The organism is Pantoea sp. JZ2, assembly GCF_035191405.1.
In the GTDB taxonomy this organism is placed as follows: Bacteria; Pseudomonadota; Gammaproteobacteria; order Enterobacterales; family Enterobacteriaceae; genus Pantoea; species Pantoea stewartii.
Genome location: NZ_CP045247.1, coordinates 1,544,637 through 1,600,197, shown reverse-complemented (window position 1 = coordinate 1,600,197; position 55,561 = coordinate 1,544,637). Strand labels below are relative to the sequence as shown.

Below are 55,561 nucleotides of genomic sequence, written 5' to 3'. Positions count from 1 at the left end.
GCTCTGCCAGCGTATTCAGATAATGATGTTCTGCCCGACAGGTCGGGCACCATGTTGCCCAGACGTTGAGTAAAAGCGGTTTGCCGGTGATAAGCGTTTGCTGGTTGTAGGTTTTACCGGGCGTTTCCAGGGCTTCGAGCCGGAACACCGGCAACGGTTTACCAATTAACGCCGACTCCAGCCGCGTAGGATCGTCGCCCGCCGCATTGCGTGACAGTTGCCAAAGCAGCGCGGCGGCCAGCAGTAAAAACAGGATCAGGGGAATAAACAGAATCTTTTTCATGCCCGCACCTCGCGCTCGCCTTTTTTACGCGCACGATAACGCGGATCCAGTAAACAGAGCAGACCGCCCGCAGCCATAAACAGTCCACCGAACCAAATCCAGCGCACAAAGGGTTTATAGTAAATGCGCACCGCCCAACTGCCGTCATCGAGTTCCTCACCCAGCGCCGCATAGAGATCGCGGGTAAAGCCACCATCAATTGCCGCCTCGGTCATCATGGTGCGCGCCGCTGAATAAAAGCGTTTTTCCGCATACAACTTCGCTTCAGGCTGCCCGTCCCGCGTCACATCAATCACCGCCACGCCGCCGCTGTAGTTGGGCCCTTGCAGATCCTGAACATCGCGGAAGACAAAGTGGTAGTGATGGATATCAACACTGTCGCCCGCTTTCATGCGCACATCCCGTTCAACGCTGTATTGCGTGCTAAACGCTATCCCAATCACGGTGACGCCGACACCTAAATGGCCGAGCACCATGCCCCAGTGGCTGCGTGACAAGTGGCGCAGTCCGGTGAAAAAAGAATGACGATGCGTCGCACGTTCATGCAGTTCCATCAGGGTTAACACGATGATCCATACCGCCATCAGCAGGCCCACTACCGTCATTGCCTCTACCCGATCCTGTAGCCACCAGGGCAACAGCACGGAGGCCAGCAGCGTGACGACCAGTGCTAACAGCAAACGCCGTACCAGCTTCTGGGGTTCATCACGGCGCCAGCGCACTAACGGCCCAGTCCCCAACATTAAGGCCAGCGGTGCCATCAGCCAGCTGAACAGCATATTAAAAAAGGGCTGGCCCACGGAGATGCTGCCCAGACCGAGTTGTTTATGGACCAGCGGTAACAGCGTACCGAGCAGCACCACCAGCATGGCCGCAATCAACAGGACGTTATTGCCCAGCAGAAAGGATTCGCGCGACCACAAGGCGTTTTGTACCCGGCTGCGGACCTGCCCTCCTTTGAGGGCATAGAGCAGCAGCGAGCTGCCAATAACAATCACCAAAAAGGCCAGAATAAACATGCCTCGCGCCGGATCGGAGGCAAACGCGTGCACCGAGACCAGCACGCCGGATCGCACCAGGAAGGTCCCGAGCAGACTCAGGGAGAACGCGGTAATCGCCAGCAATACGGTCCAGGCTTTAAAGGTGCCGCGCTTTTCGGTCACCGCCAGTGAGTGCATTAACGCCGTGCCAGCCAGCCAGGGCATAAAGGACGCATTTTCAACCGGATCCCAGAACCACCAGCCGCCCCAGCCCAGCTCGTAATAGGCCCATGCAGAGCCCAGCACAATACCTATGGTCAGGAACAGCCAGGCTGCGGCGGTCCAGGGACGCGACCAGCGCGCCCAGGCGGTATCCAGTCTTCCGGCCATCAGGGAGGCAATGGCAAAAGCAAAGGCCACCGAGAAACCGACATAGCCCATGTATAACAAAGGCGGATGGAAGATCAGGCCAATATCCTGCAGCATGGGATTGAGGTCGCGGCCATCAACGGGAAAGTCCGGCAGGGTACGGCTGAACGGATTAGAGGTGAGGATGATAAATAACAGGAAGCCCAGCGTAATCATGCCCATCACCGCCAGCACGCGCGCCAGTGCGTCCTGCGGCATGCCGCGGCTGAAGATCGCCACGGCCAGCGTCCAGCCACTCAGCAGCAGCACCCACAGCAGCAGGGAGCCTTCGTGCGCCCCCCAGGTGGCCGCAATGCGGTAATAGACCGGCAGCAGGGAATTCGAGTTGTTAACGACATAGCTAACGGTAAAGTCGTTAACGATAAACGCCCAGACCAGCAACCCGAAAGCTCCCGCCACACAGCCGAACAGGCCAACGGCCAGGGGACGCGCCATGCCCATCAGGCGCGCATCCTGACGCCAGGCGCCCCACAGCGGATATACGCTGAGCAGCAGCGCCAACGCGACGCCGAGACAGAGTAAAAAACTGCCCAGTTCTGGCATCATGGTGTCTGTCCTGCCGGGTGAGTCGCGGCCTGTTGCACGGGTGGTGCGGGCTTCATCGCGGCGGTGATTTCAGGTGGCGTGTAGTTTTCATCATGTTTCGCCAGCACTTCTTTGGCGTTGATCAGGTTGCCGGGTTCAAGGACGCCTTGTGCAACGACGCCCTGCCCCTCGCGAAACAGATCGGGCAAAATGCCCACAAAGTTTACACTGACCACACCACGGCCATCGTAAAGCTGAAAAGAGACGGCCAGCGTTCGGGGATCTCGCGTGACGCTGCCGGGCATCACCACGCCGCCCACGCGCAGACGCTGTCCGGGTTCCGGCCTGATGTGTGAATCACCTTTCCCCTCCAGGATTTCACCTGGCGTATAAAACAGATCGATATTGGACCGCAGCGCATACATTACCAGCGCGGTAGCCAGTCCAAGTCCGGTAAGTATCGCCACGACGACATACAGGCGATTACGACGGCGGGTATTCACTTCGCTTCTCCTGCCGTTTTAGTCCCGGCACGTTTAACACTGGCCGCGCGCAGACGGCGCTCCCGGGCATCACGCTGGCGAATGTCCGCCAGCAAACGTCTGTGTGACCACCAGCTGTGTACAATCAGGCCACAAAGAGGCACCAGCGCCCCTGCCACCGCCAGCCAGACGTAAAAGGCGTAACCGCCCATGGCAATGAAGTCATGCCATGAGGCAAAAGCGGGCGTCATTCTTTGCTCCTTGTCTTTGCCAGGGCAATCGCCCAGGGACGTTTACGTTCCGTCAGCAGAATCAGGTTGCGTAAGCGCATCAGCGTTAACGTGATAAACAACAGCAGGTCACCCAGGATGGCCCAGCGCAGCGGCGTGCGCATCGGCGGCGCGATAGCCTGTTGCAGTAAGCCGGACGATCCCTGATGCAAGGTATTCCACCACTGCACAGAGAAATGAATGATGGGCAGATTGATCACGCCGACCAGAATGAGCACCCCTGCGGCGCGCCCGGCCATGCGACGGTCGTCGAACGCCTGATACAGCGCAATGACGCCCAGATATAAAAACAGCAGCACCAGTTCTGATGTGAGCCTGGCGTCCCATATCCACCAGGTTCCCCACATCGGCTTGCCCCAGGCAGAACCGGTAATCAGCGCAATAAAGGTAAACACCGCACCGATCGGTGCCATCGCCGCTGAGACTAAATCGGCCATTTTCATCTGCCAGACCAGACCAGTAAACGCCGCAACGGCCATCGCGCTGTATATCCCCATCGACCACATGGCCGCCGGAACATGAATATACATAATGCGAAAACTTTCACCCTGCTGGTAGTCTGCCGGTGCATAGCCAAATCCCCATATCCAGGCCAGCAGCAGTACCGCCGCACTGGCCAGGGCGAACCCCGGCACCAGCCGACCGCACAACTGATACAGCCGTTCGGGCTTCGCCAGCTGATGTAATCCTTTCCACATGTTTACTTGCTCACTTTTAAATAAACGCGAATAACACGTCTGATGCGTGCTGATTTAGTGCAGCGTAATCCGCAACGCCGCGGCGGTGGCAAACGGGGCCAGCGTCGCACTCGCGACCAGCATCGCCCCCAGCAACGCCAGGTAACCGCCAATGGCTAACCCCTGACCTGCGGCGTCGATGGCCGCGCTGGCAAAAATCAGTACCGGAATAGCCAGTGGCAGAACCAACAGGCTGAGCAGCACGCCGCCGCGACGCAACCCAACGGTCAGCCCCACGCCAATCGCGCCGAGAAAACTCAGCGTCGGTGTTCCTAACAGCAGCGTCAGTGCCACCGCCCGCCAGCCCGGCATATCCAGGGACAGCAACAGGGCCGCCAGGGGCGAAAGCAGAATTAACGGCAAGCCCGTGACCAGCCAGTGGGCGATGATTTTCCCCAGCACCGTGACCGGCAGTGGTACAGGCGACAATAAAAGTTGCTCTAGCGTGCCGTCGTTAAGGTCATCACGAAACAGCCTTTCCAGCGCGAGCAGCGAAGAGAGCAATGCCGCAACCCAGACAATACCGGGTGCGATCCGTGCCAGCTGATGAGGATCGGGACCGATACCCAACGGGAAGAGCGTGATGACAATCAGGAAAAACCACAGTGGATTCATCACTTCGGCGCCGCGACGACAGGCGATACGTAATTCGCGCTGAATAAGACGACACAACATTACTGCCACTCCATGGCATGCAGGCGGATAGTATTGATCTGCCCCGTCAGCCCCGGCAGCGGCTGATGACTGGTCACGATGACAGAACCCCCCTGCTGCGTGTGCGCCACAAAGCGGCTCATTAACGTCTCCACCCCCGTGTGATCGAGGGCGGTTAAAGGTTCGTCCAGGATCCATAAGGTTGCCCGGGTCAGCCACAGCCGGGCCAGGGCGATGCGCCGCTGTTGTCCGGCAGAGAGCTGCGCGGCCGCGACCTCTTCATAACCTGCCAGGCCGACGCTGGCCAGTGCAGTAAAAAGGTGTTCATCGCGGCAGTCTGGATGATAAAAGCGCAGATTTTCCAGCGCCGATAACGCCGATGAGATCCCCGGCAGATGCCCCAGGTAAAGCATGGCCTGATGCCAGGTGTCGCGTTGACGGTGAACCGGCTGCGACTGCCAGCGCACCTCACCATGTTCAGGCGTGCTCAGTCCGGCCAGGATCCGCAGCAGCGACGTTTTCCCGGCCCCGTTTGGCCCTTCAATTTGTACGATGTCACCTGCCGACACGCGAAACGTAAGCGCCTCAAAGAGCGCGCGCTCATCACGCACACAAAGCAGATTAATGATTTCCAACATGGAGGGGTAAATCGCGCCAGCCAAATAAGGCGCAAATGATAGCACAATGTTACAGCGTGCCGAAGGCTGTGCGCGCTCCCCTTTTGCGCAGGGCTTAGATATTCGTGCTTTTCAGCGCGTCTGGTGGATAAAAAGCGCACCACGGCAGAAGGTTGTCACGTTTGTTCGCTGTCGCAGAAACAGTTTCGTTAGCCAAAAAACGACTACGCTTATAACGCATTTGTACTGTTACCAGGAGAAAACATGAAGCCTTCATCAAGCATAAGTCAGGGACCTAACGATGTAGACAGCGAAGAAAAAGAACAGGGAAAGGAGGATATTGAAGTAGATGAAGACGCCCTGCCCTCGCGTGCCGCCGCTATCCACGAAGAGATTCGACAGGACGGGGAAAAAGAGCTGGAGCGGGATGGCATGGCGCTGCTGTGGTCAGCGATTGCGGCCGGGCTGTCAATGGGGGCTTCACTGATGGCCAAGGGCATTTTTCAGGTTCATCTGGACGGCGTCCCCGGCGCCTATTTACTGGAAAACCTTGGCTACACCTTTGGCTTTGTGATTGTGATTATGGCACGGCAGCAGCTTTTCACTGAAAACACCGTGACGGCCGTTCTGCCCGTTATGCACAAACCCACCACAAGCAATCTTGGTTTATTGCTTCGCCTGTGGGGCATTGTGCTACTGGGCAACCTTATTGGTACCGCGTTCGCCGCCTTAGCGTTTAACGAAATGCCCATTTTTGATGAAGCCACTCGCCAGGCCTTTACGGATATCAGCATGAAGGTGATGGAACATACGCCGGGCGAGATGTTTGCTAACGCGGTGATCTCCGGCTGGATCATTGCCACAATGGTCTGGATGTTCCCTTATGCGGGAGCGGCCAAACTGTTTGTCATTGTAATGATGACCTGGCTGGTCGCACTGGGCGATCTGGCACATATCGTGGTGGGTTCCGTTGAGGTGCTTTACCTGGTGTTTAACGGCAGCGTGCCCTGGACCGCGTTTCTCTGGCCTTTTGCTGTTCCAACCCTGTTGGGTAACCTGACGGGCGGTACGCTGATTTTCGCCCTGATAAGTCACGCCCAGATTCGCAATGATATGGGCGAAGCTGCTCAGGCAAAGGCGAAGGCAGAACGGCGCAAAGCGGAGAAAAAACGTCAGCAGCAGCAAGAAGAACGCTAAATTGCTGACAGAATGAGCAAACGCGCGGCAGTGTAGTGAATCCTGCCGCTTAACTGCGGTATACTGCGCTGGCGTCTCCTTAGTTAAATGGATATAACGAGCCCCTCCTAAGGGCTAGTTGCAGGTTCGATTCCTGCAGGGGACACCACGTACAGCCTTCTGACATTCACCAAATTCACTCATCCTTCTTATCTTTAATACCGCCTCTGCTCAGCCTGGGTGACGACGGCCAGTTTCTGCGCATTTCAACATGAACGATTACACATACACATTTCCTGTTTAAGCATTCACGCTCTATTAAGGCTCAGAACGGCCGGCACTTTTAGGCAAGCGGTCAACATCTCATCGTGTTTTTTGCGACCAGCTTGCCCCTGTCGACAGACTGAAGAAAAGTGTAACGCCTGGCCGATAACACGCAATCTTCCTAAATAATCAAGTCGGGGACATTCTCAGAATCAGAAAGAAAATGAAGCGCCTTTATGTGGATCGCTACCGTCACCAGCAAGCGTGTTTTTAACGGTAAGACTGACTTTCGGGGAATATTCGGAAAGCACAGCGTCGAAATTATTTTTGTTCAGATTAACTTTTTTTCGCTCAGATAACGGTGCTGTCTCCTGCCCATGGCTGAAATCGCCCGCAACCAGCAATTTCAGAGGGAGCTCGGTTTTCTTGCTCGCGCCGCCGGTATGCAGATCAAGTTTCAGATTAATACGTGCTTTGGGTATTTCGGACTGAAAGGAAGAATTAGACATAGCTGTCCCTGTTCTATGAAGTTATAGAAGCGGTCACTGCCAGCGAGAAATTAAAAGAAAAGCAAACCCTTTATTAGCACTATCCCGGTTCCCGTCATCTGACAGGAATCAAAACCCCGGGATGTAAAGCGGGCGCATTCCATTCACCAGCACGTCGACACGGTATTTTTCAGGTACTTTTCAGAAATAAAAAAACGTCCAGCAAGCACCTGGAGACGGAGTTTATGAACGTTTCATGCATGACAGGAAATAAAAATATGTAACTAAAGGTTACAGAGATATGCTTTAACAATATTTTATCATCTTTATGATTTATATGATTTTTATTTAAAAACCCCTTCAGAGATTATGGAATAAGGATGTTCAGTAAGTGATCAATGTATTTCAGAGCATGACATGCGCAAAATCCCACCAGTCACATGAGAACGTTAATTTTTCATTGTTAAAAAAATAACTTTCAGGAAGCGAGTGTGAAAAGGGGGAATAGGACGAGACCGTCATGTCAGCATAATTTCTTTTATTGACGTAAATCAATTCTGGTTATTTTCGCTTAAAAAAAACTGAAATCAATGTATGTCACCTGTCTGTATAAACGTATTTCAGACATCGGAGAGAGGAAGGATTATCGTTATCTGCGTGCTTGTCATCTGTCACCACATCTGACCGCGAGTTATGCGATGCCATCACTTACGTCAGCCAGAATAAATCTGGCCGGTGCACTCGCCTGAAGCGATCGCAGACGATAAAGTCAGCTAGTGTCACGATGTTGTTTGTGTTGGGAACGAGAAGTTTACAATTAAACGGAAGGGAACGGTGCAGGGCATATTTACGCGATCAAAACGCGTCGATATAACATCATTGTCAGGCGCCCTCCAGGGCCGGGGCCTGCCAGATAATGTCGAAGGGCAGTACCGCAGCTGCCCTTCTCTGTTTACCCGTCATACCCGTAAACACGGGTAGCGACGCAGAACCTTATCGTTCAGTCGTTCTGTAAACCTATCGCCGTGTGTGGCTAAAGAGATCCGGGCGATTGAGGTTAATATAATCGACGCCCGCCGCCGCAATTTCCTGATGAATCGCTATATCGTCATCACCGTAATAAACCATAATCTCAAGCCCGGTCTTACGGCTTGCTTCAAGAATACCGGGATGACGCATCTGCTCTACGTTTACCTCAATGATCGATGCATGATGCACGGTGGCAACGAGAGAGGGAGACATCGCGATATTGAGGGTCATCATTTTGCGAAAGTCCGGCGCAACGGCCTGAAGGCCAGCGCGCATCGTTTCGGAAAACGAAAAGAAAAACGTATCACGGACCATACCGAGATCGCGTACCAGTGCAGCCACTTTTACCGGATCGCAGTATTTCAGCTCAATATAAACGCCCGCTCGGCCGCGCAGATGTTCGAGATAGGCATCAAGTCGCGGCACCCTGGCGTCTTTAAAACGCTCATCGAACCAGCTTCCCGCATCCAGTGCATCAATATCGCGCGACAGAGCATGCCCAACAGGGCCCGTCCCGTTCGTGGTGCGATCCAGCGTCTCGTCATGGATAACGTAGAGCACACCATCGGCGCTCTCCCGTACATCCAGCTCAATGTAATCAGCCCCCTGTTCAAGCGCCAGATCGGCGGCAAAGAAGGTGTTCTCTGGCGCAAAATGGTTGGCGCCACGGTGTGATACGATTCGGGTCATGGAAATCTTGTCCTGTAAGCTAGCCAGCGTGAACCTGTCTGCTGGGGTGGCCGGTTACGGCGAGGTTGGCATGAAGATCGACGATGCGTTTACCGACAGCATTGAAGATCAGAGTCAGTTCGGGTTGGCTCGCTATTCCTACCCGGGAACCAGGCGCATGACGCACCGCTTCACCATATTCCAGCGCGCGAAGCGTGCCGGCCGGCGTGTCAATCGTATAGAAAACTTCACGTCCCATCGGCTCAACGGTCATGATCTCCCCACACAAGGGAGCCTCGTCAGCGGCAATAAGGTTGATATCTTCCGGACGCAGACCAAAACAAACGGGGCCGTCGTATTCGTGGTTCAGTTCGAGTGTCGTTTGCCCCAGGTGCAGAAACCCGCCGACTGCCTGTCCTTCCACAAGATTCATCGGCGGAGAGCCGATAAACCCTGCAACAAAGCGATCGGCCGGACGTCTGTACAGGTCATCAGGTGTCCCAATCTGCACTATCTCGCCATGATTCATACAGATGATCCGATCGGCCATGGTAATGGCTTCCAGCTGGTCATGGGTGACGATCAAGGTGGTGAAGCCGAGACGTTTCTGGAGATTCTTGAGTTCCGTCCGCATGGTGATACGGAGCGTCGCGTCGAGGTTAGAAAGCGGTTCGTCGAGTAACAGAATATTCGGTTCCTTGACCAGTGCCCGCGCCAGCGCCACGCGCTGTTGCTGCCCCCCTGAAAGCTGCGACGGGCGTCGATCAAGCAGTGCGCTTATTTGCACCAGATTAGCCGCCTCCTCCACGCGCCTGGCAATGTGCTCCTTACCTGTTTTTTTAAAACGTAACGGAAAAGCGATGTTTTCGCGTACCGTCAGGTTCGGGTAAAGCGCATAAGACTGGAAGACGATACCGACGTTGCGATCGCGGGCATCGATGCGATTAACGTTGTGCCCGTCAAACGCGATCTCACCGCTGGTCGGCGCATAGAGCCCTGCCAGCAGAAACAGCGTTGTCGATTTACCGCATCCTGAGGGGCCGAGAATGGCGACGAATTCGCCGTTCTCAATGGTAAGATTCATCGGTTTCAGGACCTGAGTCTCGCCCCAGTTTTTGCTGACATTGTTAAGAGTGATCAAGGCCATGACAATTATCCCTTGATACCGCCAAAACTCATTTGAGTGATGTATTTCTGCGTAAAGGTGTAGAGAACGAGCACAGGGAGTAAATAAATGATGCCCACAGCGGCGATCATGCCGTAATCCGCACCCGTATTATCCTGTGCGACAAAGAACAGGTAGAGGCTCATCGTCATCTGGCTTTTGTCGATAAGTAACGTCTGAACAAAAACGTACTCCTCCCAACCACGTAAAAAGGTGAAGGTGGCAATCGCAATCAGTCCGCTACGCACCTGGGGCAATACCACCATACGAAAAGCCTGAAAACGGGTCGCACCGTCGGTCACCGCGCTCATTTCAATATCCCAGGGCACTGCGTCGAAAAAGCCCTTCAGGACGAAGATCGCATAAGGCAGCTCCAGCGCACTCATCACCATCACCACACCGAAAAGATGGTTGAGCAGGCCCATATAGTGAAGCTGGATAAAGATGGCGATGGTGAGCGCCAGCGCGGGGAAAGCATGTAACAGCAGCAAGCCGCGCAGAAAATTTTGCCGCCCGGCAAAGACAAAGCGCGATAACGCGTAGGCGGCTGGGGTAGCGACGATCGTGACAATCAGCGTTTGTGAAACGCCAAAGATCAGCGAGCTTCCAAGTGCCGTCCAGGCCGATGGCATCAGGTCCACGCGCGTGGTGCCCGTATTCGCGATGTCGCGCATCCAGAGAAAACGGTAGTTGTGCAACGTCATGTGTGGCATCAGAAAAATCATCACAAGCAGCAGCACAACGATCCCCAGCGCAGCCCAGGACAATACCGGTCTGCGTAAACGCTCTGCCAGGAAAGCAAGCGCGATCGCTCCGATATACGCGACGCCCGCAATTGCGCTGGTGCGCCACAGAACAAGCCGGCTGACGGACGCATCAGACGTGGTCAGCGATTTGGCCAGAAGCCAGAGGTAAGGCAGCAGAATCGGCACTGACATCACCGTCAGGAAGAGAATGAGCGCAGAAAGGAAGCCGACACGGTTGATTGTGCCTCTGCGTTCAAGACGCGCCCATTTCGATTTGGCCACGGCCGGGTTTGGGACGAGTGACATCACAATACCTCGATTTTCGGCGCGGCAAACGTCGCGCGCATATTACTGACCCGCCATTGCATTAAGGTCACGCCTACGCCGATCACCATCAGGCCAAGCGCCAGCGCCGCGCCATAGGCGTAAGCCCCATTTTCAAAGGCGCGACGGTAGATATAGAGCGCATAAGGCGTCGAATCGTAGACGGGACCGCCACCGGTGATGAGCAGAATGTACTCGTAGGTCGTCAGCAAGGAGAGCCCCTGATAGATGGTGATAAACCGAATGGGCTGAGACAGTGCGGGGGCCACTACATAGCGCAGCACGCCCCATTCGCTCGCCCCATCCACTCGCGCCGCATTGGCAAGATGTGCAGGGATGGAACGAATGGATGAAGTCAGAATGACCATGGCAAACGATGCCCCGACCAGGCCATTTGCCACAATGATGAGAAACAAGGGGAAATCATTACGCAGATTCATGAGCGGCAGACCGAAGGATCCGGTTACCTGATTGAGCAAACCAGACGGCGTGGGATCGGCAACCCATATCCACAGAATACTGTAGAGGACGGCCGGTGACATGCGTGGCAAAAGCCAGAGACCGCGAAAAAGATTACCCAGCCTGTCGGGAATGGCCGTCGTTGTTATCGCCAACAGGACACCCAGCCCGACGTTAAAAATAAACAGCGTCGCCGTGACATAAATCAGCGTCGTCAGCAGCACCGCAGGCATGCGCGCATCGCGTAAGACAATCCGCTCGACGTTTTGCAGCGTGAAGTGACCGACCCGCAGATCAGCGCCCATATCGGTAAAGGCGATGACGGTATTGACGATAATGGGCGCCAGGAAAAAGACGGCCAACAGCGCGATAGCAGGCGCGAGATAGAACACAGGTCGGGCCGGCCGGTGCGCCCGAGGCTGAAACTGAGACATGACCACATCTCCCTGGAGAGTAAGCGACGCTTTACAGGCTAAGCACTATTTTTTGGCGACAGACGACCGGATTTCTATATCGTCGCCAAACTGCAGTTCGAGCTCTTCGGCGATAAAATCAACGGCCTGTTTTGCCGTCATTTTTCCTGTTTCAACCGCCTGGAGACCGCTGAACAGCACCTTGTTATAGCTGCCAAACTGGATATGATTGGGCACGAACTTCGCATGTACCATCATGGGCGAAGCGGCTGACAGCACCCAGTTATCGCGGTATTTCGGCATCGCCGTTTGCGCGTTGCTGATGGCCGTGTGATAGGACGTCACAGCATGTTCGTTGTTGAAATAAGGCAACGTCGCCAGTGCCACCAGTTCGGCAGCAATGTCAGCATTTTTGCTTTTGGCGTTCACCGTATAGAGAAGCGGATGCGACAGGTTTGAGGGCTGACCGCCCTTTTTGGCCGCAGGCGCCGGGATCCAGCCTATCTTATGAAAATACCCTTCTTTGTCTGTCGGCCAGACCGCGCCATTTTTGTCGCCCAGTTGCCAGGCAACCGCCCAGACGCCCTGGTGAAAGATAAAGGCTTTCTCCTGCTTGAACGCGTTCTGAATGGCATCCCAGCTCATCGCCGTGTTATCGACCGGCGTCACTCCCTGCTTCGCATTGCGCTCATACCAGCCAAGCGCATCCGCCATTTCTGCTTTAGGGAAGATGAGCTTGCCGGTCTTGTCATCCATAAATTTCACGCCGTAAGACTGAAAAACCATCAGATAATCAATACCGACATTCGGCCGGTGCAACATGCCGTACTGAGCCGCTTTACCGTCCACGACCTCTTTGGCAAGGGCCGTCAGATCGTCCAGTGTAAAATCACCGGACTCCACCCTGGCCGGTATGGCGTTGATAAAGGCTTCATCCTTGCCAATTTTTCTCAACATATCTTTGTTGTAAAAAAACATTCTTATTTCAGCATCCTGCGGTATGCCATAGATCTTTCCATCGTTTGCCTTTGCCGACGCCCACAGGACGGGCAGGATGTCGCCATAGACCCACGGTGCCGCCGCGATCTTATCGTTCATTTGCAAGGCATAGCCGTCCTTCGCAAACTGACCAATCCATTCATGGGGCAGCACATAGATATCCGGCCCTTGTCCGACAGACATCGCCTTCAGCATATCCATGGCGAAGTCGTCCCAGCCTTTGACAGCACTGCTATTGGCCTGAATCACAATATGTTTGTCGACGCCCGCAGCATTAAATTGCTTGTTCATGATGTCGGCTGCATCTTCAATGTTGGTAATGCGGTTCGGTGCGCTACGCTCGGCGAGCGTGGCGAGTTTAATCGTTATCTCTTCTGCGTGAGTCATGCCAACACACAACGCGGACATCACGAGGGTGGCGAGGACTGTGAGTTTTTTTGACATGGTGTTTATTCCCGTTGTGCCTATTATTTAAGTAAGTTAATTTATTTAAATGACAGGTTCATGACCATGTGAAAACGACAGGGAGAAGGTGCGTTGACTTCATCAAAACATTGGGAAGGAATCGGTTCGACCCAGTCGGCCGTACTACGTTATCTGCGTCGCAACGACGCCGCATCACGTGCTGAGATCGCCGATTGTTGCGGGGTGACAGCGGCGGCCGTCAGCATGATGACCCGCGATCTCATCAAGCGAGGTATCATCATCGAAGGAGCCCGGCGTTCATCTGGCCGGGGCGCGCCCCACATTGATCTGATGCTTAATTCCTCCATCGGCTATGCCGTTGGGATTCATGCCAGCCGCTTCTCTGTTACGCTGATGCTGCTTGATTTCAAAGGGAAACGGGTCGACGAAATTGAACTGACCGGCCACTATGATACCTTTGCCCGCGCCCGCTCAGAGATACAGAAGGGCCACAAAACGTTGCTTGAGAGAAACCACATACCGGATCATTTACTGATTGGCGCAGGCATTGCCATGCCGACGCGCTTCCAGCGCGGTCAGGCTCCGCTTCATCTGGCTCCCGAAGTGCTTTCCTGGGATGAACCCGGGCTGTTCGAAGCCATTCAGCAGGCGCTGGGCTGTCCGGTGTTAATCGAAAATGATGCCAATGCTGCCGCCATGGGCGAAATGACGCTGGGTAATGCGGCTAATCATGACGATTTTATCTATCTCTATCTGTCAGAGGGCGTCGGCAGTGGCCTTATCCTGGGCAAACAACGTTATCGCGGTCATCTGGGCAATGCGGGCGAAATTGGGCTGCTGCTGCCACTCGATAGGCCCCGCCCCTCTTTTACTGACCTTGCGGCGTGGTGTAAGCATCGCCTTGGCCAGATACCTGAAGGCCGCGCTGAGGCTGTCTGGCACCATTTTCTTAGCGAAAACACAGCGGTTCTCGACGAATGGATCGCACGTACTGGCCCGGAGATCGCCCGGCTGGGCTTTATGCTGAATGCGGTCCTCGCGCCAGCGGCGATCTATCTGGGTGGGACACTTCCGCAGATGGTGCGTGAACGGCTTGCGGCCTGGCTCGACTTTTCCACTGTGGATACGTTAAACGGCACACCTGTCGTGCAGCCTGAAATCTGTCTGCCGGACGTCGCGGCCACGGATACGGTCGCATTCGGAGCCGCCGCCATGGTCCTGCATAATGTTGCTCAGCAGGATAACGGGCATCGCGACGGGGTCAACTGACCGCTCAGCGGCGGTGACGGAATGAAGGAAACCGACGCGGCAAACATCGGCGACGGTTCTCTGAGTTGGCCGCGGATAAACAGGTCTCTGTGAAATGAGAGCCAGTCCGCAGCGAGCGTCGGTTTATTTGCGACCGCAGCGTGGGACAGGTTTGGTTTAATTTGCCCGCACTATAATCCCCACTTGGGGCCAGCCGGTGAAAGCGTGATCGGGATGGGCTTGCCGCTTACCGCCACGCGTGGTGCAGAAGGCGTGTTCCACTGAAAAAGACAGATATGCCAGCCGCCGGGAATAAGACGCGAACGGTCAATAATCCCATCCGCGCCTGTTGCTCTGGCTTTATCTGCGTTGTGCCATGAATCCGGGATTCGCCCCTGCTGCAGCGCCGTTCGCCAACTGCCGTCAGCGGCTTCTGGCAGGATTCCCAGTTGCTCACATTTAGCCTTATCGCGCTGATCTACCAGCCAGGCCCCTGACAGGCGTAGTGGAATCAGGACGCGTGAAAGGCCATCCTCACGCATATAGCCCGATACCGCCATGATGGACCATTCCGGCAGCGGACTCATATACAAGGCCGGTTGCCCGTGGCGATGATAACGCCCCGCGCTTTGCGGGCCGGGTGCGGCAAGCACCGCCTGCGCCTTCGCGGTTAACACAGCGCGATAAAAAAGGCCGCCCACGGGCAATAGTGCGTGATGCATGTTTGTCTTTTCTCCCGCAACAACCCCATCCCTGCGATTGCTGAACGCGCCAGTTAATCGCTTAGTGCGTAGCCACGAACCAGCCCGACCTGTCGGCGCATGTCTGCCTTGCCTGCGCACAAGCCGGTGATACACAGGCGCGGGGCCAGCCGATCATCAGATTCGTTCCATCTGCCCGGACGATACGATGTGATGCCGTTTAGGATGCGACTTTGGATGCGCCGGATTACATTGCTCATGTGTGCCGGGCAGATAAAATCTGCCGTCCTGAGAGGGCGCAGTACCGCCGGGACAACCATTCATGCCGCGCTGACCATTGTGGCCAGGCAACCCAGCACCGCCAGGTTGATTGTCCATACTTCCGCCGTTACCGCCCGCACCGCCGTTACCGCCTGTGCCTCCCATACCACCCGCTCCGCCATTTCCACCTTCCCCACCGTTGCCCCCTGGCGCGGCATAGCAGACTGATGCGGTTAACAACAAAATAAGCAAAGCAGCGCCTCTGCGCATGGTGTGACCTCCGTGATTCGCGATTATTTTTCGACAGTAATGACATCCGGCGTTTGCGCCACAATCTTCAACGGCGTGCCTTTTATAGCCTGTCCGAGCGCTTCACGAAGCGTCATGGTGCCCTCTACAGGATTCACCTGAACAGCCCCAGTGCGCGACAAATCCGTCTGGATAAAACACCCGGTACCGTGCGCCAACTGTTGCGCCGTTTCGTCAAAGCGCGACAAATGAAGATTGTAGGTCGCTTCCGCATCACATTTACCCGCAGGGATGTGACCAGAAGATGACTGGCTGCACGACGTACACGTCAGCGCCAGCAGCAAGCAGGCTGAGTTGAAGGATGTGAAATGCATAACGCCTCCGGGCACAGGAAAACTTGTGTTTTTGTCCCATAGTCAACTGTTTCTGTCAGCGTGCAGAGTATGTCTGAGTGTGATCGCAGGCGAGGAGGTGGGAAATGTTCGGTTCGCTATCGTGCCGCTTCGCACTGGCGGTAATGACCTCTCTTAGCAGAGAAAGCGAGAGCAGCGATGCACAGAGAAAGTCACGTTTTACGGTGTCGTGCTCACCGGGCGCGACGGAACGCGTCTTCGCCGTCCCTGGCGCTACCATGATTTTACGGTGATGTGTCCTGTGTAAACAAAACGGAACCGTAGCGGGCATGGCGCCCTTTCCTGTCTGGGCGTCATGCCCGTTTTTGCTGCGCATTGACAAGATGCTGGGGTTGATTGATCGCTTTGCGCGCAATCCAGTAGAGCAGAACCCGCTCGTCGTCACTGTCGCGGTCCGCCATTGACAATAATTTCAGTGCCAGGGTAGATTTCGTGACAGGCTGCTGTTCTGCGCTCAGTTCGATCACTGCCTGACCGATAATGCAGCAAACTTCATCCTCACTGGTGATGGATTCATATGTCCGGTCTTTCATATTTCCTCCTGTTGAATGGACTTTAAGCCTGGCAAAAAAATGCTAAGCCTGCCGGGAAAAGAGGTTGGCCGTAATATTCCCTTACTGCTGTTTACCTGCCTTCATTAACTTGACTCACCTCGTTACACTTACCCCACGCGGCCATTCATTCCGCCCTGACAGCATTTCATTCCGCGTTGCATTCCGTTCATGCGCTTTCCGCCCTCGCGCGTAGGGGTTTTGGTTATTCTGACGCCAGTATTCAGTTTCCCCCTGGGAGTAACATAATGAACGCGACTCAACAGACTGCCCACCAGCGTACACGCTGGCTCACACTTATCGGTACGGTGATAACCCAGTTAGCGCTGGGGTCCGTTTATACCTGGAGCTTATTCAATGGTCAGCTCGCGCAAAAACTGGATGCGCCCGTAAGCCAGATCGCATTTTCATTTGGTTTACTGAGCCTGGGGCTGGCCATCTCTTCTTCACTGGCTGGCAAGCTGCAGGAGCGTTTTGGCGTCCGTAAGGTCACTATCGGCGCAGGTATATTGATGGCGCTGGGATTAGGGCTGACCGCCCATGCAGATAATCTGATCATGCTGTACCTGAGCGCGGGCGTGTTGTTAGGTCTGGCCGATGGCGCAGGGTATCTGATGACGCTATCCAACTGTGTGAAATGGTTTCCTGAACGTAAAGGCATGATATCGGCCTGCGCCATTGGCGCTTACGGTCTGGGTAGTCTGGGATTTAAATTCATTTGCGGGGCACTGTTGGCACGATTTGGGCTTGAACAGACCTTTGTGCTCTGGGGCCTGCTGGCAATGGCGATGATTATTGCTGGCGGACTGATGATGCGCGATGCGCCGCTGCAATCTGCGTCAGCTACTCAGGCAGAAGCGACGCGTCAGTATACGTTGGCCGAATCGGTGCGTCTGCCACAGTACTGGATGCTGGCGTTGATGTTTCTGACTGCCTGTATGAGCGGGCTGTATGTGATTGGCGTTGCAAAAGACATCGGGGAAGGTTTGGTTCACCTCAGCACCCAGACCGCCGCTAACGCCGTCACGGTCATCGCGGTAGCAAACCTGAGTGGTCGGTTAGTACTGGGCGTGCTGTCCGATAAAATGGTGCGTATTCGCGTGATCTCACTGGCCCAACTGGTTTCACTGATCGGTATGAGCCTGATGCTGTTTACACAGATGAATCAAACCACGTTTTTCCTGTCCCTGGCCTGCATTGCGTTTAGCTTCGGCGGCACCATTACCGTCTTCCCTTCGCTGGTCAGTGACTTTTTCGGCTTGAATAATCTGACCAAAAATTATGGCCTGATTTATCTCGGCTTTGGCATTGGCAGCGTAATGGGTTCGCTGGTGGCTTCACTGTTTGGCGGCTTTACGGTCACTTTCAGCCTCATTATGACCCTGCTGGTTATATCACTGGTGCTGTCACTGACAATCCGCCTGCCGCAGAGCCAGCCAGCCCATGAACCGCTGTTGCAGCGTCAGTAACGTTACAGGGCCAGATAAGCCTGGCCCTCACCATCAGCCGCGAAAACGCGGCTCTTCCATACCGGCCACGTCGACATCCACCGCAAAAATATCGCCCGACTGCGGATAGCGGGCGAGATCCTCTTCGCTGAGGTTTTCGCGTGAGCTGGTGATGAACAGCGTCTTGAGATCGCTGCCGCCAAACGTCACCATGGTGGGCCATTTCACCGGCAGTGTAATCTCATCGACGATTTCACCGTCGTGCGGATCAATACGCACGACGCGTCCGCCGTCAAACAGGGCTGACCAGTAATAGCCCTCACTGTCGACAGCCGCCCCATCGGGCAAGCCACCACGGGCATCAAACCGCCGGAAGATTTCACGCTGCCCCGGCTCGCCCTGAGCATCAAGCGGATAGCGATAGAGCACTTCATTCGGCGTATCGCTGTGATACATCCATTGACGGTCAGGAGAAAAGGCAACGCCATTGGAAATTTTGATGTCGCGTGCCTTCACCTCAAGCGTCAAATCAGGCGTTACGCGACAAAGCAAGCCGCCGTTTTTATCCTGTGGCTCCCATAAACTGCCGCACCAGAAATTACCCCAGGGATCCACACGGCCATCATTGAAGCGGCTTTTCCCGGCGATACCGGGATTATCCGCCACTTTTTTTTGCGGTTTCCCCTGCTCGTCCAGCAGCCAGACGCCGCTACGCAGTGCGGCAATGATACCGCCCTGTTCCCGCAGGCCGATGCATCCGACTTCTTCTGCCTGAGGAAATGTAGAGAGCTCACCACTCGCCGGATCGAAACGATGGATGGCCGGTGCCAGAATATCCACACACCACAGCACCTGTTCCTGCACAGACCAGAGCGGACATTCTGCCAGCTCTGCCTGAAGCGGCAGAACGTTTTTTACCCTATGCGTCATGTTTGTCTCCCTTTAATTGTCCTGATATTACTGTAGCGCTAATTTCCATCTTCACACATGCACGTCAGCCTTGTTTTTAAGACAGGTCTCACGCATATTAATACCTATTCGGTCTATTCCGATTGGAATATGCGCTCACCCTCTTTTTCGCGTTCTTTTTTGAAATATCGCGACATATTTATCGAAATAACTCTACACAGGCTGCATTTTTGCTGCACTTTTTCGGCGTATTATCCTGAGTATTGAAAAAGAGGAGGTGCCGTATGCCAGACATCGTTACCGCCGCGCTGTTCCCTCAGTCGGTAGCCTTTATTTCTCCTGGACAGGAGGCGTTATCCGCAGACGTTCCAGCGCAGCAGAAAGGAGGCATAAAACAAAATGATATTCACTGAAGGGCAAAGATTTCACACAGCATAATATAAAAAGAAGGTGGGATATAATCCCACCTCATTTATTCATTAACTTTTCACTGCGTAATTACACTGATACCAGGTTTTCTTTAAACCTGGTATTGTGCTGTCCTGAACAGGGAGTGACTCTACTTTATCAAAACCTTTATTGCTGCAGTAATTCGCGATATCAATTTCCATTGCATCACGATTCACTTTCAGCGGGTCGAAACGATATTGTACGGTATTTGAACTGGGATCTTCATCAACACGTTCAAACGCCCCGGGTTTACTGGCGGTACAACCGCTCAGAAAAATAAGTGCAAATGCACCCATGATTGCCATTTTCATTTTATTTCCTCACATTTTGACGCAGTGTAAGGCGCTGCAAAATGCGCATCTATAGGATTAGTACGCGAACAACTGCGTATTTACGAAGTTTTACCAATTGATTCAATACGGTTAAACAACTGGCAGGTTATGCCAATAAACTGCGACACTGATTCCAGTGAAAAGCCTCACGAACAACACCAGGAATTACTCTAAAAAAAGCCTCTCTCAGCATTTAGCCCGCCACTGGCGGGCTTTTTTCTTTTTAACCTTCGCCTGAAAGCGCAATCATTCTACGAAGCAGATTGGCGGCTTGCTTGTCCGGGAGTGCGAGGATGGCACTATAAAGATCGACAGACATGGCACACATGGAAGACCGATCAACGGCGGCATCGGCAGGCATATTCAGCTGTTGCAGCTTATTGCCCCACTTCAGGTAGAGATGGTCGACGATGGTTTTGAGATCGTGCTGCGCCTGCTTGCGGTCCAGCGGTTGTTCGTCCCCCAGACTGTTAAGCAGCAAATACTCGGTGGCATCGGCATCTTTTTGGTTCAGGCTGGCGGGCAGAGTTTCAACCAGATTGATACCGCCCTTCACCTGCGGATAAAGGAACTGAAAACAGAGGCCCGGGTCAATTTTATTGAGCGTCTGCATTTCTTCCACCGAGACGCCAATATATTTCAATACGGCCGCGTCAGTACCCCGCATAAGGCGCTGATTGATCACATCCGTCAATAACCCGCGCAGTTCGCCCGTTGCCTGCAACATGGGTTCGCCTTCACGCAGTTTGCGCGCCAGATCGCGCGTCAGTATTTGCCACAGCGCGGGTTCCTGAGTGCGCAGCACCCGATATACCGTAGCCTGTGCCATATAATCTGCCGCGCGCTCGTAGCGTTTCTCCTGCTGCTGCTGAGGCTGGATCCAGCTGAACCATAAAACATTCGACAACAACAGCGGCAGGATAAAAAGAACCACACCCTGCCACGCTTTAAGCCGGGTGGTTCTGACTAACATAACGATGATAATCGCCAGCAGCACAAAGGCGGCCAGCGTAAGAAAAAGCAGGAGAGTCATACTACGTTGTTAATCCTTACGCACATCGATCAGTACCGGGCAATGCGCGCGTTCAACCACAGCGGCACTCACAGATCCTTTTAATAACCGGTTAAAGGGCGATAAATGACGTCGCCCCATAATAATCATGCTGGCATTGAGCTGCTGGGACTGGGCCACGATTGTCTCCGCCGCTTCGCCGGCCAGAATCATACCACGCGCCTTAATGCCGGCCTGGAGCAAGGGTGCCAGGGCATGACGCACCACCATTTCAGCGGTATTTTGCTCATCCTGCGCGGCCACAAAATCTGCCGGATCTTCACCGGCATCAATATCAATGGGCTGGCTACAGGATGAATAGGCGGGATCGATACAACACAGCACAATCACTTGTGCATCATGCGCCTGTGCTTCTTCGATCGTTAACGACACCACTTTCTTCGCGACCGGTGAATTATCGATAGCCATTAATACTGTTTTCATTGAGCACTCATCCTTCAACAGCGGCAATTTTGCCAATTTCACGAATCAGAGCCTGTTTGCACAGCAACATTTCTTCACGATAGCGTGATTCATGCTTCTTAAACCGCGCCGTGGGCACCAGTAAGGAGACCGCAAAGCGGCCAAACAGCGTATCGAGCGCAAAGGCCATGGTTGAAACGCCTTCAAGGGTTTCACCACGGTCGTAGGAAATGCTGGTTTCACGCACTTCCCGAAGCATCTCTAACAGTGCTGCCTGCGTCTTAACCGTCTTGTCCGTGAGTTCGCGCCAGGCATCTCCCACCAGCGTCCGGACGTCTTCATCGCTTTCCAGCGCCAGCAAGGCGCGGCCACCCGAGGTGCTGTAGAGCGGTAGCTCCAGTCCGATACGGGGAACCACCCGCAGCTCGCGCGACGCCACAACATAATGAATGACGGCAAGCTGCGCACCACTGGCGCGGGACAGGGAGACCGTTTCATTGGTATCCGCCGACAGTTTTTCCAGCAGCGGCTTGACCAAATCGACCACATCCGTGTTCACGCTGGCGAGCAGCTTCAGTAAAGCTGGCCCGAGACGCAATCCGCCCGCCCCACTGCTTCGAACCAGTTCGGCGCTGTCCAGCGCGGCCACAATGCGCTGTACGGTAGAACGCGGCAGATCAACCGCATGCGCGATTTCGCCCAGACTCATGCCACCGGGATGCTCGCCCAGAGCATTAAGAATTTTAGCCGCGCGCGCAATAACCTGAATACCGCCCGTTTTTTCATCTTCGCGGCTGGATGATTGTTGAGTCATAGCGTCGTCCTTTTTGAGCTGGCTTACTGTAACCCGAAAAGCGCACGTTTTACAGCGTGTACCACATTGCAATACAGCATATTGCCATGTAATATCGCCCCGCCTGTATCGCATCGCAATACATCGAACCAAAAAAACAATGAGACACCTGCTATGACGACCCAGCCTGGCACTGCGCCGCCGCTGCATCCCTTTACCTTACGTCTCGCCCTGGGCCTGCTTGGCGTCTGGATCGCGGCGCTGACCTCCGGGCTCAACGATCGCGTCAGTGATATTGCGCTGGCCGATATTCGTGCTGCCCTCGGTATGGGCTACGACGACGGAAGCTGGATTGTTTCGGCTTATCAGGCTGCCGAAGTGGCCGCCATGATGATTGCGCCGTGGTTCGCGGTGACGTTTTCCCTGCGCCGCTTTACGTTATTTGTTTCGGTCGGCTTTATGCTGTCCGGAATACTGTTACCGCTGATGACCGATCCTGTGCTCTTTATGGTATTACGCGTGATCCAGGGGCTCTTTGGCGGCGCGCTGCCGCCGATGCTGATGACCGTCGCCCTGCGTTTTCTGCCACCGCCGTTCAAGCTCTATGGATTAGGCGCCTATGCCCTTACTGCCACCTTCGGGCCGAATATGGCCGCGTCGCTGGCCGCCTTCTGGACCGATCAGGTCAGCTGGATGTTTGTCTTCTGGCAGGTTGTGCCCGGTATGCTGATAGCCCTCGTATTAACCGGCTGGGGATTGCCTCAGGATCCGTTGCGCACAGAACGTTTTCAGCAGATCGATCTGTTCGGGATGCTCACAGGCTGTAGCGGGATGGCGTTAATCATTCTGGTACTCAGCCAGGGCGAACGGCTTGACTGGCTGGATTCTCCGCTGATTGCCGCTATGCTGCTGGCCGCCGTGCCGTTACTCATCGTCTTTTTAATCAATGAGTGGTTCCATCCCCTGCCGCTGTTTAAGTTGCAGATGCTGCGGCGACCTAACCTGCTGCACGGCCTGCTGGTGCTGGCCGGCGTCCTGATCGTGTCGCTGTCTGGCTCTGCCCTGCCTTCCAGCTATTTTGCCCAGGTCGATGGCTTTCGCATCGCCCAGTTCGCGCCGCTGGCGTTGACCATTGGGTTGCCCCAGCTCATTGTGGCGCCGTTGCTTGCCGCCCTGCTGAATATCCGCTGGATTGACTGTCGCTGGATGCTGGCAGTGGGCTTGTGCTTCCTGATTGCCTCCTGCCTGCTCGGTATGCAGATCACAACGGACTGGGCGCGGGATAACTTCTGGCTGATTCAGGCGTTGCAGGCCGTAGGCCAGCCGATGGTGATTCTGCCCGTGCTGATGAGCGCGACCAGCGTGGTAGCACCGCCTGAAGGACCTTTTGCCTCGGCGATGTTCAACACGGTACGCGGGTTTTCCAGCATTGCGGCCTCTACCCTGGTGTCATGGTTTGTCAGCCATCGTGAACAGTTTCACTCCAGTATCCTCGTCAACCAGGCGGGCAGCAGGCCGTGGCTGATGACCGCCCCCAACAGCAGTCAGGCCAGCAGTCAGTTTCCGCTGTTGCCCGATGGCAGCGTGAGTTCCGTCGAGAATCTGCGCGGCTTTGCTACCCAGATAAAGCACCAGGCGCTGGTGCTCGGCCTGAGTGATACCTGGCTGCTGCTGATCGGTTTTGCGCTGCTGCTGCTGGTCGTCACCGCCTGGCTGCCCAAACGCGTCTGGCCGCCCCAAACCTTGATTCAACCTGCAACCTCCACGTCGAGATAACTGTATATGCGTGCTTTAGTAATGAGAAAAACCGTGCTGCTTTCCCTGCTGCTGCTGGTTTTGCTGGCGATGGCGCTGATTGTCTGGTCCGTGATGACCCGTAACGATCACCGTACCAATGATGCCTGGGTCAATGCCGATTACACCCTTGTTGCGCCCAAAGTGTCGGGGTACATCGCCAGCGTCAGGGTGAAAGATAACCAGCAGGTTGCCGCCGGTGAACTCCTGGCGACGCTGGACGATCGCGATTACAAAGTGGCACTGGAAAGCGCGGAGGCCGCATTGCAGGTCAGTGAAGCCAAACTGTTGAGCAGCAAAGCACAGCTGGAGCAGCAGCAGTCGGTCATTGATGAACAGAAGGCCAGCGTTTCCGCCAGTCAGGCTTCGGCGCAGTATGCCGGACAGAGTGCCGAACGCTATAACCGTCTCTATCAGCGCGGCACCGTTGCCGCTGACGAGCAGCAAAAAGCCAGCTCGGCGCAGCGCTCTGCCAGCGCCGCGGTGCGTCAGAGTGAAGCCGCGCTCGCTTCTGCGATTAAGCAGGTTGGCGTGCTGCAGGCAGCCGTCCGATCCGCCGAAGCGGATGTTGCTGCCGCCAGGGCCAGCGTCGATCAGGCACGTCTTAATCTGTCTTACACCCGCATTGTGGCCCCGGTGGCCGGCATGGTGGGACAGCGCGCAGTGCGCCTGGGCGCCTATGTTTCCGCCGGCACCCGTTTGCTGGCGGTGGTGCCGTTACAACAAACCTATATCACCGCGAATTATCTGGAAACGCAGTTGCAGGATGTGCGTCCGGGTCAACCCGTCCGCATTAGGGTAGATGCTTTGCCTGACCAGATTTTTACCGGTCACGTCGACAGTCTTGCCCCCGCGACAGGCGCGACATTTGCGGCGATTGCTCCCGATAATGCGACCGGCAACTACACGAAAGTGGTTCAGCGATTACCGGTTAAAATTGTCCTGGACCAGAACCAGAAAAACCTGGCGCAACTCCGCGTGGGCATGTCGGCAGTGCCGGACATTGACGTTCGATAAAAATGTGAACAAACTCTCAGAACCAAACTATTTATTTTCGGTCTGAATACGCGTAGATTAGCCCCGATCCTGTTCTGAGTTATTCAGTTCGTACGGGAGATCGTTGACCGTAAATCTGAACGGCGACCTTATCCTTTCTGTCCGCGTTGCGCTGGATGGGATCGCCAATATCGTAACCGCTCAGAGGAGTTCGCTTGTGAAATATGCGCTGATGGGAATTTCTTTCTTTGTACTACTTTGGGTCGGCACCTTTGTGCTGATGCTGTAGTCTCTGCAGGCATTCCACAGGGGCGACAGGTGGTCGCCCCAATGGGATGTTAAATCTGTTCTTCCATACTTTTCACGCTGCCCGGCAAAATGCCGTCGGCGCGAAACATCGCCTTAATGCCTCTTACCGCCTGTCGGATACGATCGCTGTTTTCAATCAGTGCAAATCGGACGTGCGTATCGCCATAATCACCGAAGCCCACGCCGGGTGAAACGCATACTTTCGCTTCCTGCAGCATGTGCTTGGCAAATTCCAGCGAGCCCAGATGCGCATAATGATCCGGAATCTTTGCCCAGACGTACATCGACGCTTTGGGAATATCCACCATCCAGCCCGCTTCATGCAGCCCTTTCACCAGCACGTCGCGGCGACGTTTATACTGTTCGGCAATATCGCGCACGCACTGCTGATCCCCTTCCAGGGCCGCAATCGCCGCGACCTGTAAGGGCGTAAAGGTGCCGTAATCGTGGTAGCTCTTGATTCGGGCTAAGGCGGCGACCAGCTCTTTGTTGCCCACCATAAAACCTATGCGCCAGCCGGCCATGTTATAGCTTTTTGACAGGGTGAAAAATTCGATGGCCACATCCCGTGCGCCAGGCACCTGCATAATGGACGGCGCTTTCCAGCCATCATAGACGATATCGGCATAGGCCAGATCGTGAATGACCAGCACGTTGTACTGTTTGGCCAGCGCGATGACGCGCTCAAAAAAGTCCAGCTCTACGCACTGAGAAGTGGGATTCGACGGGAAACCCAGCACCATCATTTTAGGTTTAGGATAGCTCTCGCGAATAGCACGCTCCAGCTCATTGAAGAAATCAATGCCCTCCACCAGCGGGACGGAGCGCACCTGAGCGCCTGCGATAACGGCCCCATAGATATGAATGGGATAGCTGGGATTCGGCACCAGCACCGTGTCGCCATGGTCAAGCGTGGCCAGCATCAGGTGAGCCAGACCTTCTTTGGAACCAATGGTGACTATCGCTTCCGATTCGGGATCAATATCTACCTGATAACGCTCCTGATACCAGCGTGAAATAGCACGCCGCAGGCGAGGAATACCGCGCGATGTGGAATAGCCGTGCGTATCTTCACGTTGAGCCACCTGGCACAGTTTTTCGACAATGTGCGGCGGCGTCGCGCCATCGGGATTACCCATTGAAAGGTCGATGATATCTTCGCCGCGCCGACGCGCAGCCATCTTCAGTTCAGCGGTAATGTTAAAGACGTAAGGGGGCAGGCGTTCAATACGCGAGAAACGACGAGTGGTGCTGTTATCAGCCATGGTATCCTCTGGAAACGTTAGCGCCCGGACCGTCCGAGCGACGCTGGTCACTGCGGTGACCTCAACAAGAACATAACGCGCTAATAACAACTTTGTCGAGAGGAGCAGAAAATTTTTTATTTTCCCGGATTGAGCCGCTCGAGCAGCCAGTCATTCACCCAGCGGTCATTCAGCAGATAATTATTTTGCAGCGTCCGTTTCAGCAGAAAGCCGTTTTTTTCCAGAATTCGCCGGGAAGCCCAGTTTCCTTCCACCACCAGCGCCCGGAGTTTGAGAAAATCGGCGTCGAACAAACACGCACACAGCGCTTCCAGCGCTTCACTGCCAAACCCCTGACCACAGTGGCGATGCAGCAGCATATACCCCACCTCCGCCTGACGGGCGGGCTGCCATTCAGGCGTACAACCCAATAACCCGATGGCTTCCCCGCTGTCGCGCCGCCTGATGACCAGGCATAACATGTGAAAACTGCCGGGTTGCCAGGGTGCCAGACGCTGACGAAACCGCTCACGGATATCATCTTCATCGGGAATGTCACTTACCCAGCGCATAGTATCGCGATCTTCATGTACCGCACGAAACAGCTGCCAGTCTTCAGGCTGCAAAGAGGTTAACGTCAAACGCGAGGTAGTCAGATGCATACATCACTCCGGGCGATAACACGTAATAAAGTCACCGGGCCTGACCACAGTGGACCGGGCCGCACTGGCAGCGGAAAAACGTTCCTCTTAAATGAGCTCAACATTTCCTCTTTTTCAGCTTTTGAATAAATTGATCTAAAACATGAACTGCCCGGCTGGCTGTCAGGCACGCTGGCACAACATCATCACATTTTTTATCATAACCTTCTTTGACCTCGCTGAAGAGTCGCCTGTGACTTCACACTTTACTATGCTTCTGGCCGTCTTTGACCGTGCGGCGCTGATGCTGATTTGCCTGTTTTTTCTGACGCGAACCCCACCTTTTCGTCAGATCCTGCAGAAAGATGAGCATACGGCGCTGGAAAAAGCGGCCGTGATTGCCATTTTTTCACTGTTTGCACTTTTCAGTACCTGGTCAGGGGTCAATGTCGACGGTTCATTGCTCAACGTACGGGTGATCGCCGTGATGGCTGGCGGTATTTTGTTTGGTCCCTGGGTTGGCATTACCACCGGTGTGATTGCCGGTCTGCACCGCTTCCTGATAGATATTCATGGTGTGACGTCAGTGCCCTGCCTGATGACCAGCATCATCGCCGGCATTGTCGCCGGTGCCATTCATCGCCGGGTGCAGCGCGAACGGCGCTGGCTGGTAGGGATTCTGGGCGGCATGTTTTGCGAAAGTCTGACCATGCTGCTTATCGTGTTGTGGGCCACGCCCACCGCGCTCGGGCTGACCATTGTTTCTGAAATTGCCCTGCCGATGATTCTGGGCGCCGCCAGCATTGGCTTAATCGTGTTGCTGGTGCAGAGCGTGGAAGGTGAAAAAGAGGCTATTGCGGCACGTCAGGCAAAACTGGCGCTGGATATCGCTAACCAGACCCTGCCGCTGTTCCGTCAGGTCAACAGCGATTCCCTGCGCCGTGTCTGTGACATCATTAGACGGGAAATCAAGGCCGATGCCGTCGCGATGACCAACAAGCAGAAGATTTTGGCCTATGTTGGCTACGGTGAACACAATTACCAGCATGGTGACGACGGGATCAGCCCGACGACGGCGCAGGCGATGCACAGTGGGAAGATCATCATCAAAAACAATGACGAAGCCCACCGGACGAAAGATATTCACTCCATGATCGTCATCCCCTTGTGGGAAAAAGGCAAGGTGACCGGCACGCTGAAGATTTATTACCGTCGTGCGCACCGCATCACCGGCTCGCTGAAAGAGATGGCGGTAGGCCTGTCCCAGATTATTTCGACGCAGCTGGAAGTCTCGCGTACGGAGCAACTGCGCGAAATGGCCAATAAAGCGGAACTGCGTGCCCTGCAGAGCAAAATTAATCCGCATTTCCTGTTCAATGCGCTGAATGCCATTTCGTCATCTATCCGGCTCAATCCCGATACGGCGCGCCAGTTGGTCATCAACTTATCGCGCTATCTGCGCTACAACCTCGAACTGAATGACGATGAGCTTATCGATATCAAGAAAGAACTCTGGCAGGTAAAAGATTATATAGCGATTGAGCAGGCGCGCTTTGGCGATAAGTTAACCATGATTTATGACATTGACGAGGATTTGCATTTTTCCCTGCCCAGCCTGCTGATTCAGCCGTTGGTGGAGAATGCTATTGTTCATGGCATTCAGCCCTGTAAAGGTAAAGGTGTGGTGACGTTAAGTGTGCGAGACCTGGGCGACCGCGTGCGCATCGCCGTGCGTGATACCGGTAAAGGGATCAGTGACGAGGTGATTGATCGTGTGGCTCGCAACGAAATGCCCGGCAATAAAATTGGCCTGTTAAATGTCCATCACCGGGTGAAGTTACTCTCGGGCGAAGGGCTGCACATTGCGCGTCATCAGCCCGGCACCGAAATCGCGTTTACACTGAGCAAAACCGGGCAGTTACTGGTGGGGAACCTTGCATGAAAGCCATCATCGTCGAGGACGAATTTCTGGCCCAGCAAGAGCTGAGCTGGATGATTCAGCAACACAGTAAGATTGAGATAGCGGCCTGCTTTGATGACGGTCTGGATGTCCTCAAATATCTGCAGCAGCATCGGGTTGATGTGATCTTTCTCGACATCAATATTACCTCTCTGGATGGCATGTTACTGGCAAAGAGTATTCATCAGTTTGTTCATAAGCCCCTGATTGTGTTTATCACGGCCTGGAAAGAGCATGCCGTGGAAGCCTTTGAACTGGAAGCGTTTGACTATATTCTGAAACCGTATCATGAATCCCGTATCGTCACGATGCTGAACAAGCTGGATGCCACCTGGCAGCAACAGCACGCGCCCACTCAGACGCCAATGGCGCAGAGCGTACTGACCGTGAATCTGACCAAAGATGAACGCATTATCGTGACCGACGTGAATGACATTTACTACGTTGAGGCGCACGAGAAGTTAACCTTCGTCTATACCCGCCGTGAAGCCTATGTGATGTCGATGACAATGACGGAATTCTGCTCACGCCTGCCCGAACACCTGTTCTTTCGCTGCCACCGGTCCTACTGCGTCAACCTCAACAAAATCCGGGAAATCGAACCCTGGTTTAACAATACCTATCTGCTGAAGTTGCGGGATATGGAAGTACAGGTACCGGTCAGCCGCAGCAAAGTAAAAGCGTTTCGGCTACTGATGCGGTTGTGAGAGGGAAAGGCGGCTCTGCCCTTGCGTCGGGCAGGACAGAGCCTGCAAACTAGAGAATACGGCCCAGCGTCTGGCGCAGGTGCGCACCGGCACCCAACAGCCCGGGTTGGTCATGCGTGATCATATAAACCGGGATATCGGCAACATAGTCACGGAAGCGCCCTTTGTCTTCAAAAGCGGCACGAAAACCCGAGGCTTTGAAGAACTCCAGGAAACGCGGCACGATCCCGCCCGCGATGTAAACGCCACCGAAGGTCCCGAGGTTCAGCGCCAGATTACCGCCAAAACGCCCCATGATGACGCAGAACAGCGATAAGGCACGACGGCAGTCGGTGCAGCTGTCCGCTAGGGCGCGCTCACTGACTTCGCGTGGCTTCAGATTCTCCGGCTCACGGTTATCGACTTTTACAATCGCACGGTAGAGATTGACCAGACCAGCGCCTGACAACACACGTTCTGCTGAAACATGACCTAATTCTTCCCTTAAGACTTCCAGAATTTGATCTTCTTCTTCGCTGTTAGCGGCAAAATCAACATGTCCCCCTTCACCGGGTAAACTGACCCAGCGCTGGTCGACGTGTACCAGATGGCTGACGCCGAGGCCGGTTCCCGCACCGTAAATCGCGATCGGTTTATCCTTCACCGCCGATTTACCGCCAAACTGGATGACATGCTCTTCGCCGAGCATAGGAATCGCCATGGAGACAGCGGTGAAATCGTTAATAATTTCCAGGTGTTCAAAACCGATGTTCGCCTTCAACTTTTTAGTCGAGAAGGCCCAGTCGTGGTTGGTCATTTCAACCCAGTCATCGGTAATCGGGCAGGCAATGGCGATACAGCCGTCTTTAATATCCTGCTTTTGTTCATCAAGATAATGGCGGATGACGGCTTCGAGGCTGTCGTAGTCTGATGTTGCGAATGTTTTGGTCTGGGAGATGCTGCCGCTTTCCACCTCACACAAAGCGAGGCGGGCATTGGTGCCGCCGACATCGCCGACCAAGGCATAAGTTGTCATTCTTCTGGTGCTCCGCTTGGGGGTCTTAAAGAGTTGGAGGACACTATAAAATCCTGCCGATAAAACAACAACGCCCACCGAAGCTTGAGGTGAGCGTCTGACTCGTGTGTGCAACAGCCTAACCGCGTTAGTCTGGCCTGCACAGAGGCAACTTTCCGAATCTCATCCGCCGTTGCGCTGGCTCAGACAGGCTGAGACTTTACGTAACAGGGGCGGCAGGTCATCTTTTTGCATCACGACTTCAATAAACGACAGTCTGTGTTGTTGTGTCAGTTGCGCCATCAGTGCGGTCAGTTGCACGGTTTCACTGATGCGCCAGCTTTGTGCCTGACAGTGTAAACTGAATGCCTGCGGCAGCGCTGTCCAGTTCCACTGGGCAATATCATTATAACGCTGGTCTGCGCCATGAATGGCCCGCTCCACAGTATAGCCTTCATTATTGAGCAGAAAAATGATTGGATGTTGATCATCCCGCAGCATCGAGCCGAGTTCCTGAATGGTCAACTGTGCCGAACCATCGCCAATGATCAGGATGACGCGCTGTGACGGGCGTGCCGTCTGGGCACCAAACGCGGCTGGCAGAGTATAACCGATGGATCCCCATAACGGCTGTACCAGCAGCTGCGCCCCGGCAGGCAGGCGCAGCGCCGCCGCGCCAAACGCCGCGGTGCCTTGATCCGCCAGAATAATATCGCCGGGCTGAATAAAAGACTGCATGGCCTGCCAAAAGGCAGACTGGCTGATGATGGCCGCGTCAGGGACAGGCGCCGCCGGTTTCACTGGCCCGGCGGACTGCCAGCCTGCGCCATAGCGTTCGAACAACGGCAGTAATGTCTGCAACGCATCGGCCATCGACAACGGGGCAAACGTCTGTCCCGCGACGCTGGCGCTGTGTGGCTGCACGTCGATCAGCCGATCGGGGCGAAATTGCTGAGTGAATCCAGCGGTAATCGTATCCGTAAAGCGCACGCCGACGCAGAGCGTGACGTCTGCCTCTTCAATTTGCTGGCGTACCGGGCCTTCACTGCCCTCACCTGCGTAAGTGCCCACAAACCCCGGCTGCTGCTCATCCAGCACGCCTTTGCCCATCAGCAGTGTGGCGCACGGAAAAGCACGCCCGGCACGTAACGCAGCCAGCGCCGGTTGCTGTTGCCAGCGCTGCGCCAGAAAATCGGCCAGGAGTGAGACGCGTTGCGCCGGTGCCAGTAACCGCTCGGCGGCCTGGCGAAACGCGCTGCGCAGGGATTCGGGTGACGAAGCCGACGATACCAGGGGATGAACGGGCGCAGCGGTTTCGGCCTGGGCAACATCGACAGGCAACAGCAGATAGCCCGGACGATGTTGCTGAATCACGCTGCACAAAACCCGGTCAATTTCGGCGGTGGCATTCTCAGCGGTCAGTTGCGCGGTGGCGACGTTAACCTCTTTTGCCATGCGGATGAAATGGCCAAAATCGCCATCCCCTAAGGTGTGGTGCACGCAGTCTCCCTGCTGCATCGCCTGGCTCGACGGCGCGCCCACGATATGAATCACGGGCACGTACTCTGCGAAGCTGCCTGCCAGACCGTTGATTGCGCTGAGCTCCCCTACGCCAAAGGTGGTGAGCAACGCCGCCATACCCGAACAGCGTCCATAGCCATCCGCAGCGTAAGCGGCATTCAGCTCATTGGCACATCCCACCCAACTTATTGTCGGATGCGCAATCACCCGATCCAGAAACTGCAGATTAAAGTCACCCGGTACGCCGAACAGATGTCGAATACCGCACGCCTGCAAACGCGCCAACAGATAATCACTAACCGTATAAGAGGACATAGCGAATTCCTTTAGGGGAGTGTTTTGATAAGTATCTGACATGGCGTTAATTTAGCGAACAGTGCCTGTCATTTCGCCAACGGATTACATGGCAAGCAAGCGTTACGACCGTGGATTATTCGGCAGATATGCGATCTGACACGGATTAATCCTGAGTGTAACCGTATACACTCCCACTGTTTTGGCACATTTAATCGTTTTCACTCAGGACTTTTCTATGACAGCTTTTCCTCGCCCCGACAGGTATCAGCATATGCAATGGCGTCGAAGTGGACGCAGTGGACTGAAGCTTCCTGCGATTTCACTGGGCCTGTGGCATAACTTTGGTGACAGCACCCAATTAGCAACCAGCCGGCAGTTGCTGCGCCATGCGTTTGACTGCGGCATCACCCATTTTGACCTGGCGAATAACTACGGTCCGCCGCCCGGTTCCGCAGAAAGCAATTTTGGTCGCATTATACGCGACGATTTTCAGGCGCATCGCGACGAGCTGATTATTTCAACCAAGGCTGGTTATACCATGTGGGAAGGCCCTTACGGCGACTGGGGTTCGCGCAAGTATCTGGTCGCGAGTCTGAACCAGAGCCTGCGTCGAATGGGCCTGGATTACGTTGACATCTTTTACCATCACCGTCCCGATCCGGAAACGCCGCTGGAAGAAACCATGCGGGCGCTGGATCACGTTGTCCGTCAGGGCAAGGCGCTGTATGCCGCCATTTCCAACTATCCGGCAGAGCGGGCTGCTGAAGCGATGACGATTCTGCGCGATCTGGGGACACCCTGCCTGATTCATCAGCCCCGCTACTCCCTGTTTGAACGCACACCGGAACAGGGCTTATTGCAGACGCTGGATGAGCATGGCACAGGCTGTATCGCATTTTCGCCCCTCGCGGGTGGTGTGCTGACCGATCGCTATCTGCAGGGTATTCCCTCCGATTCCCGCGTCGCCAGCGGCAGTAAGTTCCTGAATGAAAATCAGCTGACGGAAGAGAAAATGGCCAGGGTGCGTAAGCTGAACGATCTGGCAGAACAGCGTGGGCAGAAACTGGCGCAAATGGCGTTAACGTGGGTGCTGCGCGATCCGCGCATTACCTCCGTGCTGATCGGGGCCAGTAAAACGGCACAAATTGACGACGCGGTGCAGATGCTGACCCAGTCACCGCTCTCGACAGACGAACTCGCCGCCATTGAGGCGATACTGGCCTGATACGGGTTGCCCGCGTACGCGGGCGGCTGTGCCAGAAAACTCTCAAAGCCCTGTTTTTCGCGTATTTTCAGACAACATGTGCAGGCTTCTTTGTGCAATACCGTCAGAATGACGTGACAGCAGTAATCATAAGCTGCTGCAGGAGAAGATAATGATACGTGGAGTATGCTTTGCTGCTTTCATAGCAGTGTTAACGCCGCTGGCGATGCACACAGCACAAGCCTCGGGAAATGAGATACGCCTGGCTCCAGGCGTCACGCTGCATCTGGGCGACCGGGACCGCCGGGGTTATTACTGGGATGGCGACCGCTGGCGTGAACCGCGCTGGTTTAACGATCGCTACGCTTATAAGGAAAGACGCTGGTGGCGGCATGATGCCTGGCGACGTCATCAGGAAGCGGAACGGGAACGTCGCTGGCACGCGCGTGAACGGCAACGCCAGTGGGAACATGAACGACGCCACTGGCGTCATGCGCACCCTGAGCCGCATCGCTACCGCTAACCGTCCTCTGCCGGCCTGCGTGCCGGCAGACAACCTGCGGTTACTCCTCGCGGCTTTTCACCCGGGCGAGCGCAAAGCCATCCCAGCCTTTTTCGCCCACGGTCTGAATCGCGGTCGCCTCCAGTCGGGGATCGCTGGCCAGCAGCCGCAGGCACTCACGTACGCCCTGCACGTTGCCGTCGGTAGAACCGGCATCAATCACGGCACCGCCGCGAACAATGTTATCGACGATAATGAGACTGCCGGGCCGGGAGAGCCGAATGGCCCAGCGAAGATAGCCGGGATTATTTTTTTTGTCCGCATCAATAAAAATGAGATCAAAGGGAGCCTGCAGATGCGGCAGGACATCCAGCGCCGCCCCCACATGCAGCGTAACCCGTTCGGACAGGCCAGCCTGATGAATATTTTCGCGGGCAACATCCGCATGGCGGGGATCGGCTTCTATCGTGGTGATGGTTCCCCCCTCGCCCAGCGCCTGCGCCATCCAGATCGTGCTGTAGCCGCCGAGTGTGCCGATTTCGAGCACACGTGAGGCATTCTGAATGCTGATTAACAGCGCCAGCATTTTGCCTTGCATCGCCGAAACATCATGAGCTGGCAGCCCGGCCAGACTGTTTGCCTGGAGGGCCGCGCTGAGGTGGTTATCGGGCGGCGCTAACAACTGTGAAAAATAATCGTCAACGGCGGCCCATTTCACATGGTCGTCTGAAGGGTAATCTGGCGTGCGCATGATGTCACTCCTGACTCGGGAAGAGAGTGACATTATAAACTGTGGCATTCAGCGCTTAAAGCCGTGCCCGATCGCTGCCGGGTAAGGCTACATGCCCATGGCCTGTCCGACGAGCAGGTAAATATTCAGGCTGACCACCAGCACCACAATGATTCGACCGGTGTTCTGCATCAGACGACTGTTTACCAGGGCTTCGCCCATCAGCTCACGATTCCCCGTAAAGACCAGCAAAGGGATCAGCGCCAGTGCAATACCAAAGCTCAGCAGGACCTGGCTCATCACCAGCACACGCGTGGGATCCCAGCCCGCCCAGATCACGATAAATGATGGCACCATGGTGACGGCACGACGGACCCAGAGAGGGATATGGAAATTGATAAAGCCCTGCATTACCACCTGGCCCGCCAGCGTACCCACCACGGTGGAGGATAACCCCGCCGCGACCAGGCTCAGGCCGAATACCGTCGCGGCAGCATGACCGAGCAAGGGCTGCAAGGTGGTGTAAGCCTGATCGAGTTCCGCAATACCGCTGTGGCCGCTAAAGTGAAAAGCCGCAGCGGCCGTGGCCATCATCGCCAGATTAACAAAACCGGCAATGGTCATCGCGATCGCCACATCCAGCTTAGTGGAAGAGTAACGTTGCGCCTGGCTGTCGCGGCTTTTTCCCTGCGTTAAGGCAGAATGCAGGTAGATGACGTGCGGCATAATGGTTGCACCCAGCACACCGGCCGCCAGGAAAACCGCATCGGCATTGGGCAGTGAAGGCAGCGCCATGCCTGTCACCAGTTCGCTGACTTTTGGCTGGGAAAAAAACAGTTCAACAATATAAGCGGCCGCAACAAACAGGAGTAATCCGCCGATCACCAGCTCCAGCGGCTTTTGCCCGCGGTTTTGCAGCATCAAAATCAGAACGGTGGCCACACCGGTAAGGACCGCGCCCTGCATCAGTGAGACGCCCAGCAGCAGTTTGAATCCCAGAGCCGCGCCAATAAACTCCGCCAGATCGGTCGCCATCGCGATGATCTCTGCCTGCACCCAGTAAAACCACACGGCCGGACGCGGGAACCGATCGCGAATGTGTTCCGCCAGATTCTTGCCCGTGGCAATACCGAGCTTTGCTGACATCAGCTGGATAAGCATGGCCATAATGTTGGCCCACACCACCACCCACAGCAACTGGTAGCCATACGCGGCACCGGCCTGAATATTAGTCGCGAAGTTGCCCGGATCGATATAGCCGATCGCGGCGATAAAGGCAGGCCCCAGTAAAGCGAGTTTGATTTTTCTGGCGCCACGCGCTGCGCGTTCTGCGGCACGGCTTTCTAGCATATCGGGTACCCTGTCTGAGTTAACCTGTGTAGCTTAAGGCGACACAGGTACGAGTGAAATTCGGTTTCGCTAATCGCTATGATAGATAATGCTATAAAGTATAGCCATTGCTATAAATCAGGGCTAAGAAAGCCCTACTTATACAACGTATTTTAGTCACTCTACGTGTTGTGCAAATTACAGACAATAGATTTAAGTGAAATCCATGTGAATATTTTGGTTACAGGACGTGATCGCTGAGAGTTTTCTGAGAAATTTGGCGATAGTGAATACTTATATTGTGGATGAGATCTCGTTTTTCGGTAAGCCGTTACATAGAATACGCAGCAAAATACAATCCTCCTCAAATTTGGAGCAAACATGTCCCATATTTTGCAGTTTCTTTTAGCACTAGTGGTAGTCAGTGTGCTGGCCTTGCTGGTCAGCCACGACAGAAAAAGTATTCGGGTTCGCTACATTATTCAGCTTCTGGTTATCGAAATCATTCTGGCCTGGTTCTTCCTGAACTCAGAAGCCGGTCTGGGATTCGTCAAAGGCTTCGCTGGTTTCTTCGACCATCTTCTGAAATATGCGGCTCAGGGCACCAACTTTGTCTTTGGCAACATGAACGATAAAGGTCTGGCCTTCTTCTTCCTGAACGTCCTGTGTCCGATTGTGTTCATTTCGGCGCTGATCGGGATTCTTCAGCACTTCCGCATCCTGCCGTGGGTGATTCGCGGCATCGGTACCGTGCTGTCTAAGATCAACGGCATGGGTAAACTGGAATCGTTTAACGCCGTAAGCTCTCTGATTTTGGGACAGTCTGAGAACTTTATTGCGTATAAAGACATTCTGGGCAAAATGTCACAGCGTCGTATGTACACGATGGCGGCGACCGCGATGTCCACCGTGTCCATGTCGATTGTAGGTGCCTACATGACCATGCTGCAGCCTAAGTATGTGGTTGCTGCGCTGGTGCTGAACATGTTCAGTACCTTTATCGTACTGTCGCTGATCAACCCTTACCGCGTCGATAACGAAGAAGACCTGCAGTTGCAGGATCTGCACCAGGGTCAGAGCTTCTTTGAAATGCTGGGCGAATATATCCTGGCCGGTTTCCGTGTAGCCATCATCGTCGCAGCAATGCTGATTGGTTTTATCGCCCTGATTTCTGGCCTGAATGCGCTGTTTGACTTCATTTTCGGTATCACGTTCCAGGGCGTGCTGGGTTACGTCTTCTATCCTTTTGCCTGGGTGATGGGCGTGCCATCAGGCGAAGCGCTGCAGGTTGGCAGCATCATGGCCACGAAACTGGTTTCCAATGAGTTTGTGGCGATGATGGATCTGCAGAAAATCGCCAGCCAGCTGTCGCCAAATGCCGAAGGTATTCTGTCGGTTTTCCTGGTGTCTTTTGCTAACTTCTCGTCTATCGGCATCGTCGCGGGCGCGATTAAAGGCCTGAATGAAGAGCAAGGCAACGTCGTTTCGCGCTTCGGCCTGAAACTGCTGTATGGCTCAACGCTGGTCAGCGTGCTGTCCGCAGCCATTGCAGGCCTGGTGCTGGCATTCTGATTCCGGGCTTACGCAACAGACAAGGCGAGCCAACTGGCTCGCCTTGTTGCTTTTAACCAGAGACGGTTTAACGCTTACGCTTTACCCTTCCTGAGTCACCCTGCTACTTTGCATTGACAGCAGCTTGCAGTCTGCCCCTTGCCACACAGTCCTCTCTCTTCTTAAAGGAGCGTTTATGGCGTTGGATGCCGAGGGTTACATCGCCGTTCCACCTGTGACCGCCTTTCAACCGGCGTTTCAGGCAATCGTTGACGATACTATTCATCAACTCCGTCTGACCGTCGGCGATGATCTTCACAGCCTGTGGCTCTATGGCAGCGTTGCGTTTGGCACAGCCGTCGAAGGGCAGTCTGATCTGGATGTCTGCCTTGTCTTTCGTCATCCGCTCGCGCCCGCTACGCGCGACAGCCTGGCGGCCGTAAAAGAGAGGCTTACGGCAAGGCATCCTGTCGTCAGTAACATTGACGTTGATAAAGGCACGCTAAGTGAGGTGATGGATCCGAACAACCTTAATACATGGGGATACTGGCTAAAGCATCACTGCCGCTGCCTTTACGGTGAAGATTTATCGGTGCGTTTTAACCGGTTCAGACCCTCGAAAGCGCTGGCGAGGGCACTAAATGGCGATTTCACAGAGGTTTTAGACGAGTATGTCGCGAAACTGTCCTGCGCCTTGCCCGGCCGCCAGTAGTGGCAACGCGCCGCCGCCAGAAAAGTCATTCGCTCAACGAATATGCTGCGCCAGGATAGCGACGCGGACTGGCCAGCAACGCTTGCCGAGCATGTATCGCGCTTTGTTCTGCGTTATCCCGACCAGGAAGCTGCCATCGCCTTCTTTCTCGCCGAAAGTTATCAGCCCGGCGCATCAGCCAGGGAATTTATCTCGCAGCTTGACGCGTTCAGGGGATGGCTGGTTCAGCAGTTGGAACAATCGTAACGAGAACGTACGAGGGAAATATGAAAAGCGCCCGATAAAACGAGAAGGCGACGCAGGCTCAACTCACCCGTCCGTATGAGCCAGGCGGTGTTTTAAAATGAATAGTTAATTTACAGGTGAAACTGACAGGTTAACCCCTACTAACAGGATCGTTTTATCGATTATTAGCAACGCCCTCCCTGACTGGCACCCTTTGAATTCTTATTTCGTTAAAAGGATAAATCATCTCCCCATTAGCCAACGCCCTGCCTTTACTGATTCAGCAAACATTTTTACCGTCAGAGAATTTTTGTCTTGCTTAACTGGTTCAGTCGTAAACCATTTTCTGAAAAACCATGACATTTTCCAGGGATAGTCATTATCAATATTCAGTGTTGAACACCGATTTGAAACTGGTCAGAATACTGATCTAGCGCTTCAACTAAATCATCAAATTCTGCGTATTCCTGTAACCTGTCATTGATTTGTAGTGGAACGATGATGCCTGTTCGGGAGATGTGACTACAGACCAAAGCGGATTATTTTCACAAACCGCCACTAACATTCTGTGGAAAGGTATGAATAAAGTCACTCACTTGGTATTTTAGGGCTGCTTTGACCCTGACCCAAAATCCTGTTCCATTCATAAACACAATTCCGGCATGATTAATACTCCCCCGAGCGGACATAGAGCAGCGGGGAGAAAATGTAGTTGCCCGAAACGGGGATGAGGTAATTGTGATTATTTTTTATGTGGTATGTCATTGAGGGGATATGAGGTACACCCGCCCACAGTAGGATGAAGATTAAATAATTGTAAGCCACTAATATTTTAGAATAAACCAACCATAATAAGGTATAATCTCTTACACATTACCCTGTGAGGGAGATTGATTTTCAATCAAATTTAAATAGCCTTCAATAGGATTAAAACACATATCATTAACTCATAAAAAATATCAATATTTTTTCAAAGCGCTGCTAATTACTATTATCCTCTTATCATACTATTGAATAAATCAATTAACGTTTTACTTTGGGTAATCTCTACTTTGAGGATTTTTTGGTGACTTCCCTTTTTGAGTTGGGATAAAAACTTAGTTGCTCTTATCTCGTAAAAGCCTTTCCCTATAAAAAAATTATAATAGATAATAAACCCCTCAACTATAAAATACCAAGTTATTCCTTTATGAGTTTCACTCATTTTCTGTACAAAGTTTGATAATATATCTTTGATAATTTCATCTGAGATATGAAATGTACTATCAACAATTCTAAAAACTGAAACCTTGATAAAATGGTCTAACCTTAAGCCGCTAAGCTTGTTAATCCTTAGCTTCTTCTCCGCAATGCAATGTCTAAATAAATCATCTAAGCTCTCTGTGCCCTGCACAGTATCATAATAAGCGTCCTTTGCAATTGAAGCCCTCCAAAGGATACTGAGTAGATAGAGGTAAAATCTTTCATACTGAAAAGATCCTATGATGATGTGGTCTGCATTTTTCCTGAAATTTTTGTGATCTCTTAATACTCTAATTCCGTACTGCTCGTAATTAATAGACAAAAATTGCTCACAATTCCTGCATAGCATAGGCTCTTTAGGATCAAAATTGCCTACTAAGGATTTTATCCCATCTTCAAAAAGAACAATTTTACCATTTTCTTTTTTAAGCCGCTTAAAATAGCTTCTGGGGATAACGTGCGATTGCTGTAAATCACTTTCCGCTAAACATAATTTGCACATCCCTCTCATTATTTGTTCCTGTCAAATATTATAAAGCAACTATTCATAGATCCAACGACCTGCCTTTGCAGATTCAGCGAACATGCTTACTGTCAGAGGCTTCTTATTTTGTTTTACTGGCTCTTTTTTAAACCATTCATGGAAGAACCAAGGGGTTTTCCAGGGGTAATAATTGTCAATATTCAACTTTGAAACATCGATATTGAATTGGTCAGAATACTTATTAATAGCTTCAACCAGATCATCAAATTCTGCGTATTCCTGTAACGTATCATTGATTTCAAGTGGAACGATTTTGAAGCTGAACGTTCTGACCTGCGGTAAATTTTGGCGAAAAAAATCCAAGACTTGCTCGTCAGTTACCATAACTTATCATTACCTCGTGCTATGCGGTTGTAGTTAGTCGTGGCATTGAAAGCAATTTTTGATATGTCTGAAGCGACAATAACCCAGCCCAATATCGGCACAGTCCGTCCGACAAAAGCGCCAAGATTGGTAACGAATGAAAACCTCAATCTTTTTATGCTGGAATTAGTGAGTGTGGGAAGTCTGAAAGGAAGTTCAACATTGAGATAGCGTCTTGCTGTCTCTGAGATTAGGGAAGTGCCTTTAGTCGTCATTGTACCGCCAATTTTGCCACGTGTTGGACGATTTGGTTGTCCAACGATGATGAAAGTAGCAGCAGCAATATCTGATACCCCAAGTTGCTCATCTACAGCATCAAGAAATACCCAGAAAAACAACTCGCCTGCTGAAAGGTTAGATACACCTTTATAGAAGTACGTCCCGTTTAACTCTTCTGTTGTATCCATGCTAGCAGTCTCACAGATAAGATTGTTTTATCATATGAGTCAGTTTTGAAGGTGTCTATATAAAAAAACCATAGGAGCCAATAAGCCCCGTTGGTAATACTACCAACAAGCGGAGCGTAGCGACTTCATCCATAATTGTCCAGAATGACCACACCTTATCAGGATAACCGTGTACCCTTGCGGGAGCGTGGCTGAGACGCTGGCAGAGCCGGATCTGTAGCTACCGGAGCATTACCACCATAAACCTGTTTAGTGGCCGTGTATGGCCGCCCATCCGGCTTAAATGCGTGTGATCAGACTGTTTTGTAAGAAGTGTTTTGAGACGGAGGCGCGTCATTAGCTTTCGAGTTTTGAACTGCTACCTGTTCGAGCTAGTAACTACAGGCCACAGGGATGTTATTCTCACAAATCGCCACTAACAACACTGTGGCAGTATATGAGTAAAGTCACTCACTCGAAATCTTTTAACTTATTGATTTTGAATAGAAAAAGATGATTGGTGGAGATAAGCGGGATCGAACCGCTGACCTCTTGCATGCCATGCAAGCGCTCTCCCAGCTGAGCTATACCCCCACATCTGGAAATCGTTTTTTCAGTGCCAAACTTTTGGGAGAAGTTTGGTGGAGCTAAGCGGGATCGAACCGCTGACCTCTTGCATGCCATGCAAGCGCTCTCCCAGCTGAGCTATAGCCCCGAACCGAAAAAACCGTCGTGTTACGCGACGGACGGCATAATATGAAACCCCCCAGGGAGTGTCAACGGCAAAATCACATTCTGTGTTTGATCGCTGAAAAAGACGGCAAACTTAACGCGATGACGTCCGTTTGCGCAGAAAAAGAGCTTGTTAATATGATGTAAGGTGTCTGGTCGGGGTTAAACCTTTTTGATCGGCGTTAAGTTAATGCATCGTTAAATATGTTATAGGAATTATCTTGTCTTCCCTGTAATGTCGTGTAAAACTTAGCCCGCTATTTAATACGGCTGCATGGTTTTCTCCAGCGCACCGTTCTTCAACCAGGCGTTTTCGCTCCACCACTAAAATCAATAGAGAATATATGTCGCTGCATACACCTAAAGAGATCGCCCAACTGGCGATTCAGGCAGGGGTGGCCAAAAGCCATGCCTCCATTAGCTCCCTTATCATTCTTGGTTTCATGGCCGGTGCCTTTATTGCTACAGGGTTCCTGCTGGATGTTCACGTCATTAACTCTTTACCCGCAGACTGGGGGTCATTTGGTGGCTTTTTAGGGGCTGCCGTGTTCCCGGTGGGATTGATCCTGACCATTCTGGCCGGGGGCGAGCTGCTAACGGGTAACATGATGACGCTGCCCATTGCCTGGTTTGCCCGCCGTGTTAGCGGTTACAGCGTATTACGTAACTGGTTCTGGGTAACGATTGCGAACTTCCTCGGCAGCATCGCGATTGCCTGGTTCTTTGGTCACATGCTGGCCATGACCGAAGGTGATTACCTGAAAAAAACGCTGGCGATTGCGAATGCGAAGGTGCATGCCGATTTCCTGCATGCCTTTATCTCCGGCATTGGCTGTAACTGGCTGGTGTGCCTGGCCGTCTGGCTGGCATTCGCCAGTAAAGATGTCGTCGGTAAAATTTTTGGCATGTGGTTCCCGGTGATGGCGTTCGTGGCGATTGGTTTCCAGCACGTTGTCGCCAACATGTTCATTATTCCTGCGGCGATTTTCGCCGGTCAGATGACCTGGGCTGAATACTTCCCGAATTTTGTGGCGGTATTTTTAGGTAATGCTGTAGGCGGTGCCGTCTTCGTGGGTCTGGCTTACTTCCTGGCGTTCCGCCCCGCTGCCGAACAGGCACACACTGCGCAATAATTCCTCATTGCCTTTTGTTGAGAGACAAAAGGCAATTTCGTTTTCCGTTACTTTCACCCGTTACGATTTCCTGTAATATGTATAGCTAATGTATTGAACAGGGACAGCATCGTGAAAAAGGAATGGCTTACTCCGGAAGAACTGGCAATCGAAACGGGCTACAGTCGGCAGACGGTGAACAAATGGATCAAACGCGAGAACTGGACGACGACGCCAAAACCCGGCGTTCAGGGCGGAAAAGCGAGACTGATCCACATTGATGAGCGCGTAAAAAGCTTTATTCAGTCCACACGTAATCTTAATGAACCTACAGGCAATTATACTCCTCCACCTAATTCATTACCTGCGTTATTAATAAGTTCTGTCCAGCAAATGAGCCAGAATGAACAGGATCAACTTATGGCCCTGATTTTGCGGGAAGGGATAAAAGGTGTGCTTGAGCGTCTGGGCATTCGTGAAGAATAAGAAAACCGGAAGCGCGAGGCTTCCGGTTTTTTTGCGCCGCTGACAATCACGTCCCGCGGCTCAGACTTTAGTCGGGTGTTGTCAGTAAGTGTCCTGATAACATCACCGCCAGCCGTCAAAAAGAAAGATTATTCGCTCTGCGCTTCGCGCTCAGCAATAAAGGCCAGCGCTTTCTCAATACGCTCAACGCTACGGCTGCGGCCAATCGCTTCGACCGTCACATCCAGTCCCGGTGACTGCCCTGCTCCGGTAACGGCTACACGCAATGGCATACCGACTTTACCCATACCGACGCCTAACTCATCGGCAGCCTGCTGGATAGCGGCATGCACCGTTTCGGCATTCCAGTCAGTTAATGCAGCCAGTTTATCGCGAACCACTTCCAGTGGCTGGCGGGCGACCGGACGTAAATGCTTTTTCGCGGCATCCGCATCGAACTCTGTGAAGTCCTGGTAGAAATAGTGACAGGATGCCGCCATCTCTTTCAGCGTTTTGCAACGTTCCCCCAACAGCGTAACCAGTTTCGCCAGCTCCGGGCCGGTACGCGTATCAATGTTTTGCTGCTCGATGTGCCATTGCAGATGCGTGGCAACGTACTCCGGTGGCAGCGCATTAATATAATGATGATTTAACCACTGCAGTTTTTCCGTATTAAAGGCGCTGGCGGATTTGCTTACCGCGTCCAGGCTAAACAGCTCTGTCATTTCTTTAACGGAGAACACTTCCTGATCGCCATGGGACCAGCCCAGACGCACCAGATAGTTGAGCAGCGCTTCCGGCAGGTAACCATCATCACGGTACTGCATAACACCGACTGCACCATGGCGCTTAGACAGTTTTTTACCGTCATCGCCCAGGATCATGGAAACATGCGCATAAACCGGTACCTGAGCCCCGATGGCTTTCAGAATGTTGATCTGACGTGGTGTGTTATTGATATGGTCTTCACCGCGCACAACATGCGTAATGCCCATATCCCAGTCATCAACCACGACACAGAAGTTGTAGGTTGGCGAGCCGTCGGTACGGCGAATAATCAGATCGTCCAGTTCCTGATTACTGAATTCAATCGGGCCACGAATCTGGTCATCAAAAATGACCGAGCCTTCCTGCGGGTTACGGAAGCGCACCACATGAGGTTCGTCTGCGGCATGGTGCTCGTGGCTGTCGCGGCAACGGCCGTCGTAACGCGGTTTTTCACCGTTCGCCATTTGGGTTTCACGCAGCGTTTCGAGACGCTCTTTAGAGCAGTAGCATTTATAAGCCGTGCCTGCTTCCAGCATTTCATCAATGACGGCGTTGTAGCGATCAAAGCGTTTGGTCTGATAATACGGGCCTTCATCCCAGTCCAGACTCAGCCAGTTCATACCGTCCATAATGGCTTCAATGGCTTCCGGTGTTGAACGCTCCAGATCGGTATCTTCGATGCGCAGCACAAACTCGCCCTGATGATGACGAGCAAAGAGCCATGAATAGAGTGCGGTACGAGCACCGCCTACATGTAAAAAGCCAGTAGGGCTTGGCGCGAAGCGAGTTTTGATTTTCATTCAGTATTGCCTTAAATGCGCGGGTTCTTGTCTGGATGACAAAAAACAGGTTAGACGCGAAAACAGTGCGCACATTCTAGCACCTGATGATGAATCCTCAATGCATGCAACGTAGCAGAGCGGCAGCAAAGCCCGCATTTCTGCTAAGAAAACCAGCATATTGGATAAAATCCCTGCGAGATGTTTAAAATTAAACCGAACGCACAATTAAGTTTTAAAAAGCGTTGACTCAAAATCAACTATCCCTATAATGCGACTCCACACAGCGGGGGTGATTAGCTCAGTTGGTAGAGCATCTCCCTTACAAGGAGGGGGTCGGCGGTTCGAACCCGTCATCACCCACCACTCTTAAGAAGGTTTAAGATGGCCCGCAGTGACAAGAGATAAGATATGGGTGATTAGCTCAGTTGGTAGAGCATCTCCCTTACAAGGAGGGGGTCGGCGGTTCGAACCCGTCATCACCCACCATATCTTAGTCAGATGACACTCTTGTGAAGCAGTACCGAAGTGGGTGATTAGCTCAGTTGGTAGAGCATCTCCCTTACAAGGAGGGGGTCGGCGGTTCGAACCCGTCATCACCCACCACTTCGGGTCGTTAGCTCAGTTGGTAGAGCAGTTGACTTTTAATCAATTGGTCGCAGGTTCGAATCCTGCACGACCCACCAATGTAGAAAGGCGCCCTAAAGGCGCCTTTTTGCTATGCGCAAAAAGTGCAGGATGAGAAACTGCTGCAGGTTCGACTGAATCACACAGCGATTCAGGCTGATACGCCAGCATCACCCGAAGGGCGAGGCCCGCCGGGCCGAAGGCTATCCTGCACGACCCACCAAATTCAGGAAAAAGCGCCTGAAGGCGCTTTTTTCGCTTCTGCGCTCCGCTGCCTGACGTGCGGAATGAGAGTCTGCCGCAGGTTCAGTTACCCGCCCTGCTTTTTCCCACTGCCGAAATAATGAAACCAACAGCCGTATCCGCCACCGTTACCCGTCTACTCAACTGAATGGTAAGGACTAACGTTAATCTGTAAAAATCTTTTCGTAAATTTAACATTTTGAGGCATTAAGCTTTTGCCGCGCACATCCGATAACCTAAAACGTCTAATTGCAAGGAGATCATCATGACAACTATTTCAACCAGCACACCGAGCATCGGCAGTGGCTCAACGTCAGATACGACAAGCGCCTCATCAGACACGGCAGCACAAATTGCCAGTCTGAATAAGCAGATTTCGCGCCTGAACGACCAGTTAAAAAGTCTGGGCGATGATAAAACACTGACCACCGAAGAAAAGAAGAAGCAGCAGGATACAATCAAAGCGCAGATTCAGGTTTTAGAAGCGCAAATCCAGCAGCTGCAACGCAAAGAGCAACAAAAAGCCGAAGCGAAACAGGCGGAAAAAGAAGGTAAAACCGTGTCAGCCGACGGCGTCAATCGCCCTACCCAAAATAATCAGCTCGACGTCTATATTTAAAACGCAGGACTGGAAGCACGTTGTTGCGTCAGCAGAGCTCCCTGCTGACGCACCTCCTGCCATATGGCCTCGCCCGCAGGCGTTAACGAGCGATTCTTGCGCTTAATTAATGTCAGGCTGCGATTGATCTCAGGATAGAGACGTCTTACCGTTAACGCGCGCCCCGCAGGAAGCGGTAACGCCAGCGCGGGTAAAATGCTGATCCCGATACCTGCATCCACCATAGGAAACAGCGTGGCCGGATGACCGATTTCCTGAACCACATTGATACTGATGTTCTGCTGACGTAACGCCGCGTCAATTAATATCCGGCTGCCCGACGCATAATCCTGAAGCACCATCGTACGTCCCTCCAACATCGGCCACCTTGCCTGCCCGACCTCAGCAAGCGGATCATCCTCCCGGCACAGCAGTAAAAAGGGTTCATCCAGTATGGCGCAACAGTCGAATTCACTGTCATTCAGCGGGCCAATCACAATGCCAAAATCGACTTCGGCGTGACGTACGCTCTGAAGCACGGCCTGCTGCACCCGATCGTGCAGGATGATCTTTATTTCCGGGTAGCTCTGCTGGCTGGCGGCAAGGCATTGCGGCATCAGGTGGGCTGAGATCGTCTGACTCGCCGCGATGCGTACCGTACCACTGCGTTGTTCGCCATAGCTACGAATATCCAGCAGCGTGGTGTTTATCTCTTCCAGCAACCTTTCCATACGTGAAGCCAGCTGCTGCCCGGCTTCGGTCAGCACCACCTCGCGCGTCGTGCGGTCCAGCAAGCGGACGCCCGTTTCCGCTTCCAGCTCTTTAATGCTGTGGCTGACCGCAGACTGACTCAGCCCAATCGCCTGCCCTGCCTGGCTAAAGCCACCATAATGCGCAACGGCCACAAAGGTGCGTAACTGACGTAGGGAGTAATTCATTAATTTCTCGCATAGATTCATTTAATAAATCAATTTTATTTCTAAACCCTCATCGCGCACAATCACTCCAGACTTAATTTAACCGGATTTTAACGATGGGATTTCTCCGTATTGACCCGATGATGATCAAGCTGATCATCACTGTACTTCTGGCCTCTTTCATTCCGGCGAGAGGCGGCTTCGTGGACTTTTTCACGTACCTGACCACCGCCGCCATCGCCCTGCTGTTCTTCATGCACGGTGCCAAACTGTCACGCGAAAAAATCATCGCAGGCAGCAGCCACTGGCGGCTTCACCTTTGGATCATGTGCAGTACGTTTGTTATGTTCCCGGCGCTGGGGCTGCTGATTGTCTGGTGGCATCCGGTTAACGTCGGCGCAGAAATTTATACCGGCTTCCTTTACCTTTGCATTTTGCCTGCCACCGTCCAGTCGGCCATCGCCTTCACCTCAATGGCCGGCGGCAATGTGGCTGCGGCTGTGTGTAGCGCATCGGCATCCAGCCTGTTAGGTGTTTTCGTCTCCCCGCTGCTGGTTAATCTGGTGATGGACGTCAACAGTAACGGACCAGGCGATGGCCTTGAGCAGGTGGGTAAAATCATGCTGCAACTGTTAGTGCCGTTTGTTTTAGGTCATCTGTCACGCCGCTGGATTAGCGGTTGGGTGGAAAGGAACCGTAGCCTGATTGGCATCACCGATCAGACGTCCATTCTGTTGGTGGTTTATTCCGCGTTCAGCGAAGCGGTGGTGAACGGCATCTGGAAACGCGTCGGGATTGATACGCTGCTGTGGATTCTGGCGGGCTGCATCCTGCTCCTGACGCTGGTGCTGATTATTAACTATCTAGCTGCGCGCCTGTTTGGCTTCAGTCGTCCCGATGAAATCGTGGTGTTGTTCTGTGGCTCGAAAAAGAGCCTGGCGAACGGCGTGCCGATGGCCAATATCCTGTTCCCCGCCAGCGCGGTGGGTATCATCGTCCTGCCACTGATGATTTTTCACCAGGTTCAGTTGATGGTGTGCTCGTTTATTGCCGGACGTTACAAGCGAACCAATGCGTTACAGGCGGAGAAAAGCAAAGCGGCTGTCGTGGAATCGCAGAAATAACGGAAACACGTTCAGACACGCGGCCTCATGCGAGGCCGCGAACTCAGTCACCACGCTTTAAAGGTTTAACTAACCCTTCCAGCCCTTCAATTTTTATCGCCAGGGTAAGCTGCATCAGCTCCCCCAAACGACCAGCCGGAAACTCGCCGCTACGGGCGAACCACAGCAGATAGGGCTCTGGCAAATCAATCAGCATCCGGCCTTTATATTTGCCAAACGGCATGGCCGTATTCGCAATCTCGATCAGCGCCTGCTTATCCATCTCAGGTACCGAGTCGCCGGATCATTTCGGCTTCATCAATGATCTCGATGCCCAGCTCCTGCGCTTTTGCCAGCTTCGAACCCGCAGCTTCTCCTGCGATCAGCAAATCGGTTTTCTTCGATACGCTGCCGCTGACTTTGGCACCGAGTTCGATGAGTCGCGCTTTGGCATCGTCCCGGTTCATCTGCGAGAGTGAGCCCGTTAACACTACGGTCTTGCCTGCAAACGGACTGTCGATCTCGCCGGGGTTCACCGCCACCACCTGGGGCCAGTGGATACCAATATCTTCAACCAGCTGCCGGATCACCTCGCGGTTGCTCTCTTCTTCCATGAAGTGACGTACGTGCTTCGCGACGACCGTGCCCACATCCTGAACCGCAATCAGCGCGTCCAGATCGGCATCCATGACCTTTTGCAGATCGCCAAAATGACTGGCCAGGTTTGCCGCCGTGGCTTCGCCGACTTCGCGAATACCCAGCGCATACAGGAAACGCGCCAGCGTAGTGGATTTGGCTTTTTCCAGCGCGTCGACCACATTCTGCGCCGACTTCGCGCCCATACGATCTAACCCGGTCAGGGTTTCACGGCTGAGCCGGAACAGATCGGCCGGGGTTTTGACGTACTCTTTCTCGACCAGTTGATCGATAATCTTGTCACCCATGCCGTCAACGTCCATGGCGCGCCGCGACACAAAATGCTTCAGCGCTTCTTTGCGCTGTGCGCCACAGATTAAGCCACCGGTACACCGCGTGACCGCCTCGCCCTCAACGCGTTCAACATCGGAACCGCATACCGGGCACTGAGAGGGAAACACGATCTCACGGGCATTGTCAGGCCGTTCGGTGGTTACAACGTTGACCACCTGAGGAATCACATCGCCGGCACGACGAATCACGACTTTGTCGCCAATGCGCAGGCCAAGGCGTTCAATTTCATCGGCATTATGCAATGTGGCATTGCTGACCATCACGCCTGCCACCTGAACGGGTTCCAGCCGCGCAACAGGTGTAATAGCGCCCGTCCGCCCCACCTGGAACTCGACGTCACGCACAATCGTCATCTGCTCCTGCGCAGGAAACTTGAACGCCACGGCCCAGCGCGGCGCGCGCGCGACAAAGCCCAGCTTTTCCTGCAATTCCTGCGAATCGACTTTAATCACCACGCCGTCGATATCAAAACCCAGCGTGGCCCGCTCTGATTCAACCTCGTGATAAAACGCCAGCGCTTCATCGGCGTTCTGCACCAGACGAATACGGTCACTGACCGGCAGGCCCCAGGCTTTGAACTGTTGCAGTCGCGCCATGTGGCTGCGGGGCATCTCGCCCCCTTCCAGCAGGCCCAGTCCATAGCAGAAGAACGTTAGCGGTCGTTTCGCGGTGATACGGGGATCCAGCTGGCGCAACGAGCCCGCTGCCGCATTGCGTGGATTGGCAAAGACTTTGCCCTCTGTACGGCGCGCCTCGGCATTGAGTTTTTCAAAGCCGCTTTGCGTCATAAACACTTCTCCACGCACTTCTACTCTGGCGGGAATATTGTCCCCTTTGAGGCGCAGCGGAATGGCACGAATCGTCCGCACATTCGTCGTGATATTTTCGCCTGTTGTGCCATCGCCGCGCGTCGCCGCGCGCGTTAATAAGCCATCTTCATACAACAGGCTGACCGCCAGGCCATCCAGTTTGAGTTCACAGCAATAGGTGAGATCGTCGGTGCTTTTCAGACGATCCTGGACGCGCTTATTGAAGGCCCTGAAACTGGCTTCATCGAACGCGTTATCCAGTGACAGCATCGGCACTTCATGGCGTACCTGCTCAAATACCATCAACGGGGCGGCCCCTACGCGCTGCGTGGGAGAATCAGGCGTGATCAGATCAGGATGCTGTGCTTCCAGATCCCGCAGTTCCCGCATGAGGCGATCGTATTCCGCATCCGGCACTTCCGGCGCGTCCATAACGTGATACAGATATTCGTGATGGCGCAACGTGGTGCGCAGTTCAGTGATGTGTTCCTGGACGGATTTCATATAACCCCATCAGATAAAAAACCCCCGACAGGCGGGGGTTCATCATAATAATTTGAAAAAATGTGGATTACTCGCGGGATTCGACCACATCGCGGATACGCGCTTTGTAAGTTTCCAGCTTTTGCGGCGTCATCATCCGGCGTTCGTCATCCAGTACCACACCGCCCACATCGTCCGCGATACGCTGCGCGGACTGTAGCATCAGCTTAAAGTTCTGATTCGCATCGCCATACGACGGCACCATCATGAAAATGGAGACGCCGGGCGTGGTGAAGTCGGTCATTTCGTCAGGATTGAAGGAACCGGGTTTCACCATGTTAGCCAGACTAAACAGCACAGGACCGCTGCCTGCCGGGCTGAGATGACGATGGAAAATGTTCATTTCACCAAACTGAAAACCGGCCTGCAAAATGCCCTGTAGCAAGGCTTCACCATTCAGCTGACCGCCTGAGTGCGCCGCGACATGCAGCACAAGCACCGCTTCTTTGGGCTTACTGCTGGTCTGCGGACGAGGTTCAGGTTGTTTCGGCTGCGGCGGCGGACTGACCACCTCAGGCTCTGGCTCATAGTCAGGCTCAGGTTCGGCCTGATAAACAGGATTGGGCTGAACGCTGTCCAGCGGATCGCTATCCAGCAACGGATCGGCCTGAACCGGCGGTGCGGTGAAGGCTGGTGGCTGGCGAGTCGGTGCAGGCCGTTGTGGCGCACGTTCCGGTTGCGGTGCCGGGTCAAAAAGAGGATCGCTTTCAGGCTGCGGCGCAGAAGGCTGACGCGGGCGCTCCTTAACAGGCTCACGCCGCACTTCAGGCTGTGGCTCGCGGATGTCGTCAAAATGAGGCTCCTGGTGCCCGCGCGTATTACGCACACGCACTTCACCGACGCCGTCATCAACGTCGTCGGTCAGCGTCTCATCATCATGTTCATCACGTTGTTTCAAACGTTTGTGCGGGCGATCGCGGAAGACTGAAGAGCGTTCTTTACGGCTGGTCCACAGTCCGTGAATAAGAAGCGCTATAATGGCGATCGCGCCAACAACGATTAATATCAGACGCAAATCCTGCATCATTGTATTCTCTGTTGTTCCAATACCTTGCCACCGCGGCAAACTTTACTCTCTAACTGTATTTGCCCTGCCAGATAAGTGCAAGTCTGTGCAGTATTTTCTCACAAATAAGATAGCTCACCGCCACTTTTTCGCTGTTTTTTTACCCAAACGGCACCTGGCCAGCAGAAAAAGCCAGGTTATAGTAGGCGCGCCTTAACATCTTCAGGAGAACTGGCTCGATGGCTGTGAATAATTCCGTTTCCTCTTTTAATGGCGTGCACTATTTTAGCCAGGGCTGGAAGCTAATCAGGTTACCGGGCATACGGCGCTTCGTCATCATCCCCTTGCTGGTCAACATCCTGCTGCTAGGCGGCGCCTTTGTCTGGTTATTTTTCCGTCTTGACGAGTGGATCCCCAAACTGATGTCGCATGTGCCGGACTGGCTGCAATGGCTCAGCTATGTGCTGTGGCCGCTGTCGGTGATTTCGGTGGTGCTGGTGTTTAGCTATTTCTTTTCAACGATAGCCAACCTGATTGCCGCGCCGTTTTGCGGCCTGCTGGCGGAACAACTTGAGGGGCGGCTGACGGGTAAACCACTGCCTGACAGCGGCTGGCTGGGCATGGTTAAAGACGTGCCGCGCATCATGAAACGCGAATTACAAAAGCTGGGCTACTACCTGCCCCGCGCACTGGGCCTGTTATTACTTTATTTAGTTCCGGGTTTTGGGCAGACGGTGGCACCCATGCTGTGGTTTATGTTCAGCGCCTGGATGTTGTCTGTTCAGTATTGCGACTATCCTTTCGATAACCATAAAGTCAGTTTTCAGCAGATGCGTCATGCCTTACGCCAGCACAAGACAGCCAATATGCAGTTTGGCGCGCTGGTGAGCCTCTTTACAATGATTCCCGTGGTGAACCTGGCCATTATGCCGGTCGCCGTGTGCGGGGCCACCGCGATGTGGGTTGATCGCTACCGGGCGAACCTGGCTCGTGAAAGCCTGCGCTGAACATATCAACTATCCTTATGCAATTTTCGGCAGGTCTTATCGCCATGAGACATATAGATATATGATTTCTTTCCTTCCGCCACGGGGCAGAACAGGTATGCTCAGAGGGTTCCCAATAATTCATACAGTTAAGGACAGGCTATGAGTAAGATCTATGAAGACAACTCTTTGACAATTGGTCATACGCCGCTGGTTCGACTGAACCGCATCGGTAACGGCCGCATCCTTGCGAAGGTTGAGTCCCGTAACCCGAGCTTCAGTGTGAAATGCCGTATCGGTGCCAACATGATTTGGGACGCAGAAAAACGCGGTATTCTTAAGCAAGGTATTGAACTGGTTGAACCGACCAGCGGTAACACCGGTATTGCATTAGCCTACGTGGCCGCCGCGCGCGGTTACAAACTGACGCTGACCATGCCGGACACCATGTCTGTTGAGCGCCGTAAGTTGCTTAAAGCCCTGGGCGCAAATCTGGTCCTGACCGAAGGCGCAAAAGGCATGAAAGGCGCGATCGCCAAAGCCGAAGAGATCGTGGCCAGCGATCCCGACAAGTATTTGCTGCTGCAGCAGTTCAGTAACCCGGCCAACCCGGAAATTCACGAGAAAACCACCGGTCCCGAAATTTGGGAAGACACGGATGGTGAAGTGGATGTGTTCATTGCCGGTGTGGGGACCGGCGGCACGCTGACAGGCGTAAGCCGTTACATCAAAAACACCCAGGGTAAGAAATCCTTGATCACCGTGGCCGTAGAACCCACTGACTCACCGGTGATTGCGCAGGCGATGGCGGGCGAAGAGCTCAAACCCGGCCCGCATAAGATTCAGGGGATTGGCGCGGGCTTTATTCCGGGTAACCTGGATTTGGCGCTGATCGATTTAGCTGTCGGCATCACTAATGATGAAGCGATCGCCACGGCCCGTCGCCTGATGGAAGAAGAAGGCATTCTGGCCGGTATCTCTTCGGGTGCCGCCGTTGCCGCCGCGCTGAAGTTGCAGGAAGATGAAGCCTACGCCAACAAAAACATCGTTGTCATTCTTCCTTCTTCCGGTGAGCGCTATCTCAGCACCGCGCTGTTTGCCGATCTTTTTACGGAAAAAGAGCTGCAATAGCCCGAAGTTCGCCCTGGACAAACGCTTAAAAAGCACCCTGACGGGTGCTTTTTTGTGGCGCAGATCTCACTTTTACCATGCAGCCAATTGATTTCAGTCGTGTGGCTCTGGTATTTAGACTGCCAATTATTTCGATGCCTGAAATTAATCCTCCTTTGAAGTGGATCAAGCTGAATCAAGTTTCAGATTTAGTGAAAGGGCGAATCACGGCATAATTACCCGGTGACGTGCTCAACTCGTGTTTTGACACGCAGCGGGAATGAAACACTCATTCAAGCGCATTTGTTCGATTGTAAGTTGTATACCCGCGCACCTACACAGGCTAAAGTTACGGCTCCAGGCTAGACTTTAGATCCATAACACTCATCCTGAAAACGTTGGGGAAATAGAATGTTCCAGCAAGAAGTTACCATTACCGCACCAAACGGACTGCATACTCGCCCTGCTGCGCAATTTGTCAAAGAAGCTAAAGCCTTCCAGTCAGAAATCACCGTGACCTCCAACGGCAAATCGGCCAGCGCCAAAAGCCTGTTTAAGCTGCAGACTCTGGGTCTGACTCAGGGCACCGTTGTCACACTTTCTGCGGAAGGTGAAGATGAGCAAAAAGCCGTAGAGCATCTGGTTAAGCTGATGGCGGAACTGGAGTAATCTCCTTTCTGCTCCGCTTAAAACGACTCTTCTGCGCCATTGTGTGCAACATCTTGATCGCGGACAACCTGTCCGCGTTATTGCTTTCGTAGAGTACGTGTCACACGACTATGGCAACGCAACGAGTCCAGTCAGCCATCGTGATAAAAAGGTAGGGTTATGATTTCAGGCATTTTAGCATCACCAGGTATCGCTTTCGGCAAAGCTCTGCTGCTGAAAGAAGACGAGATCGTCATCAACCGTAAAAAAATTTCAGATGACCAGGTTGAGCAGGAGGTTCAGCGCTTTCTGCAAGGGCGTAGCAAAGCGGCTGAGCAACTTGAAGCCATTCGTATCAAAGCCAGCGAATCCCTGGGTGAAGAAAAAGCAGCCATCTTCGAAGGCCACATTATGTTGCTGGAAGACGAAGAGCTGGAGCAGGAAATCATCGACCTGATCAAAAAAGATCACGCCACTGCTGATGCTGCTGTGAACTCCGTCATCGACGCCCAGGCAAAAGCCCTGGAGGAGCTTGACGACGAATACCTGAAAGAGCGTGCGGCAGACGTGCGTGACATCGGTAAGCGTCTGCTGCAAAACATTTTAGGTCTGCACATTGTCGACCTGAGCGCAATCCAGGAAGAATCTATTCTGGTGGCGAAAGATTTAACGCCATCCGAGACCGCACAGCTGAATCTGAAAAAGGTGCTGGGCTTTATTACCGATTTGGGTGGCCGTACCTCGCACACCTCAATCATGGCACGCTCGTTAGAAATCCCGGCGATTGTCGGCACCGGTAACGTGACCGCCACCATCAAAAACGGCGATTTCATCATCCTGGACGGGGTGAACAATGCGATTCACGTTAATCCGTCTGAGGCGGTTCAGGA

Annotated in this window: 57 protein-coding genes, 7 tRNA genes, 1 other RNA gene and 1 pseudogene (2 of these 66 only partly in view); 27 read left to right on the top strand and 39 right to left on the bottom strand. The window is 53.4% G+C overall.

Annotation, left to right across the window (positions count from 1 at the left end; translation table 11 throughout):
- The 7 genes in view from GC087_RS08005 to ccmA are tightly spaced (at most 54 nt apart) and all read right to left on the bottom strand, a layout consistent with a single transcriptional unit that may run on beyond the window.
- A protein-coding gene (locus tag GC087_RS08005) for a DsbE family thiol:disulfide interchange protein (protein WP_006120096.1) crosses the window boundary here: on the bottom strand, positions 1-283 show its 5' portion. The gene continues 272 nt to the left of window position 1, outside the view; 283 of the gene's 555 nt are visible here — the first part of the coding sequence; it begins with the start codon at positions 281-283; its stop codon lies beyond the left edge, outside the window.
- Positions 280-2,238, bottom strand: a complete 1,959-nt coding sequence (locus tag GC087_RS08000; protein ID WP_324030246.1) for a heme lyase CcmF/NrfE family subunit — start codon at positions 2,236-2,238, stop codon at positions 280-282. The genes GC087_RS08005 and GC087_RS08000 overlap by 4 nt, the downstream gene beginning before the upstream one ends.
- A complete protein-coding gene (ccmE, locus tag GC087_RS07995) occupies positions 2,235-2,720 on the bottom strand; it encodes a cytochrome c maturation protein CcmE (protein WP_282498047.1) in 486 nt (161 codons plus the stop codon). Before ccmE ends, GC087_RS08000 begins: the two co-directional genes overlap by 4 nt.
- On the bottom strand, positions 2,717-2,950 hold the full coding sequence (gene ccmD, locus GC087_RS07990) for a heme exporter protein CcmD (RefSeq protein ID WP_006120099.1): 234 nt from the start codon (positions 2,948-2,950) through the stop codon (positions 2,717-2,719). Before ccmD ends, ccmE begins: the two co-directional genes overlap by 4 nt.
- Positions 2,947-3,687 (bottom strand): heme ABC transporter permease, encoded by a 741-nt coding sequence (locus GC087_RS07985; RefSeq protein WP_324030243.1) that lies wholly within the window; start codon positions 3,685-3,687, stop codon positions 2,947-2,949. The genes ccmD and GC087_RS07985 overlap by 4 nt, the downstream gene beginning before the upstream one ends.
- Before the next feature lie 54 nt (positions 3,688-3,741).
- Complete coding sequence (gene ccmB / locus GC087_RS07980; RefSeq protein WP_033740735.1) at positions 3,742-4,401, bottom strand: heme exporter protein CcmB; 660 nt, start codon at positions 4,399-4,401, stop codon at positions 3,742-3,744.
- Positions 4,401-5,018 carry a cytochrome c biogenesis heme-transporting ATPase CcmA gene (gene ccmA, locus GC087_RS07975; RefSeq protein ID WP_324030241.1) on the bottom strand — a complete coding sequence of 206 codons (618 nt, stop codon included), beginning with the start codon at positions 5,016-5,018 and terminating at the stop codon, positions 4,401-4,403. The genes ccmB and ccmA overlap by 1 nt, the downstream gene beginning before the upstream one ends.
- A gap of 243 nt (positions 5,019-5,261) precedes the next feature.
- Here ccmA and GC087_RS07970 point away from each other — a divergent pair, with 243 nt between their 5' ends.
- Together GC087_RS07970 and GC087_RS07965 are read left to right on the top strand one after the other, a co-directional pair.
- The gene (locus GC087_RS07970; RefSeq protein WP_039339756.1) at positions 5,262-6,194 is read left to right on the top strand and encodes a formate/nitrite transporter family protein; all 933 of its coding nucleotides are present in this window, start codon (positions 5,262-5,264) and stop codon (positions 6,192-6,194) included.
- 73 nt (positions 6,195-6,267) lie between these two features.
- Positions 6,268-6,342, top strand: a tRNA-Arg gene (locus GC087_RS07965).
- A 316-nt stretch (positions 6,343-6,658) separates the two neighbouring features.
- Here GC087_RS07965 and GC087_RS07960 read toward each other — a convergent pair.
- The 6 genes and pseudogenes from GC087_RS07960 to GC087_RS07935 form a co-directional block, all read right to left on the bottom strand.
- Positions 6,659-6,946: pseudogene (locus tag GC087_RS07960) on the bottom strand (type VI secretion system contractile sheath small subunit); the annotation flags it as partial.
- Between the two features lie 996 nt (positions 6,947-7,942).
- On the bottom strand, positions 7,943-8,644 hold the full coding sequence (gene ugpQ, locus GC087_RS07955; protein ID WP_006120339.1) for a glycerophosphodiester phosphodiesterase: 702 nt from the start codon (positions 8,642-8,644) through the stop codon (positions 7,943-7,945).
- A 19-nt stretch (positions 8,645-8,663) separates the two neighbouring features.
- A complete protein-coding gene (locus tag GC087_RS07950) occupies positions 8,664-9,770 on the bottom strand; it encodes an ABC transporter ATP-binding protein (protein ID WP_058701255.1) in 1,107 nt (368 codons plus the stop codon).
- 5 nt (positions 9,771-9,775) lie between these two features.
- Entirely contained in the window at positions 9,776-10,840 is a 1,065-nt protein-coding gene (locus GC087_RS07945; RefSeq protein ID WP_058701254.1) for a carbohydrate ABC transporter permease, read from the bottom strand.
- A complete protein-coding gene (locus GC087_RS07940) occupies positions 10,840-11,751 on the bottom strand; it encodes a carbohydrate ABC transporter permease (protein ID WP_033740753.1) in 912 nt (303 codons plus the stop codon). Before GC087_RS07940 ends, GC087_RS07945 begins: the two co-directional genes overlap by 1 nt.
- Before the next feature lie 45 nt (positions 11,752-11,796).
- Entirely contained in the window at positions 11,797-13,173 is a 1,377-nt protein-coding gene (locus GC087_RS07935) for an ABC transporter substrate-binding protein (RefSeq protein WP_324030239.1), read from the bottom strand.
- A 93-nt stretch (positions 13,174-13,266) separates the two neighbouring features.
- On the opposite strand from GC087_RS07935, the gene GC087_RS07930 reads away from it, so the two are divergent.
- Complete coding sequence (locus GC087_RS07930) at positions 13,267-14,424, top strand: ROK family transcriptional regulator (RefSeq protein ID WP_033740755.1); 1,158 nt, start codon at positions 13,267-13,269, stop codon at positions 14,422-14,424.
- Between the two features lie 170 nt (positions 14,425-14,594).
- Here GC087_RS07930 and GC087_RS07925 read toward each other — a convergent pair whose 3' ends face one another.
- From GC087_RS07925 to GC087_RS07910, 4 genes are all read right to left on the bottom strand, one after another.
- Positions 14,595-15,125: an RES family NAD+ phosphorylase gene (locus GC087_RS07925; RefSeq protein WP_058707743.1), complete on the bottom strand. Its 531-nt coding sequence runs from the start codon at positions 15,123-15,125 to the stop codon at positions 14,595-14,597.
- 156 nt (positions 15,126-15,281) lie between these two features.
- Positions 15,282-15,635 (bottom strand): hypothetical protein, encoded by a 354-nt coding sequence (locus GC087_RS07920; RefSeq protein ID WP_193751012.1) that lies wholly within the window; start codon positions 15,633-15,635, stop codon positions 15,282-15,284.
- 23 nt (positions 15,636-15,658) lie between these two features.
- Complete coding sequence (locus GC087_RS07915; RefSeq protein ID WP_033740761.1) at positions 15,659-15,988, bottom strand: STN domain-containing protein; 330 nt, start codon at positions 15,986-15,988, stop codon at positions 15,659-15,661.
- A gap of 332 nt (positions 15,989-16,320) precedes the next feature.
- Positions 16,321-16,560, bottom strand: coding sequence for a hypothetical protein (locus GC087_RS07910; protein ID WP_006120349.1), 240 nt, complete (start codon positions 16,558-16,560; stop codon positions 16,321-16,323).
- Positions 16,561-16,826: 266 nt separating this feature from the next.
- Between GC087_RS07910 and GC087_RS07905 the strand changes: the two genes are divergently transcribed.
- Positions 16,827-18,047, top strand: a complete 1,221-nt coding sequence (locus GC087_RS07905; RefSeq protein WP_006120351.1) for an L-lactate MFS transporter — start codon at positions 16,827-16,829, stop codon at positions 18,045-18,047.
- Between the two features lie 33 nt (positions 18,048-18,080).
- On the opposite strand, the gene GC087_RS07900 is transcribed toward GC087_RS07905, so the two are convergent.
- The 5 genes from GC087_RS07900 to GC087_RS07880 form a co-directional block, all read right to left on the bottom strand.
- The gene (locus GC087_RS07900; protein ID WP_039339825.1) at positions 18,081-18,956 is read right to left on the bottom strand and encodes an SMP-30/gluconolactonase/LRE family protein; all 876 of its coding nucleotides are present in this window, start codon (positions 18,954-18,956) and stop codon (positions 18,081-18,083) included.
- A 458-nt stretch (positions 18,957-19,414) separates the two neighbouring features.
- Complete coding sequence (locus tag GC087_RS07895; protein ID WP_006120355.1) at positions 19,415-19,696, bottom strand: hypothetical protein; 282 nt, start codon at positions 19,694-19,696, stop codon at positions 19,415-19,417.
- A 244-nt stretch (positions 19,697-19,940) separates the two neighbouring features.
- Positions 19,941-20,750: a hypothetical protein gene (locus GC087_RS07890; protein WP_033740770.1), complete on the bottom strand. Its 810-nt coding sequence runs from the start codon at positions 20,748-20,750 to the stop codon at positions 19,941-19,943.
- Between the two features lie 9 nt (positions 20,751-20,759).
- Entirely contained in the window at positions 20,760-21,212 is a 453-nt protein-coding gene (locus GC087_RS07885; protein WP_006120358.1) for a universal stress protein, read from the bottom strand.
- Positions 21,213-21,219: 7 nt separating this feature from the next.
- On the bottom strand, positions 21,220-22,005 hold the full coding sequence (locus GC087_RS07880) for an IclR family transcriptional regulator (RefSeq protein WP_006120359.1): 786 nt from the start codon (positions 22,003-22,005) through the stop codon (positions 21,220-21,222).
- A 153-nt stretch (positions 22,006-22,158) separates the two neighbouring features.
- On the opposite strand from GC087_RS07880, the gene GC087_RS07875 reads away from it, so the two are divergent.
- From GC087_RS07875 to ypdK, 3 genes are all read left to right on the top strand, one after another.
- The gene (locus tag GC087_RS07875) at positions 22,159-23,760 is read left to right on the top strand and encodes an MFS transporter (protein WP_054687349.1); all 1,602 of its coding nucleotides are present in this window, start codon (positions 22,159-22,161) and stop codon (positions 23,758-23,760) included.
- A 6-nt stretch (positions 23,761-23,766) separates the two neighbouring features.
- On the top strand, positions 23,767-24,795 hold the full coding sequence (locus tag GC087_RS07870) for an HlyD family secretion protein (RefSeq protein WP_039339837.1): 1,029 nt from the start codon (positions 23,767-23,769) through the stop codon (positions 24,793-24,795).
- A 196-nt stretch (positions 24,796-24,991) separates the two neighbouring features.
- On the top strand, positions 24,992-25,063 hold the full coding sequence (gene ypdK / locus GC087_RS07865) for a membrane protein YpdK (RefSeq protein WP_006120362.1): 72 nt from the start codon (positions 24,992-24,994) through the stop codon (positions 25,061-25,063).
- Positions 25,064-25,112: 49 nt separating this feature from the next.
- Here the strand turns inward: ypdK and alaC are convergent, their stop codons facing one another.
- Together alaC and GC087_RS07855 are read right to left on the bottom strand one after the other, a co-directional pair.
- Positions 25,113-26,348 (bottom strand): alanine transaminase, encoded by a 1,236-nt coding sequence (gene alaC, locus GC087_RS07860; RefSeq protein WP_324030235.1) that lies wholly within the window; start codon positions 26,346-26,348, stop codon positions 25,113-25,115.
- A gap of 116 nt (positions 26,349-26,464) precedes the next feature.
- Positions 26,465-26,989: a GNAT family N-acetyltransferase gene (locus GC087_RS07855; protein ID WP_039339839.1), complete on the bottom strand. Its 525-nt coding sequence runs from the start codon at positions 26,987-26,989 to the stop codon at positions 26,465-26,467.
- 250 nt (positions 26,990-27,239) lie between these two features.
- Here GC087_RS07855 and GC087_RS07850 point away from each other — a divergent pair, with 250 nt between their 5' ends.
- Together GC087_RS07850 and GC087_RS07845 are read left to right on the top strand one after the other, a co-directional pair.
- Complete coding sequence (locus GC087_RS07850; protein WP_039340149.1) at positions 27,240-28,910, top strand: sensor histidine kinase; 1,671 nt, start codon at positions 27,240-27,242, stop codon at positions 28,908-28,910.
- Positions 28,907-29,635 carry a LytR/AlgR family response regulator transcription factor gene (locus GC087_RS07845; protein WP_324030234.1) on the top strand — a complete coding sequence of 243 codons (729 nt, stop codon included), beginning with the start codon at positions 28,907-28,909 and terminating at the stop codon, positions 29,633-29,635. The genes GC087_RS07850 and GC087_RS07845 overlap by 4 nt, the downstream gene beginning before the upstream one ends.
- A gap of 49 nt (positions 29,636-29,684) precedes the next feature.
- Here the strand turns inward: GC087_RS07845 and glk are convergent, their stop codons facing one another.
- Complete coding sequence (gene glk, locus GC087_RS07840; protein WP_039339845.1) at positions 29,685-30,650, bottom strand: glucokinase; 966 nt, start codon at positions 30,648-30,650, stop codon at positions 29,685-29,687.
- Between the two features lie 162 nt (positions 30,651-30,812).
- A complete protein-coding gene (locus tag GC087_RS07835) occupies positions 30,813-32,465 on the bottom strand; it encodes a thiamine pyrophosphate-binding protein (RefSeq protein ID WP_054687345.1) in 1,653 nt (550 codons plus the stop codon).
- Positions 32,466-32,682: 217 nt separating this feature from the next.
- Between GC087_RS07835 and mgrA the strand changes: the two genes are divergently transcribed.
- Positions 32,683-33,672, top strand: a complete 990-nt coding sequence (gene mgrA, locus GC087_RS07830; protein ID WP_324030232.1) for an L-glyceraldehyde 3-phosphate reductase — start codon at positions 32,683-32,685, stop codon at positions 33,670-33,672.
- A gap of 151 nt (positions 33,673-33,823) precedes the next feature.
- Positions 33,824-34,174, top strand: coding sequence for a DUF2502 domain-containing protein (locus GC087_RS07825; RefSeq protein ID WP_033740783.1), 351 nt, complete (start codon positions 33,824-33,826; stop codon positions 34,172-34,174).
- Between the two features lie 40 nt (positions 34,175-34,214).
- Here GC087_RS07825 and GC087_RS07820 read toward each other — a convergent pair whose 3' ends face one another.
- Entirely contained in the window at positions 34,215-34,904 is a 690-nt protein-coding gene (locus GC087_RS07820; protein ID WP_324030230.1) for an O-methyltransferase, read from the bottom strand.
- Positions 34,905-34,991: 87 nt separating this feature from the next.
- Complete coding sequence (locus GC087_RS07815) at positions 34,992-36,233, bottom strand: Nramp family divalent metal transporter (RefSeq protein WP_033740787.1); 1,242 nt, start codon at positions 36,231-36,233, stop codon at positions 34,992-34,994.
- Positions 36,234-36,593: 360 nt separating this feature from the next.
- On the opposite strand from GC087_RS07815, the gene GC087_RS07810 reads away from it, so the two are divergent.
- The 3 genes from GC087_RS07810 (at position 36,594) to GC087_RS07800 (ending at position 38,721) form a co-directional block, all read left to right on the top strand.
- Positions 36,594-37,784, top strand: coding sequence for a NupC/NupG family nucleoside CNT transporter (locus GC087_RS07810; protein WP_006120376.1), 1,191 nt, complete (start codon positions 36,594-36,596; stop codon positions 37,782-37,784).
- A gap of 175 nt (positions 37,785-37,959) precedes the next feature.
- On the top strand, positions 37,960-38,475 hold the full coding sequence (locus GC087_RS07805) for a nucleotidyltransferase domain-containing protein (protein ID WP_324030229.1): 516 nt from the start codon (positions 37,960-37,962) through the stop codon (positions 38,473-38,475).
- Positions 38,476-38,517: 42 nt separating this feature from the next.
- On the top strand, positions 38,518-38,721 hold the full coding sequence (locus GC087_RS07800; protein ID WP_324030228.1) for a hypothetical protein: 204 nt from the start codon (positions 38,518-38,520) through the stop codon (positions 38,719-38,721).
- 222 nt (positions 38,722-38,943) lie between these two features.
- On the opposite strand, the gene GC087_RS07795 is transcribed toward GC087_RS07800, so the two are convergent.
- From GC087_RS07795 to GC087_RS07770, 6 genes are all read right to left on the bottom strand, one after another.
- The gene (locus GC087_RS07795; protein WP_080577421.1) at positions 38,944-39,063 is read right to left on the bottom strand and encodes a DUF1493 family protein; all 120 of its coding nucleotides are present in this window, start codon (positions 39,061-39,063) and stop codon (positions 38,944-38,946) included.
- Positions 39,064-39,691: 628 nt separating this feature from the next.
- Complete coding sequence (locus tag GC087_RS07790; protein ID WP_324030226.1) at positions 39,692-40,453, bottom strand: hypothetical protein; 762 nt, start codon at positions 40,451-40,453, stop codon at positions 39,692-39,694.
- A gap of 30 nt (positions 40,454-40,483) precedes the next feature.
- Positions 40,484-40,810, bottom strand: a complete 327-nt coding sequence (locus GC087_RS07785; RefSeq protein WP_058707736.1) for a DUF1493 family protein — start codon at positions 40,808-40,810, stop codon at positions 40,484-40,486.
- Complete coding sequence (locus GC087_RS07780; protein ID WP_164482383.1) at positions 40,804-41,256, bottom strand: STM2901 family protein; 453 nt, start codon at positions 41,254-41,256, stop codon at positions 40,804-40,806. The genes GC087_RS07785 and GC087_RS07780 overlap by 7 nt, the downstream gene beginning before the upstream one ends.
- Before the next feature lie 497 nt (positions 41,257-41,753).
- Positions 41,754-41,829, bottom strand: a tRNA-Ala gene (locus tag GC087_RS07775).
- Positions 41,830-41,874: 45 nt separating this feature from the next.
- Positions 41,875-41,950 (bottom strand) — tRNA-Ala (locus GC087_RS07770).
- 361 nt (positions 41,951-42,311) lie between these two features.
- On the opposite strand from GC087_RS07770, the gene GC087_RS07765 reads away from it, so the two are divergent.
- Positions 42,312-43,100, top strand: coding sequence for a formate/nitrite transporter family protein (locus GC087_RS07765; protein WP_006120379.1), 789 nt, complete (start codon positions 42,312-42,314; stop codon positions 43,098-43,100).
- 111 nt (positions 43,101-43,211) lie between these two features.
- Positions 43,212-43,565, top strand: coding sequence for a YfeC-like transcriptional regulator (locus tag GC087_RS07760; protein ID WP_033740792.1), 354 nt, complete (start codon positions 43,212-43,214; stop codon positions 43,563-43,565).
- A 128-nt stretch (positions 43,566-43,693) separates the two neighbouring features.
- Here GC087_RS07760 and gltX read toward each other — a convergent pair whose 3' ends face one another.
- Positions 43,694-45,112 carry a glutamate--tRNA ligase gene (gene gltX, locus GC087_RS07755; protein ID WP_033740793.1) on the bottom strand — a complete coding sequence of 473 codons (1,419 nt, stop codon included), beginning with the start codon at positions 45,110-45,112 and terminating at the stop codon, positions 43,694-43,696.
- A 269-nt stretch (positions 45,113-45,381) separates the two neighbouring features.
- Between gltX and GC087_RS07750 the strand changes: the two genes are divergently transcribed.
- The 6 genes from GC087_RS07750 (at position 45,382) to GC087_RS07725 (ending at position 46,580) form a co-directional block, all read left to right on the top strand.
- A tRNA-Val gene (locus GC087_RS07750) sits at positions 45,382-45,457 on the top strand.
- A gap of 47 nt (positions 45,458-45,504) precedes the next feature.
- Positions 45,505-45,580, top strand: a tRNA-Val gene (locus GC087_RS07745).
- 41 nt (positions 45,581-45,621) lie between these two features.
- Positions 45,622-45,697 (top strand) — tRNA-Val (locus GC087_RS07740).
- 4 nt (positions 45,698-45,701) lie between these two features.
- Positions 45,702-45,777 (top strand) — tRNA-Lys (locus GC087_RS07735).
- Positions 45,778-45,808: 31 nt separating this feature from the next.
- Positions 45,809-45,941: non-coding RNA, RtT sRNA (locus GC087_RS07730), on the top strand.
- 285 nt (positions 45,942-46,226) lie between these two features.
- A complete protein-coding gene (locus GC087_RS07725; protein ID WP_006117791.1) occupies positions 46,227-46,580 on the top strand; it encodes a FlxA-like family protein in 354 nt (117 codons plus the stop codon).
- Here the strand turns inward: GC087_RS07725 and GC087_RS07720 are convergent.
- On the bottom strand, positions 46,577-47,497 hold the full coding sequence (locus tag GC087_RS07720; protein ID WP_033740794.1) for a LysR family transcriptional regulator: 921 nt from the start codon (positions 47,495-47,497) through the stop codon (positions 46,577-46,579). The two genes, GC087_RS07725 and GC087_RS07720, sit on opposite strands and share 4 nt — an antisense overlap.
- 95 nt (positions 47,498-47,592) lie before the next feature.
- Between GC087_RS07720 and GC087_RS07715 the strand changes: the two genes are divergently transcribed.
- Positions 47,593-48,600 (top strand): bile acid:sodium symporter family protein, encoded by a 1,008-nt coding sequence (locus GC087_RS07715; protein WP_006117793.1) that lies wholly within the window; start codon positions 47,593-47,595, stop codon positions 48,598-48,600.
- A 43-nt stretch (positions 48,601-48,643) separates the two neighbouring features.
- Here the strand turns inward: GC087_RS07715 and GC087_RS07710 are convergent, their stop codons facing one another.
- The 3 genes from GC087_RS07710 to zipA all read right to left on the bottom strand — a co-directional run bounded on the left by GC087_RS07710 (position 48,644) and on the right by zipA (position 51,948).
- Complete coding sequence (locus GC087_RS07710; protein ID WP_039339860.1) at positions 48,644-48,862, bottom strand: DUF3820 family protein; 219 nt, start codon at positions 48,860-48,862, stop codon at positions 48,644-48,646.
- A gap of 1 nt (position 48,863) precedes the next feature.
- The gene (ligA, locus tag GC087_RS07705) at positions 48,864-50,882 is read right to left on the bottom strand and encodes an NAD-dependent DNA ligase LigA (protein ID WP_033740798.1); all 2,019 of its coding nucleotides are present in this window, start codon (positions 50,880-50,882) and stop codon (positions 48,864-48,866) included.
- A gap of 67 nt (positions 50,883-50,949) precedes the next feature.
- Complete coding sequence (zipA, locus tag GC087_RS07700) at positions 50,950-51,948, bottom strand: cell division protein ZipA (protein ID WP_033740799.1); 999 nt, start codon at positions 51,946-51,948, stop codon at positions 50,950-50,952.
- A 218-nt stretch (positions 51,949-52,166) separates the two neighbouring features.
- On the opposite strand from zipA, the gene cysZ reads away from it, so the two are divergent.
- The 4 genes from cysZ to ptsI all read left to right on the top strand — a co-directional run.
- Positions 52,167-52,934 carry a sulfate transporter CysZ gene (gene cysZ / locus GC087_RS07695; RefSeq protein WP_324030224.1) on the top strand — a complete coding sequence of 256 codons (768 nt, stop codon included), beginning with the start codon at positions 52,167-52,169 and terminating at the stop codon, positions 52,932-52,934.
- Between the two features lie 141 nt (positions 52,935-53,075).
- Positions 53,076-54,044, top strand: a complete 969-nt coding sequence (cysK, locus tag GC087_RS07690) for a cysteine synthase A (RefSeq protein ID WP_033740801.1) — start codon at positions 53,076-53,078, stop codon at positions 54,042-54,044.
- 390 nt (positions 54,045-54,434) lie between these two features.
- Positions 54,435-54,692, top strand: a complete 258-nt coding sequence (gene ptsH, locus GC087_RS07685; protein WP_003848868.1) for a phosphocarrier protein Hpr — start codon at positions 54,435-54,437, stop codon at positions 54,690-54,692.
- Positions 54,693-54,851: 159 nt separating this feature from the next.
- Positions 54,852-55,561, top strand: partial view of a phosphoenolpyruvate-protein phosphotransferase PtsI gene (gene ptsI, locus GC087_RS07680; RefSeq protein WP_006117799.1) — the beginning only. Its footprint extends 1,018 nt past the window's final position; the window shows 710 of its 1,728 coding nt (coding positions 1-710); the start codon lies at positions 54,852-54,854; its stop codon lies off the right edge, out of view.

Coding starts and splice junctions, on each gene's coding strand:
- GC087_RS08000 (WP_324030246.1), bottom strand. CDS start 2,238: ATGATGCCAGAACTGGGCAGTTTTTTACTCTGTCTCGGCGTCGCGTTG.
- ccmD (WP_006120099.1), bottom strand. CDS start 2,950: ATGACGCCCGCTTTTGCCTCATGGCATGACTTCATTGCCATGGGCGGT.
- GC087_RS07985 (WP_324030243.1), bottom strand. CDS start 3,687: ATGTGGAAAGGATTACATCAGCTGGCGAAGCCCGAACGGCTGTATCAG.
- ccmB (WP_033740735.1), bottom strand. CDS start 4,401: ATGTTGTGTCGTCTTATTCAGCGCGAATTACGTATCGCCTGTCGTCGC.
- ccmA (WP_324030241.1), bottom strand. CDS start 5,018: ATGTTGGAAATCATTAATCTGCTTTGTGTGCGTGATGAGCGCGCGCTC.
- GC087_RS07970 (WP_039339756.1), top strand. CDS start 5,262: ATGAAGCCTTCATCAAGCATAAGTCAGGGACCTAACGATGTAGACAGC.
- ugpQ (WP_006120339.1), bottom strand. CDS start 8,644: ATGACCCGAATCGTATCACACCGTGGCGCCAACCATTTTGCGCCAGAG.
- GC087_RS07950 (WP_058701255.1), bottom strand. CDS start 9,770: ATGGCCTTGATCACTCTTAACAATGTCAGCAAAAACTGGGGCGAGACT.
- GC087_RS07945 (WP_058701254.1), bottom strand. CDS start 10,840: ATGTCACTCGTCCCAAACCCGGCCGTGGCCAAATCGAAATGGGCGCGT.
- GC087_RS07940 (WP_033740753.1), bottom strand. CDS start 11,751: ATGTCTCAGTTTCAGCCTCGGGCGCACCGGCCGGCCCGACCTGTGTTC.
- GC087_RS07935 (WP_324030239.1), bottom strand. CDS start 13,173: ATGTCAAAAAAACTCACAGTCCTCGCCACCCTCGTGATGTCCGCGTTG.
- GC087_RS07925 (WP_058707743.1), bottom strand. CDS start 15,125: ATGCATCACGCACTATTGCCCGTGGGCGGCCTTTTTTATCGCGCTGTG.
- GC087_RS07920 (WP_193751012.1), bottom strand. CDS start 15,635: ATGCGCAGAGGCGCTGCTTTGCTTATTTTGTTGTTAACCGCATCAGTC.
- GC087_RS07915 (WP_033740761.1), bottom strand. CDS start 15,988: ATGCATTTCACATCCTTCAACTCAGCCTGCTTGCTGCTGGCGCTGACG.
- GC087_RS07910 (WP_006120349.1), bottom strand. CDS start 16,560: ATGAAAGACCGGACATATGAATCCATCACCAGTGAGGATGAAGTTTGC.
- GC087_RS07905 (WP_006120351.1), top strand. CDS start 16,827: ATGAACGCGACTCAACAGACTGCCCACCAGCGTACACGCTGGCTCACA.
- GC087_RS07900 (WP_039339825.1), bottom strand. CDS start 18,956: ATGACGCATAGGGTAAAAAACGTTCTGCCGCTTCAGGCAGAGCTGGCA.
- GC087_RS07895 (WP_006120355.1), bottom strand. CDS start 19,696: ATGAAAATGGCAATCATGGGTGCATTTGCACTTATTTTTCTGAGCGGT.
- GC087_RS07890 (WP_033740770.1), bottom strand. CDS start 20,750: ATGACTCTCCTGCTTTTTCTTACGCTGGCCGCCTTTGTGCTGCTGGCG.
- GC087_RS07885 (WP_006120358.1), bottom strand. CDS start 21,212: ATGAAAACAGTATTAATGGCTATCGATAATTCACCGGTCGCGAAGAAA.
- GC087_RS07880 (WP_006120359.1), bottom strand. CDS start 22,005: ATGACTCAACAATCATCCAGCCGCGAAGATGAAAAAACGGGCGGTATT.
- GC087_RS07875 (WP_054687349.1), top strand. CDS start 22,159: ATGACGACCCAGCCTGGCACTGCGCCGCCGCTGCATCCCTTTACCTTA.
- GC087_RS07870 (WP_039339837.1), top strand. CDS start 23,767: ATGCGTGCTTTAGTAATGAGAAAAACCGTGCTGCTTTCCCTGCTGCTG.
- alaC (WP_324030235.1), bottom strand. CDS start 26,348: ATGGCTGATAACAGCACCACTCGTCGTTTCTCGCGTATTGAACGCCTG.
- GC087_RS07855 (WP_039339839.1), bottom strand. CDS start 26,989: ATGCATCTGACTACCTCGCGTTTGACGTTAACCTCTTTGCAGCCTGAA.
- GC087_RS07850 (WP_039340149.1), top strand. CDS start 27,240: ATGCTTCTGGCCGTCTTTGACCGTGCGGCGCTGATGCTGATTTGCCTG.
- GC087_RS07845 (WP_324030234.1), top strand. CDS start 28,907: ATGAAAGCCATCATCGTCGAGGACGAATTTCTGGCCCAGCAAGAGCTG.
- glk (WP_039339845.1), bottom strand. CDS start 30,650: ATGACAACTTATGCCTTGGTCGGCGATGTCGGCGGCACCAATGCCCGC.
- GC087_RS07835 (WP_054687345.1), bottom strand. CDS start 32,465: ATGTCCTCTTATACGGTTAGTGATTATCTGTTGGCGCGTTTGCAGGCG.
- mgrA (WP_324030232.1), top strand. CDS start 32,683: ATGACAGCTTTTCCTCGCCCCGACAGGTATCAGCATATGCAATGGCGT.
- GC087_RS07825 (WP_033740783.1), top strand. CDS start 33,824: ATGATACGTGGAGTATGCTTTGCTGCTTTCATAGCAGTGTTAACGCCG.
- GC087_RS07820 (WP_324030230.1), bottom strand. CDS start 34,904: ATGCGCACGCCAGATTACCCTTCAGACGACCATGTGAAATGGGCCGCC.
- GC087_RS07815 (WP_033740787.1), bottom strand. CDS start 36,233: ATGCTAGAAAGCCGTGCCGCAGAACGCGCAGCGCGTGGCGCCAGAAAA.
- GC087_RS07810 (WP_006120376.1), top strand. CDS start 36,594: ATGTCCCATATTTTGCAGTTTCTTTTAGCACTAGTGGTAGTCAGTGTG.
- GC087_RS07805 (WP_324030229.1), top strand. CDS start 37,960: ATGGCGTTGGATGCCGAGGGTTACATCGCCGTTCCACCTGTGACCGCC.
- GC087_RS07800 (WP_324030228.1), top strand. CDS start 38,518: ATGCTGCGCCAGGATAGCGACGCGGACTGGCCAGCAACGCTTGCCGAG.
- GC087_RS07795 (WP_080577421.1), bottom strand. CDS start 39,063: ATGTCATGGTTTTTCAGAAAATGGTTTACGACTGAACCAGTTAAGCAA.
- GC087_RS07790 (WP_324030226.1), bottom strand. CDS start 40,453: ATGAGAGGGATGTGCAAATTATGTTTAGCGGAAAGTGATTTACAGCAA.
- GC087_RS07785 (WP_058707736.1), bottom strand. CDS start 40,810: ATGGTAACTGACGAGCAAGTCTTGGATTTTTTTCGCCAAAATTTACCG.
- GC087_RS07780 (WP_164482383.1), bottom strand. CDS start 41,256: ATGGATACAACAGAAGAGTTAAACGGGACGTACTTCTATAAAGGTGTA.
- GC087_RS07765 (WP_006120379.1), top strand. CDS start 42,312: ATGTCGCTGCATACACCTAAAGAGATCGCCCAACTGGCGATTCAGGCA.
- gltX (WP_033740793.1), bottom strand. CDS start 45,112: ATGAAAATCAAAACTCGCTTCGCGCCAAGCCCTACTGGCTTTTTACAT.
- GC087_RS07725 (WP_006117791.1), top strand. CDS start 46,227: ATGACAACTATTTCAACCAGCACACCGAGCATCGGCAGTGGCTCAACG.
- GC087_RS07720 (WP_033740794.1), bottom strand. CDS start 47,497: ATGAATTACTCCCTACGTCAGTTACGCACCTTTGTGGCCGTTGCGCAT.
- GC087_RS07715 (WP_006117793.1), top strand. CDS start 47,593: ATGGGATTTCTCCGTATTGACCCGATGATGATCAAGCTGATCATCACT.
- GC087_RS07710 (WP_039339860.1), bottom strand. CDS start 48,862: ATGGATAAGCAGGCGCTGATCGAGATTGCGAATACGGCCATGCCGTTT.
- ligA (WP_033740798.1), bottom strand. CDS start 50,882: ATGAAATCCGTCCAGGAACACATCACTGAACTGCGCACCACGTTGCGC.
- zipA (WP_033740799.1), bottom strand. CDS start 51,948: ATGATGCAGGATTTGCGTCTGATATTAATCGTTGTTGGCGCGATCGCC.
- cysZ (WP_324030224.1), top strand. CDS start 52,167: ATGGCTGTGAATAATTCCGTTTCCTCTTTTAATGGCGTGCACTATTTT.
- cysK (WP_033740801.1), top strand. CDS start 53,076: ATGAGTAAGATCTATGAAGACAACTCTTTGACAATTGGTCATACGCCG.
- ptsH (WP_003848868.1), top strand. CDS start 54,435: ATGTTCCAGCAAGAAGTTACCATTACCGCACCAAACGGACTGCATACT.